Below are 57,671 nucleotides of genomic sequence, written 5' to 3'. Positions count from 1 at the left end.
AGGCCCCTTTAACAAGGCGCAGCCTGACATCTTTCAATGCTTCCAAATCTTTTTCCGAACGGTATAAATATGCTTGGATGACGGTCCCGACGCCGTCAAATTCTTTTTGCAAGGCGTGTAGAATATCGAGTGTCGGCTGCAGCCGATCATAATTCTCCATGTCTAGATTGACAAAAATATCATGTTGATCTGCTTCCTCAACAATTTTCCGGATATTTTCAAAGCAGAACTGTTCATCGATCTCGAGTCCGATCTGCGTTAATTTCACGGATAGATGCGCATCTGCGCCAGCGGCTGAGATGGTCTGAAGAGTTTCGATGATTTCGGATGTTGCTTGTTGTGCTTCTGCACGGTTCGTGACGAATTCGCCGAGCCGGTCGATCGTAGCGGCAATGCCATCGTCATTCAATTGCTGGACGGATGCCATCATATTTGGAATATCGGTCCCTGCGACGACTTTCGCAGCCCCAAGTTGAAAGCCCCATTTTTTTGCACCGCTGTTCAGTAGCCGATTATTGGATAATGCGATGAAAAAACTTCTTGTGATCCCCATTACAAGCCCTCCTGTTGAATAATAAATAGATGACAATCCGCCCGGGCGCATCGGTGAAGCTGTGCAGGAACTGCCTAGCTGAAATCGGCCAACGCCAAAATCTTATCGTAGGATTATTCTACGTGTGGTAGAGCATATCATATAAATGACTGAAAATAAAAACAACTGTTGAAAGCACTTGGACGCCTTATAAAAGCCCCTTCCTCTTTTTGGATAGCCGCAAACATATTATCAAAAAAAGTTTTTCTGATAAACGAAAATAGGGATTTTTTTAGTGGAAAGAAAGACACTTCAGCCGCAAGGAGAGCGAAAAACGTGTAAAATAGAGCGTATGTGAAAAATAGGAAATTGCCGAAAAGGCGGAAGGGGGCGTACAGATGAAGACCATCATGTCCAAAGGTTTCACCTTATCTGTGCTGTTTTATGCCATTCTTCATTTTATCCATTTCTTTGCGGCCAATCCGCTGTCTGAAGCGCTTTTGCCGATTGCTGGTTTTTTCAGTTTAGCGTTTGCTTTTGGTGTGTTGCCGCTGCGCAAACTGCAACTGCAAACTTTTCTTGCCGTTACGGCAATCGGCGTTCTAGTAGCGACGAGTGAAACGTTTGTGCAAGATTTGGCGCTGGCGTTTGTGCAGATGAAAAGCCTGATTGCGCTGTTATTGATCGTTCCGATGATCAGTTGGGTACTTAGGGAAGAGCCTTATATAGAAGAAATCATGAGTTTCGGCCACAAGTGGCTGAACAAAAGCCAGACCTTCTATGTCGGTTTGATGGGGATGACCCAAATCATTTCCCATTTCCTGCTGTTCGGGGTCGTGCCGATGATGTACCGGTTTATCGATTCATTTTTGAAAGACTATAAAGACGAAGCGTGGGAAAATTATAAAGGCACCGCCATTTTGCGTGGCTTTGCGCTGTCGACGATGTGGGTCATCAGCATCCCGAGCTTTATCTTTGCGGTCGTGGCACTCGATGCGACGCTTTGGAAATCGATGCTGCTCGGTCTTGGCACTGCGATTGCAGGAACTTTCTTATCCGTGGCGTTCGCCAGGGTCGAAGAAAAACGCTACGGCAAAGATTTTTCAGCAGTGCTCGCGAATGAAATCGATAAGGCGGTGGCGAATTCTCGCAACCCCGGTAGCTGGAATAAAGATGTCGCTGAGTTTTCCTTTTTGTTCATCTCGCTGTTCGGGACGATTTTTGTCATCCATGAATGGACCGGCCTCGACTTTCTCGTCGTCATTCCGCTCGTCATTCTGGTCTGGACGTTCCTATATTTCCTGTTGAAAAAGCGGACGGGCAGCTACGCAAGGGAAGCTTCATTTTATTACAAAGAAGGTGTAGCGAAACAAGCTCAGCAGTTTAGCATTTTGCTGGCAGCCGGTTTGCTCATTTATGCGCTCAACCAATCGGCAGCCGGCGGCTACGTGATTGGCGCGATGAATTATTTGACCGCGCATGTACCGGTTTTGAATCTGTTGTTTTTGATTCCGTTCATCGTCATCTTTCTGGGCTTTATCGGACTCGGGCCACTGCCGGTCATCGTTCTCGTTACGGGTGTCTTGGAATCCGCAGTGTTGCCGTTTCCGCCAGAGCTTGTCGTACTTGCCGTCACATCGGGCAGTGTCATCTCGATCATTTTGTCGCCGTTTGTTATGCCGGTCATTATTTTGAGCAGCGTCAACGGCCTCAGTGGCATCCGTAACGGCCTGCGTTTTAATTGGAAATTTGCGGTCGCTTTTTATGTAATGACCCAATTGTTCGTTCAAACTTTATTCTTTTTCTCCAGTTAAAAACGCCCAAAGAGCCGGTCAGGTTCTTGGGCGTTTTTCGACTCTTCATTGAAAGCTTGATTAATTTGTCATATAATTTAGAAAATACAGAAAAAAGGGGAGATTGTCGAATGCCAGAGAAAGCTGTCGATACCTTATTGGTCAATCGCTATGTCAATGGAGTGCTCGATCCGGAAAAGGAAATGCTAGGCCCTGTGAAAGACGGTGGGCATATTATCGCGCATACGGCGCCAGGGTGTTGGGGGCCGATGATCACCCCGTGCATACGGGGGGGCCATGAAGTCACACAGCCTGTCTATGTAGAAGGTGCAGAGCCGGGCGATGCGATTGTCATCCGCATCAAGTCGGTAGAAGTGACATCTCTTGCGACCGCGTCCGGCAATGACAAGCCGATCGAGGGGCGCTTTCTCGGCGATCCGTTTGTCGCGGTGAAATGTCCTGGATGCGGCACGATGTATCCCGATACGGTGATCAAAGGCGTCGGCAGCGGCGCCATCCGCTGTGCCAATTGCGGAGCAGATGTGAGCCCGTTCGAATTTACAAATGGCTATACGATGACGTTTAGCGACAAAGGCGATGTCGGAATCACCGTATCGAAACAAGCGGCCGAATCAATCGCACAAGATGGCAGAGCATATATGAAAACGCCGGAGCATTCGGTGCAAAATCCGATCGTCACTTTTGCGCCGCATGATTTGGTCGGGACGATTGCCCGCATGCGCCCATTCCTCGGCCAGCTAGGCACGACGCCTTCCCGTCCGACTCCGGATTCGCATAATGCGGGTGACTTCGGGTCGTTTTTAGTCGGCGCTCCGCATGAATATACTAGTACGCAAGAAGAACTCGAAACGCACCGGACGGACGGGCATATGGACATCAGCCGCGTGCGCGCGGGAGCCGTGCTCCTGTGTCCGGTGAAAGTGGAGGGTGGCGGTGTATATTTAGGGGATATGCATGCGATGCAAGGTGACGGGGAAATTGCCGGTCATACCTCTGATGTTTCTGGAATCAGCCACCTTCAAGTACATGTGCTGAAAGGCTTGGGCAATGCCGGTCCGATCTTGTTCCCGAATGTGGAAGATTTACCGTATACCGCAAAACCGTTTACACAAGCAGAAAAAGCGTCTGCGAAAAAGCTTGCCGAACGCTTCGGGATGGAAAGTTTGGAAGAATCGCTTCCGGTTTCTTTCGTCGGCTCGGGCCCGACCTTGAACGATGCCACAGAAAATGGCTTACAGCGCGCAGCCGACTTGTTCGGTGTCACGGTGCCTGAAATCATGAACCGTGCGACGGTCACCGGATCGATCGAAATCGGCCGCCATCCAGGGGTCATCACAGTGACGTTTTTGGCGCCGGAAAGCTATTTGAAAAAAGCGGGCTTGTACGAATTGGCAAAAGCACAATATGAGTAAACGGATAAATGGGAAAACCCCGCCATTCATCGGCTGAATGGCGGGGTTTTCAAAAAAATGCAGTTAATGCTGCGGCGCGTGGATGTCCCACGATAATTTCAGTGAATCTGCCAAATAATCAGCTGCTTCTATGGCTTCATAATCATCAACTTGAAATTGGGAGTGGTTGGCGGAATAGATGGTTTGGCGCTCTCGGAACAGCTGTTCCATCTCTTCAAGCGTCTTGTCTTTAAGGAGCGGCCGACTATCTGTGAGGATTTGGACGCGCTCTTTCCAGGACTCCCAGGAAATATTGAAATGGAGGACGGTGCAATTCGAAAGGCAAATCGTGCGGTTTTCCTCTTGGAGAAAAGCGCCTCCACCGACGGAAATGACCAATAGCGGCTGGCTGGTGAACGTGTGAATCAATTCCTGCTCTTTTTCCCGGAACGTCTTTTCGCCGTGAATACTGAAAATTTCCGGAATCGGCAAGCCGAACGCTTTTTCGATTTCTTCATCGATGTCGACGAAGTCGCGGTATAACCGGCGCGCCAATAATTTGCCGATTGTCGTTTTACCGGAACCCATAAAGCCAGTGCACACAATGCTCTTTTCGCGGATGGATAAAGGAAATCTCAACACGACCACTCTCTTTCTACTATAAATTAAGTAAGTTTCCACTTCACCACTGTAACGCACTGCATCGGTGAATTGAAGGGGGTAAATAAATTAAAGAAGTTAATTTACGCGAAACGTGCGAAGCATAAAAAAGGAGGAATTGGATGAGCAGTGCATACATATTAAGCGGCTCTTACGCGACTGCAGAACAAGCAGGCATCACACTGTGGGAATTGGAGCTGTCGTCAGGAAAATTAACGGAAAAAGCTGCAATCTCAGGTGTCGAACGCCCTTCATTTCTGGCAGTACATCCAACCGGCAGGAGTTTTGTTGCCGTCAGCGAAACTGGAAATGGCGAAGTGATCGCATACTGGATCAACCCGCAATCAGGCGTCATACAAGAACTGAACAGAAAATCGTCAAATGGCGATCATCCGGCTCATGTGGCGATCGATGAGGACGGGCAATGGGCGCTGACGGTCACTTATTCCGGAGCGACTGTGTCGGTTTATCCGCTCCTTGCTGATGGGTCACTTGGTGAGATGGCGGACGTTAAACGTCATGAAGGCAGCGGAGCGGACGCGGCGCGCCAAGATGCAGCCCATCCGCATTCCATTTTCCAATTGCCGGGAACCAATCGCTTTTTCGTCTCTGACCTCGGCATGGACGCGCTCATCCGCTATCGCCTCGATATGCACACAGGGGTGCTTGAACGAGAAGAGCTGGTGAAGACGGCACCAGGCGCCGGCCCGAGGCATATGGCGTTCCACCCAACTGCTCCTTTTGGTTACGGAGTAAATGAGCTGAACTCCACGGTTTCGGTGTATGCGCTGAAAGATAAACAGCTGCAAGAAGTCCAAACGCTGTCGACTTTGCCGAAAGATTATAACGGCGACAATACCGCCGCCGAAATCGCGGTTTCAAGCGATGGCCGGTTTGTGTACGCCTCAAACCGCGGGCACGATAGCTTGGCGGTTTTCCGGATTGAAGACGGCTCATTGAAAGCGGTAGGACATGCAGATGCCGGTGGAGCAGGGCCGCGCCATTTCACGCTGATCAACAATAGCTCGTGGCTCGTGGTGGCGCACGAAAAATCCGGGACCATCTCGACCAAAAAAATCGATGAAAGGGGAATGCCCGGCGAAACGGCACATACCGTGCAAACGACCGAGCCGGTTTGCGTGCGTCCGCTGAAATACTAAAGGCAGAGCCGAAGCCCTGCCTTGTCACCAATCGATTTGCGTTTTTTCCATCAGCCCAAGTTCTTTCAAAAGGCGGACGGCGGGGCTATCCTGGTTGCTCTCAAATGCTTGTTCCGTACATTCCGAATGGGGCGGGTAATTCAATTCCTGCGCTCGGCCAAGTGTCGATTCTTCCAAAAAATTGGTCGGGTCGGAATCATCAAAGCACGACGGTGCGATGAAGGTTCGGTGCGTATGTTCGAGCACGATCCGGCTTTCCGGAGACGGTTCATTTTCCTGAGGCATAAAAAACCACACAACAGCAGCGCCAAGCAGCAGAACGGCGATGGCAACAAAAAGTGTTTTGCGTTTCATCCTTCTGCCTCCTCTAGGAGAATGCCCGCATCGCGGACAATGTCATCGACCGGCGGGTTCAGACCATCATAATCTTTCATGATGACGCCTTCGTGGTCGATCAAGTAAAACGAAGTGCCGTGGATGACTTGTGATTCATTTTCGGGCTTTTGTGCGATAGTCTTGAAATTCTCCAGCGCAAAATCAGCGATTTGATCTTGCGAATAGCCCGTTAGCAGGTGCCAGCTGGATAAATCGACGCCGTAACTTTCCGCATACGATTTCAATGTTTCCGGGGTATCGACGTTCGGGTCTACAGTGAACGAAATGATTTCGACATCCAGGCCTTGTGCCTTCAGCTCTTCTTGGACGCCTTTCATATTCGCCATCATCGGCAGACAGACGGTCGTGCAATTCGTAAAGACGAAATCAGCTAGCCAGACCTTTCCTTCGAGGTCGCTCGATCCGAAATCTTCATTATTATGGTCAGTAAATGAAAACTCTTCTGTTTCCCAGTTTAATGGATCATCGACGCCTTGCCCGCAAGCGGACAAAAACACGACACCAATCAGCAAGAAGCTCAGTAAATAAGTTTGGGCTCGCAAAAAATTCGCGTCCTTTCTTTAGTAAAGCTAGTCTTACTTTAGCCTATTCCAAACGGCGGGCTGGAACAAGCGGTTTGTTTGAAGAAAGTATGAAGACATTGCGACAGTTAGCCCATTTTGTGGAATTTTTTAGGAGTACCCGGAACCTTAACAAGGATTTTGCATTCCAAATGTAGAATAGAAACAAGACTTAGGTTTTGGAGAAGAGGAGGCGCAACATGGAATTTTTGTTGAGCACGTGGACAGATGAACGATTGCAAGCTTTTCATGAAGGCCGAATGGTGGATGGTTATTTGTATTTCGGCGCACACGCCACAGGAGTGGAAACCACCTTTTCAGTCTGGGCTCCTGATATTGCAGGCATTGACGTTGTCTGTGTGCATCCGAAAACCGAAGAAACTTCCACCTATCCGCTGAAGCAGCATCCGAATGACACGAGCATATGGGGTGTGAGCATCCCCGAAGATTTAACAGGTTGGCTCTATGAATATGCCCTCCGGACTCCACGGGGCGAAGTGCTCTGGAAATCAGACCCTTACGCACAGAAAAGCGAGACGCGTCCATTCACCAAATCGATTGTCTCCGGATTCGGGGAATACCAATGGCCGCTGGAGGTCCTAAAGCGCAAGCAAACTTTGAACGAGCGGCATCTAGAACGCCCGATGGCCATTTACGAAGTCCATATCGGCACATGGAAGCGCAATAAAGACGGTGGATTTTTGACGTATCGCGAGCTGGCGGATAAATTGATTCCGTATGTCCTTTATATGGGCTTCACGCATATTGAGATTTTGCCGATTACGGAGCACCCCCTCGATGAATCGTGGGGCTATCAGACGACTGGTTTTTTTTCGCCGACAGGCCGCTACGGTACTGCTGATGACTTGAGGTATTTCGTCACCGCCTGCACAGAACATGGCATTGGGTTGATCTTGGACTGGGTTCCGGGCCATTTTTGTGTAGACATGCACGGCTTGGCGAGTTTCAATGGCCAAATGCTTTACGAGGAGGCGCGGGAAGAACGCCGCATGAATCCGGACTGGGGAACCTTGAATTTCGATATCAATAAAGGCGAAGTGGTGAGCTTTATACTGTCAAGCGGGCATTATTGGCTGGAAGAATTCAAGTTTGACGGATACCGGATGGACGCGCTCGTCAATTTATTATTCATCCCCAATATAAAAGAACGGCCTCATAATGAAGAAGGGGCTGAATTTCTAAGAACACTGACGAGCAGCTTGAAGCAGCACTATCCGGAGAAATTGTTGATCGCTGAAGATGCTTGGCATTTTCCGAAAGTGACGCATCCGGTCGAAGATGGTGGTGTCGGTTTTGATTACAAATGGAATTTCGGCTGGATGAACGATACGCTCGAATACATGAAAACACCGCCTGAAGAGCGCTCAAAAGCCCACGGCAAAATGAACTTTTCGATGATGTACCAATACGAAGAACGCTATCAAGTGGCTTTTTCACATGATACAGTGGCGGACGGCAGAAAATCCTTATTGAATAAACTGCCGGGAACATTCGAAGAGCGTTTCCGTCAATTGCGCTTGCTGCTTGGATTTTGGATGGCACATCCTGGCAAGAAATTATTGTTCATGGGCCAGGAATACGGCCATTTCGATGAGTGGGAATTCCAACCGGAGCTTGACTGGCAATCGCTTGAAAAGCCTGAGCATAAAGTGATAGCCGTTTTCACGAGAGAGCTGTTAGCATTTTACCGCAATGAACGCGCATTTTTTGAATTGGATGATGAACGCGACGGATTTATGTGGCTTGATGCCGACAATCATGAGCAAAGCGTCGCATCCTTTATCCGCAGGGGGTTTTTGCCGGAAGATGAATGCATTGTGCTGTGTAATTTCTCTAGCCGGCATTATGAACGCTTCCAAGTGGGTGCGCCCCGTAAAGGCCTCTATGAAGAAATATTTTCCACCAATTTAACGCAGTTTGACGGCACTGCACCGCATTTGCAGCAAGCGGCAGAATCGCTTGATGTACCATGCGACAATCAGCATTTCTCATTAGAGCTTGATTTACCGCCGTTCACGATGAGCATCTGGAAAAAAAGAAAAGATGGGAGTGACGCGTTGTGAATGAAAAAATAGTCGCTATGCTTCTCGCCGGTGGCCAAGGAAGCCGCCTCAAATCATTGACCTATGATATCGCAAAGCCCGCCATTCCATACGGCGGAAAATACCGGATCATCGATTTTCCACTGTCGAATTGCACCAATTCGGGCATCAGCACGGTCGGTGTGCTGACGCAGTATCAGCCGCACGCGCTTCACCGCTATATCGGGCTCGGAACGCCTTGGGATTTGGATCGCCACCAGGGCGGGGTGACGATGTTGCCGCCTTATGCTGAAATCGATGGTATCAAATGGTACGCCGGAACAGCCAGTGCCATTTACCAAAATATCAGTTTTCTGCAAAGCTGCGAACCGGATTACGTGCTGATTTTATCGGGTGACCATATTTACAAAATGGATTACGAAAAGCTTGTGGAATACCATAAAGAAAAACAGGCTGACGTCACGATCTCCGTGCTAGAAGTGCCGTGGGAGGATGCGAGCCGTTTCGGCCTCATCGATACGGATGAACAAATGAATGTTACCGAATTCATCGAAAAGCCCGAAAACCCGAAAAGCAATCTCGCATCGATGGGCGTCTACGTATTCGACTGGGAAATACTGGAGCAGTACTTGGAAGAAGACAATGCTATCGAAGAATCGTCCCATGATTTCGGCAAAGACATTTTACCGAAAATGCTGGCAGACCATAAAAAGATGGTGGCGTATCCATTCAAAGGTTATTGGAAAGATGTAGGGACAGTGGATAGTTTATGGGAAGCGAATATGGATTTGCTCGACCCGACAGCTGGCCTTGTGCTTCACGATTCCGCTTGGCGCATCTATTCTTCAAACCCGCAACTCCCGCCGCAAGTCATCACCGAAACCGGAAAAGTGCAGGGGTCGATGGTCAATGAGGGCTGTGTCATTAGTGGAACGGTCAAACACTCGGTTATTTTCCAAAACGTTATGATCGAGAGAGGTGCGGTCGTCGAAGACAGCGTCGTTATGAGCGGGACACATGTCGGGCAAGACGCCCATTTAAAGCGCGTCATCGTCCCACCGGGCGTTGATGTGCCGGAAGGATACCGGCTCATTAACCCGGCAGAAGGCATTACGCTTTTAACGCAAGATCTCATTGATTCATGGAAGGGGAGTGGACAGCAATGAATTTGATGGCCGCAGTAGACGCTTCTGTAAAAGTCGCCGGGCTCCAAGATTTGACGCTTCATCGATCGGTCTCATCGATTCCATTTGCGGGGCGGTACCGGCTGATCGATTTCCCGCTATCGAATATCGTTAACTCGGATATTAATTCAGTCGGTGTTTTTGCTTCCGCTCCATTTGCCTCGTTGATCGACCATATCGGAGTGGGAAAAAGCTGGGATTTGGATCGCCGCAAAGAGGGATTGTTCTTTTTACCGACTACCCATAAAAACGGTGGCATCGCAACGGTAGGCTCGTTTCATGATTTTGAAGAGCATATCCAGTTTTTTGAAAAAAGCCGCCAAACCCATGTTGTCGTGACGAGCAGCTTTGTCGTTGGACAGCTGGATTATAAGGAAATGCTCGCCCATCACTTGGCCTCTGGGGAAGATATTACCGAAGCGGTCGGGGCAACGGGATCATTGAAATCGTATATTCTATCGCGTGAGCTGATATTGGAATTGATTCGCTCGCACAGGGAAAGGCGCATTCTCAGTGTCGAAGACTTAGTGAATTTGAAAAAAGCGCCATATACGTATGGTGTGTACGAATACAAAGGCTATTTCGCTATTATCGATTCCGTGCAACAATACTTTAAAGAGTCGATCGGCTTATTAGATGAGAACAACCGGCGCCTGTTGTTTTTGCCGCAAGCCCCGATTTATACAAAAGTAAAAGATGAACCGCCTACCCTTTACATTGAAGGATCGCATGTATCGATGGCGATGATCGCCAACGGCAGCACAATCATAGGAAATGTCAAAAACAGCATCATCAGCAGGGCGGTGACGGTCGGAAAAAATGCAAGTCTGGAAAAATGCATCATCATGCAGAAATGTACCATTGAAGAAGATTGTGAGCTCGCCTATGTCATTGCCGATAAAGATGTTCACATCGAAAAAGGCGTGAAGTTAACCGGCACGGCCGTACAGCCGATCGTCCTCAGAAAAGGTGAACGGGTAACGAAGGAGGATTCTCAATGAAAATTGTGATGGCCGCTGCGGAATGTGCCCCTTTTGCAAAAGCAGGAGGCTTGGCTGATGTCATCGGGGCATTGCCGCGGGAGTTGACCCGTCTCGGCCACGAGGTGCGGGTCATCCTTCCGAAATATAGTTTGATTCAAGAGTGCTACCAGCAGCACTTCACATTAAAAGAACAGAATTCTTTTTCTTTTAAAGGTGAACAGCATTACGCCGTGTATGAATACGAAGCGCACGGGGTTCGGTTCTTGTTTTTGGAAAATGATGCGTACTTTGAGCGTGACAGCATTTACGGGCCGGACGATGCCGAGCGCTATGCTTTTTTTAGCCGCGCGGTGCTTGATTTCTTGTCGCGCCCGGAAAATCGGCCGGACGTGCTTCACGTCCACGATTGGCATACGGCTGTTTTGCCGTTTTTATTAAAAGAAGATCCGCAGTATCACGAACTGGGAATCCATGTGAAAACGGTGCTGACCATCCATAACCTCCAGTTTCAAGGCAGTTTTCCAAAAGAAGTGTTTTTGGAACAGTACGGTATGGATGAAAGCTTTTATGAAGAGGGACACGTCGAATGGCGCGGCCAGTTTAATTCCTTGAAGACGGGTATTCTGTATGCCGACAAATTGACGACGGTCAGCCCGAGTTACCGCGATGAAATTTTGACGGAAAACTACGGCGAAAAGCTGGAAGGCTTGCTGGTTGAGCGACAATCCGATTTGCTCGGCATCTTGAATGGTATCGATGCCGATACGTATAACCCCGAAACCGACGAACTTATCGCACAAACATACAGCGCTGGCAACCTGGCGGGGAAACGAACGAATAAGAGTGTCATCCAAAAGCGTTGCGGGCTTCCGGAACAGCCGGATGTTCCGCTGCTGGTGATGGTTTCGCGCCTCTCCGGGCAAAAGGGGATCGATGTGTTGGAGCAAGTGTTGCCGGAGTTTTTGGAAGGCGACATGCAGTTTGTGCTGCTCGGTTCAGGGGAAGTGAAGTATGAAGAGTTTTTCCAACGTTTGGAAGTGGATTATGCCGGGAAAGTGTCCGTCCATCTCGGGTTTGATGAAGCATTTGCCCATCAATTGTATGCAGGAGCGGATATTTTCCTTATGCCGTCCCACTTCGAACCGTGCGGATTGAGCCAGTTGATTTCGATGCGCTATGGCACGATCCCGGTCGCGAACCGGACTGGCGGATTGAGTGATACGGTAGACGAATATGATGAAACGGCGCACAGCGGGACAGGCTTTTTGAGTGACTTCAAAAGAGGCGTTCAGTTTGAGGAGGCGCTTTCCCGCGGCCTGTCCTTCTACTACCTGCAGGAGCACTGGAGCGCGCTTGTCCAAAACGGCATGGCAAAAGATTTCTCCTGGTTCCGATCGGCACGTGAGTACGAGAAATTATATACAAGCTTATGAAGGGTGTGTTGGAAATGTTTTCCTCCAAGGAACAATTCAAGGAAGAATTCAACAATCAACTGGCGATGGAAGATGGGGATAAAACAGAGAGCACAGCCTATAAAATAGTTGGTAATATTCTTCGCGAGCAAGTGATGCATGATTGGGAAATTCAGCAAGCCGCCCATCAGCAAAGTGGCGATAAGCAATTGTATTATTTATCGATTGAGTTTTTGCTCGGCCGTTTACTCGGCCAAAATCTGCTCAACCTCGGCTTTTATGAAATGGTAGAAGAAGCGCTTGGAGAACTCGGCTTTAAACTGTCTGAACTTGAAGAGCTGGAACAGGAACCGGGTCTTGGAAACGGCGGCCTTGGCAGGCTAGCGGCATGTTTCCTGGATTCCTTGGCGTCGATCGGTTTGCCGGGACATGGCTGTGGCATCCGTTACCATGGCGGCCTTTTCACGCAGCACTTTATCAAAGGTTTCCAAGTAGAATTGCCGACTGACTGGATCAAAGAAGGGCAAGGGATTGAAGTGAGGCGTGAAGACCTCGCGCTCGATATCCCATTTTATGGGGAAGTGAGTATGAACGTTGAACCGGAAGGTGTGCGGACAGTCCATGAAAATGCCGTATGGGTTAAAGCGGTGCCATACGATATGCCGATTGTCGGCGCACAGGGGGGCACCATCAATACGCTGCGCCTTTGGCAAGCGGAAACATCAGAACGGGCGCTGCCGTATGGCCTTGGCTATTTAGTGCATGAACTTGAAACTGCCAAAATTTCCGATCGTCTTTACCCTGACGATGCGCTCGATTCCGGGAAATTACTGCGTTTGAAACAGCAGTATTTCCTATGCAGCGCTTCGATTCGGACGATTCTTGCGACGCGCAATTTTGATATTGAGGAGTTGCCGGAGAAAGTGGCGATTCAAATCAACGACACCCACCCTGCACTATCGGTGCCGGAACTGATGCGGGCGCTGATGGATGATTATGGGCTCGACTGGGACAAGGCATGGGATTTGACGACACGGACCATTTCCTACACGAACCATACCATCTTGGAAGAAGCGATGGAAAAATGGGAGAGCCATCTTTTAAGCCAATTGCTGCCGCGCGTTTACCTGATTATCGAGGAAATTGACCGGCGCTTCAAGGCAGAGTGGGCACCGAAAAATCTCGATGAGCATACCGCACACAAACTGTCGATTATTGATGGTGGCGTCGTGAAGATGGCCGTGCTAGCGGTAGTGGGCAGCTATAAAGTAAACGGCGTAGCAAAATTGCATACGGAGATTCTGAAAAAGCGCGAAATGAAAGAACTGAATGAGTATTTCCCTGGAAAATTCCATAACAAAACAAATGGCATTACGCATCGGCGTTGGCTGCTCGGGGCAAATCCGGAATTGTCGTCGCTCATTACCGAGAATATCGGTAATGAATGGATCCGCGAACCCGAACAATTGAAAGACCTCGCTTACTTGTCGGACAGCCGGCCGTTTCTAGAAGCGTTCCAGGCAATCAAGCGTTTGAAAAAAGACCAGTTGATCCACCACCTCGAACGAGAGCACAATGTCATCGTTGACCCCGATTCGATTTTTGATATCCATATCAAGCGAATTCACGGCTATAAGCGCCAATTGATGAACATCCTGCACGTCCAGCAATTATACAAACGCATAAAAAGCGATGCGAACTACCGGCCTTACCCTCGGACCTTCCTGTTCGGCGGAAAAGCGGCACCGAGCTATCATTTTGCGAAACAAGTGATTAAATTGATCAATACGGTCGCTGCGCGCGTCAATAATGACCCGGTCGCAAGACGCCATTTGCATATTGTTTTCGTCGAAAACTATAACGTCGGCCATGCAGAATTCATGATCCCTTCGGCGGACATCAGCGAACAGATTTCCACAGCTTCAAAAGAAGCGTCCGGGACGGGCAATATGAAATTCATGATGAACGGTGCACTGACGCTCGGCACCTATGACGGGGCAAATGTAGAGATTTTCGATGCGGTCGGCGAGGAAAACGCCTTCGTTTTCGGCATGAGTTCTGACGAAATCATGCGCTTTGAACACGATGGGACATATAATCCGATGGATATTATTGAACACGACCCGTGCATCCGGGAAGCGCTAGAAGAACTCGCGCGCGGGGAGTGGTCGGATGGTCCGTATAATTCCGACTTTATCCTCCGGCAATTGACCGGGGAGAGAGATCCGTATTTCGTTTTGAAAGATTTGGCGGATTATGCGCGGACGCACGACCGCGTGATGGATGCCTATAGCCGTCCGGTGGAATGGGCCGGCATGTGTGTGAAAAATATCGCCGCTTCCGGTGTGTTTTCAAGCGACCGGACAATCCGGCAGTATTCCGAAGAGGTTTGGGGATTATCGAAAGTTCCGACCAACTAAAATCGGCAGGAGGAAAAGAGATGGCTCAAGAAAACTTTGATAACACCGATTTGCCCGAATATAAAGCGAGCGGCGCATTGGAAGGGAAAGTAGCAATCGTCACAGGAGCGAGCAGCGGCATAGGCCAAGCCGTCGCCGTCGCTTATGCAAAAGAAGGCGCCCGTGTCGTCATCGGCTATTTAGGTGATGATGAAGGAGCTGGGAAAACGCTGCGCCTGATCCGTGAATACGGGGGAGAAGGGCGCGCTCTTAGCGGAGATCTCGGCAAATCGGAAAACTGCGATGAGCTCGTGCGATTTACGCTTGATGAGTTCGGCGCATTGGATATCGTTGTCAATAATGCGGGCTATCAATATCCACAAACCTCGCCGCTTGATATTAGTGACGAGCAATTGCTCAAAACTTTTGAAATTAAGGCATTTGCGATGTTTTATTTAGTGCGTGCGGCTTTGCCGCATTTGAAAAAAGGTTCACGCATCATCAATACGGCATCGATCAATGCCTACCGCGGACATTCAGATCTGATCGACTACTCGGGGGCGAATGGGGCGATGGTCGCCATGACCCGTTCGCTAGCCCGCCGTCTCGTGCGGGAAGAGATCGCTGTAAACGGCATCGCACCCGGCCCGATCTGGACACCGCTCATTCCGAAAACCTTCGGGGGTCTGAACCCGAACGTTGGGGACGATTTCGGCGAAGATGTGCCTGCTGGACGGCCAGGACAGCCGTATGAACTTGTGAAAGCCTACGTGTTCTTAGCGGATCCGCAAAATTCCTATATGACCGGACAGTTTTTGCATATGAATGGCGGCGACTATATGTCGACATAAAGCGCGGGGCAACCCGTGCTTTTTATGTGGAATTATCGCGTCTTTCACTCCCTATGGTAAAATTCCGGTAAGAGGTGGAAATCATGAAAAAGATAATGTGGCTTACTGCCTGGCTCGTGATGTTCCTGGCCGGCTGTATGCCGCTAGGTGAAAACGCAGAACGGCCAGCGACAGGGGCGGCGCAGCCCGAAATAGCACAGCCGGAAACAACGACGACAACAACGCAAGAGGAAGAAGTGGGAGGGCTCACCGTCCATTACATCGATGTCGGCCAAGGCTCTGCAGCATATTTGGAATGGGACGGCTATTCAATGCTCATTGATGCGGGCAATTGGAATACGGCTGATGCACTCGCGTATTTGGATGGGCTGGAAGTGGAGAACATCGATATTGCTGTCGGGACCCATCCGGATGCCGACCATATCGGACAGCTGGCACGCGTCATCGAAACCTATGAAGTGGGGGAAGTGTGGATGTCAGGCAACAGCAGTTCATCCAATACATTCATCCGCACTTTGGAAGCGATCGATGAAGCAGGAATTTCGTACGTGGAACCTCGCCGCGGGGACGTCTATGATGTCGAAGCGCTGGAAATCGAAGTGCTTCATCCCGAGCAGTTGAGCGGCGATTCGAATAGGGATTCTTTGTCGTTCCGCATCAGCTACGGAGAAACGGCGTTTATCTTTACAGGTGATGCCGATATTCAGGCAGAGCAGGAAATGATCGATAGCGGATTGGAGCTTGAAGCGGATGTTTTATTGATGGGGCATCATGGATCGAATACGTCTACAGGCCAAGCGTTTTTGCAGGCCGTCCAGTCTGACGTGGCGATTTACAGCGCCGGAGAAGGAAACGCTTATGGCCATCCGTATGCCGAAGTGCTGGCAGCCGCTGAAAATGCAGGAGCGGCAGTTTATGGCACCGATGTTAATGGCACCATCATCGTCGAAACCGACGGCCAAGAATACACTGTTGAAACAACAAGGGAAGGCGTCGCCAAAGAAGGCAGCAACCGCTGCATCGATATCAACAAAGCGTCTTCTGCAGAACTTGCCGAACTGACGGGCATCGGCGAGGCGTTGGCGGAAGTAATCATCAAAGAGCGGCCATTTGAAACGCTCGATGATTTGACGCGCGTCAGTGGCATCGGCCAAGGAAAATTGGACGGGTTAAAAGAACAAGGACTAGCTTGTGTGGGGGAGTGAGCAGATGAAAGGTGTATTGGATCGTTTTGAAGACGGCGGTGTGGCCGTTATCATCGCAGAAGAAGCCGGCCGCGAATTTCATGTGCCGCTCCGCTATTTGCCGGAAGGCAGTAAACGTGGCATGTGGTTCAGACTGACCGTAGAGCAAGGGCGTGTCGTGGATGTCGAAGCAGATGTGCATGAAAGCAAGGTGCACGCTGAAAAAGCCGAAGGGCTGATGGAGCGGCTGCGGAATGAAAAATCAGAAAGCCGGTTCAAGCGGCGCTGAAATAAAAGCGTGTGGAGATTTTTCTCCACACGCTTTTTAATAGTGTTCAGCTTTTGGGTTGCAAGGGGATCTCGGTAAGTTCCACGTGGTAATCGGCCACTTCATTGCCTTTGTAGAGGTTTGTCGTATCGGTGAAGTAATTGGAAATAGAGGCGTCAAACGCCAGGTTTCCATGTGGAATGCGGACATGGAAGTTCATTTCATACAGCAAGACGGCAATATCATGATACGCATCACTCGTTACTTTAAAATCACAGACGACATGTCTTCGGCCGTCTTGTAGTGTGTGGACATCGAGTTTGACCGTTTCGATTGCATGTCCGTTCAGTTGGATGGTTTCGCTCATACTCTATTCCTCCGTTTCTTTTAGTGAAAAGTTGGCGATGGCGCGCGAGGCAAGTCTGGCTTTGACCATATCGCCCATCGGCGGGTTGTAAAGTCCGGCGCGGACATTCAAATAATAGCGGTGCATCGGATTGGACTCGGACAATGCGCGGGAACCGACGATCTTCATGACATCGAGAGCTTCCTGCATAGCGAATTTATCTTCCGCCTGCTCGTAGCGTTCGGCCGTGCCATAGAGCAGCTGCCTGGCGGTCGTCAGTTCCAGTTCCATGACGCCGATGATCTGTTGGATTGCGGGAGTGCTGGTAATGGGAATCCTGACGTTGGTCAGCCGCAGCGTCTGGCTCGCTGTTCCTTTCATCGCCAGCATATCCCATGTTTCTTCAATGGTGACGCCGTCCGCTTTCGCTGGAATGATGACCTGATCCTCGTCGTCGGTTGCTGTAACGAAAAAATAATCGAGTGCCGGAGCCGCCGACACATAGGTTTTTTCGCCGTTTACCACCAGTTCGTTTCCGTTAAAAGCGGCGCGTGTTCTCGGCATAGCGGACTGCCGGCATTTTTTGGGTTGCCGCTGTATTGACGAGTGCCCCGTTTACCAGTTCGGGTAATAGCCAGTCGGCCGCTTCCTTTTTCCAGTGGCCGCTCTCTGTGTATTCCAACAGGATGCCGGCGTGCCATCCAATCGAAAGCGCCGTCTCGAGGGAGCTTTGCGCGATCGCTTCCTGGGCGAGGACATAGCTGTAGAGGCTGAAGCCTTGGCCACCGAATTTTTTCGGCAAGGTGATGAGTGGGTAATGGATGTCTTTCAGTGCATCGAAGTTGGCGAAGGGAAAAGCGCCATCAGCACCGAGCTAAGCTTCCCGGGCTGAAAAATCTGGACCCAGCCGATGGATTTGGCTGAGCAATTGTTTTTGCTCATAGGTTTTGGCGAATGAATTCATCTTCCGGCCCCTTTCCGAAAATCGATACAATAACGGTACCATTAAAAAAACACCGAAGCACGGTTAAGTGCTTTGGTGTCTGATTTTCTCTGCGCGTGTTGCTTGTCTTTTTGGTCTCTTAATATCGGCATAGATCAATGCTCCGACGAGGAAGAGGCCTAAATAGCCGACGATCGGGTAGAACAGGCTGACGAGTTTCGTGAAGCCGACGAAGCTTAATACATAAGCGACAACACCGACAACAATGACGAAAATGCGGAATTTCGGTGTCCCCATCGGCACGAAACGTGCGGAGAAGGAGAACAGCATGCTGACGCCGGTGTTGTAGATCATGCCGAACAAAATGACCGACATGAAAATACCGAGTGCAGGCGATAGGTCATTGGCGATTTGGAGCATCGGCATTTCTGCAGAGCCGACCACATCGACTTTCGAAAAAATCGCCAAGTGGCTCAAGATGATTAAAACCCCGAGGCCGAGACCGCCGAAAAAGCCGCCGCGTGCTGCGATTTTTTCATCTTTTTCTGTACCGCCCATGACGATGGCCATCGAAGCGCCGACCGCGATGTTGAACGATACATAGTTGATGGCCGAGAGCCACCAGTTTTGTACAGCTGAAGATTGTTCGTTGGCGACGGATTCAAGCGCTGTAAACGAGCCGTCCATCGTCACTAAACTATAAGCAGCAAGGCCGACAACTGCGAGAACCAAAAATGGTGTGATGCTGCCGATGATGTTGATGACTTTTTTGACGTTCAGCATGATTGTCAGGGTAATCAAGACAACCATGACCGTGCTGCCGAGAGCAGCAGACAACCCGAATTGTTGGGAGAAGATCGAACCGGCGCCGGCAATCATGACGACCCCTACACCGAACAAAGTTAAAATGATGATGTAATCGACAATCGTCCCGATCAAACGGCCGCTGATGCCAAAAATCGCTTCCTTATGGGAAGTGGTGCGCATGCGGCTGCCTAGGCGCGTCAAGCTCATGCCGAGATATGCAAAAAGCGCAGTGGCGATGACGGCTGCCACAGTTCCCATATAACCGAAACTAGTGAAATACTGCAGAATTTCCTGCCCGGAAGCGAAACCGGCACCGACAATGATCCCTATGAAGGCGCTTCCCATTTTGATACTTTTAAACATCTTGCTCCCCCTCGTTTAGCGTGCTAGTTTACAAGTTTGAAAATTAACCTTTTTCAAATATAGCAAAAATGAACCGTTTTCACAAACGGATTCCGAAAAAAGAGTATTTTACTAGGGTGGCTAAAAGTATGGTTATTCATAATAGTGTTTCTAGTATAACGATTCATCGTAAGCTCGGAGGAAAAATACCCATAAAAAAACTCTGCGGAATGTTATCCGCAGAGTTTTTTTATTCATTAAGAGTGGTCTTTGTTGGCAACGATGACCAATTTGCCTGTGTCGAGCACTTCTTCGTATTCGTCTGCTTCTTGTTTCGTCAATCCGGCAGCTTCAAGTTTAGCGCGCAATTCATCGCCGCGGGAAGAAGTCATGTTTTTCATGCTGTTCAAGAATCCTTGCTCTTTCATGCCGACAGCTTCTGTGTCGAGTGCTTTCGTGATGTCTTTCGTGCGTTTTGGGTCATGAGCGAAAATGTAGATATCGTCATGTGTAAATCCTTGCGTTTCAAGCTTTTCAATTTCTGCTTTTGCTTGCACTGCGTTTTCAACTGATAGTTTAATTACCAAAACGAATCCCTCCAATATTTTCTTTTCCCTTCATATATACCACGTACAGAAACTCTTAAACAAGCAGCTGTGGACTGAAATGATATACTGAGGAAAAACTAGAGGAGTGGATTAATGTGAACATTACGCCAATCGGCATTTGGGGCGGCTACCCGAACAAAAATGAAGCGACTTGCGCGTATTTGATCGAACAGGACGATTTCCGCTGCTTGCTCGACTGCGGCAGCGGGGTAGTCGCTGCAGTGCAGAATTACACCGAATTGAAAGACATCGATGCGGTCATCATCAGTCATTACCATCCCGATCACGTGGCCGATATCGGCGTTTTGCAGCATGCAGCTATGGTCGGGATGCAATTGAAGGAATGGGAGGTGCCGCTGCCGATCTATGCGCACGATAAAGACGCACAAGGATTTGCGGCGCTTTCCTATAAAGGGGTGACCGAAGGCAGGGCGATTCAGGTTGATGATACGCTCCAACTTGGCCCGTTCGAAGTGACATTTTGCGAGACGGATCATCCGGCTTATTGCCTGGCGATGAGATTTACAGATGGCAAGAGCACAGCGGTCTTTACGGCGGATACCGCGTGGAAAGAAGAACTGGTCGCCTTTTCCGAAGGTGCGGATCTACTCGTTTCGGAGTCTAATCTATACGAGAAATATCTCGGCATCATTCAAGGGCATATGAGTGGCAGCCAGGCAGGCCAACTTGCCACGCAAGCTTCAGCGAAACAGCTTGTATTGACCCATCTGCCCCAATACGGCGAATTGTCCGAGATTCTGGCACAAGCGCAGAAAAATTACAGCGGTGACGTAGCGTTTGCTGAAATCGGCAAAGTCTACAAATTGTAAGGAATGCAGATAGTTTGAATTTGAAGGAATTCCCTCTTATCCTTAAAGCATCCGATCGGATGAAAGGAAGTTGACACATGACACAACAAGCACAAGGGCTAACGGTTTCTGTGCTGGACCTCGTTCCGGTACGCCAAGGCCATACAGTACATCAGGCATTTGAAGATATGAAGCAGCTTGCACAGCATGCTGAACAGCTCGGCTATAAACGGTTCTGGCTGTCTGAGCATCACAACACGCCGACGCTCGCGAGTTCTGCGACGTCCATCCTCATCTCAAAAGTACTCGAAGCGACGGATACGATCGAAGTCGGCTCCGGCGGCATCATGCTGCCGAACCATACGCCGCTCGTGGTGGCCGAACAATTCGGAACGCTTGAGACGATGCATCCGGGACGGGTGAACCTCGGACTTGGCCGTGCGCCAGGGACCGATATGCAAACAGCCCGTGCGCTGCGCCGGACGACTCAGGAAACCGCGTTCCAGTTTCCGGAAGACATCGAAGAACTGCAGCGCTATTTAGGCCCGATTGAAGAACAGCACGCAGTCAAAGCGCATCCGGGTGTCGGAACGGAAGTGCCGCTGTTTATTCTCGGTTCGAGTACGTCAAGTGCGGTGCTCGCGGCGAAGCTAGGCTTGCCTTATGCTTTTGCCGCCCACTTCGCTCCGCAGCAGCTCGAATCGGCGCTTGCCATTTACCGGAGCCGTTTTGAACCTTCGGAAAAATGGGCGGAGCCGTATATTATCGCCTGCGTCAATGTCGTCGCGGCAGAGAGTGCGGAAGAAGCGGAACAGCTTGCGACGTCCGGCGAGCAGTTTTATTTGAATGTCGTCCGTGGTACGAAAAACCCTTTGATGCCGCCTGTGGATACGATGGATGGCCGCTGGAGCCATGCGGAAGAAGCGATGGTCAACTCGATGGCTCGCTATACGTTCAAAGGCGATATGGAACAATTGAGCGAGGAAATCAGCCGCTTTGCAGGCCGTTTGCAAATCGATGAATTGATGGCCGTATCGTATATATACGATCAGGACAAGCGCAAACGCTCGTATGAAATCCTCAAAGAAGCAGCGTCGAATGCCATCCGATTGCCATGAAATGTTCACCAGAAAGACCGTAACTGCTGATGAGTTTCATGTATAATACTATGGAAACTTGAAGTTTAAAGGTGGTAAAAATTTTATGGAATTTCTCTATTTTCCTGACGATAAATCCGAATACATTCCGGGAATCATCTCGATTATCATCATTTTTATCTTGTCGATCCTCATTGTTTGGCTGTTGATGAAAGCTTCCCGCAAGCAAGTGGACAGCTTGAATGACCAAGGCTACCCGATGGTCTATGACCGCGGTGAGACACGGAAAAAGTCCGACCAGCAAGCACCGACGCAAAAACCGAATACACCAGAAGAGCCGATTGAACCAAACGGCACGCCAACGAAAAAGCCCTGATGCTTCAGGGCTTTTTCTAGTGCTGGTTCATGTATAATGGGGAAATAATTTAAATGAAAAGGGATGCACTTATGACTAAAAGTTTAGCAGGCGGCGTACAGTGGGCGATTTTTTTGATTGCTTCCTCGATTGCTGCCCCCGTTGCCATCGCAAATATTTTCGGCATGGATACAGCCGATACAGCGCTGTTTTTGCAGCGTACGATTTTCGTCCTCGGAATCGCCTGCCTGATTCAGGCATTGATCGGCCATCGCTTGCCGATCAATGAAGGCCCGGCTGGTCTTTGGTGGGGGATTTTCATCGTTTACGCCGGACTTGTCGGCGTTTTGTATTCGACTGCTGCAGAATCTTTGCAAGTGTTGCAAAGCGGTTTGTTCTACAGCGGCATTTTATTTATCCTTTTCGCGGTGACGGGCCTTGTCGACAAACTCAAACGATTTTTCACGCCGACCGTCACTTTTGTCTATTTGCTGCTGCTCGTTTTGCAGATCAGTGAATCGATCATGAAAGGCTTGTTCGGCATCGTGTCTGAAGGGGACCTACTCGATGGGCCTGTGCTGTTGGCAGCGATCGCTGTCATCCTGATGACTTTTTATTTCATGGTACACCGCTCGCCGTTCGTCAGCCGTTATTCAGTGCTGCTGTCCATCGCTTTTGGCTGGCTGCTGTTTTGGCTCATCGGCAAAGCGCCAAGCATCCCGAAAACTGAAGGGGCATGGCTGGCGTTCCCGGAGATGCTCGTCTTCGGTCCGCTCATCTTTGATGGGGGGATGCTTGTTACGGCGCTATTTTTGACTGTGCTGCTGATCGCCAATATGATGGCTTCCGTGCGGGTCATGGAAAGCTTGTTGAAAAACGCATTTTCAATCCAGACAGAAGACCGGATGAAGCAGGCGTCGGTGGCTTCAGGATTTAACCATCTGCTTGCAGGATTGTTTTCTTCTGTTGGCCCTGTACCGATTTCCGGCGCTGCTGGATTTGTCAGCGCGACACGGACGACGGGTCTGCGGCCGTTTATCGTCGGGGGTATCATCGTCGCGTTCGTCAGCTTGTTTCCTCAGCTGATGGCGGTGCTCGCTGCATTGCCGGCGCCGGTCGCATACGCCGTCATTTTTGCGATTTTCTCCAAAATGGTGGAAATGGCCTTCAACGAACTGGAAACGGAAGAAAACCGCAGACGTTCGTATAAAGTTGCGGCATTCGGTTTGATGACGGGCGTCGGTTTGATGTTCATCCCATCCGACAGCATGGCTGAACTGCCATCAGCGGTCGCGGCGATTCTGTCCAATGGATTGATCTCAGGTACGGTAATCGCGATCTTTATCGAACAAATGCTAATCCACTTTACGCGTTCAACTTAAAACAGGCGGTAAAAGGAGTGTTCCTTTTACCGCCTGTTTTTGTTTATTCCTGATTTTCGATTTCTTCGGTCAAGCGCTCGAGTTCATCGATCAATTCGCCGATATAGGCGATCGTATCGCGGAGCGGCTGTTCGGTCGTAATGTCGACGCCGGCCATTTTGGACAATTCAACGGGCGTTTTCGTACCGCCTGCATTTAAGACTTGGATCCATTCATCGACTGCCGGCTGGCCTTCTGCCAAGATGCGTTTGGACACTTGAGTGGAAATGGTCAAGCCTGCACTGTACGTATACGGGTAAAGCCCCATATAGTAATGCGGCTGGCGCATCCACGTCAATTCCGCGCCTTCGGTAATTTCCACATCGTCTCCCCAGAACTCTTCGAGTACGCCGCGTTTCAGTGCATTGAGCGTGCCGGCATTGACGTTTTCCCCGGCGTCCACTTTCTTGTACACTTCGCGCTGATAGGCCGCTTCGAGCAAATGGGTGACGAAATTATGGTAATATGTTCTCGCGACGATCGAAGAAATGACCCAGCGTTTGAATTTCGGGTCTTCCGAGCTTTTCAGCAAATGGTTCGCCACGAGCATTTCGTTCATCGTCGATGGTGCTTCGATGAAATAAAGCGAAGGTCGGGCATTGAACAAATTCTGTTCGCGGTTCGCGTGATAGAAATGTCCGGCATGGCCAAGTTCATGCGCCAGGACGAACACTTCGTTCATGCGGCCGGTCCAGGAAATGAGGATATACGGATGGTCGCCATATGGACTCGCGCAAAAGGCGCCCGTCGACTTGCCTTTGTTCTGTGCAAAATCGATCCAGCGTTCTTTGTATGAACGTTCCACCATATCTAAATAATCCGGGCCCATAATGCCGAGTGCCTCGTTGATATATTGTTTGGATTCTTCCACGGTAACTTCCGGATCGTATGTCGGATCCAGGGAGATCTTCAGGTCGGCAAAAGTCATTTTGTCCAATCCGTGCGCTTTTTGCAACAAGCGTGCATATTTACGCATATGCGGAGCGAGTTCGGTTTTGATCAAATCGATTTGGCGGTCGTAAAGGCTGCGGTCGACTTCCTGGTTGAACAGCAGATAATCGAAAATGTCTCCGTAGCCGCGCAAATCCGCTGTCGTTTTCTCGGTTTGCAATTGCATGTCGTATGTTTTGGCCGTAGTGTGCTGGTAGTCGCGCAATTTTTCGGAAAAAGCCTTGAATGCGGCGCGGCGCAAATCGGTGTCGGTTTCCGCTTCCCAGTCGCCTTCAAACGATACGTAGCTGAGTGGATGGGATTTTCCCCCGACCTCAAAATCAGGGAAGTTCATATCGACCATTTTCGTCGTATTGTAAAGTCCGTAAGGAGCCTGGAAAACGGAAGAATAAGCAGCCAAGCTTTTTTCGGCAGCAGGGTGCAATTGATACGGTTTTTTCTTCAGCAGCTTCTTTAAGTATCCTTCAAATTCAGAGGACTCGTCCATCGCTTGTTTCAGCGTTTCTTCCGGCAATGCCAGAAGTTCACTTGTCACAAAAGCGAGGCGGCTGCTGATTTTTGCGGCGAACGCGCTGTATTTCCCAGCACGCATTTGTGCTTTTGGGTCGGTTTGGTCGGTGCTGTACGATAAGCTGGCATAAGTGCTTGGAGCGACTAGCTTTTCAGCAAGGGCCAGATAAGCGCTAAGCGCTTCGAGTGCGGACGGGGCATCGGTGATGTTCCTTTGAAATTGCTCTGCAAATGCAGCGGTTTTCTGATCCAGCTCTTCCAACGCCGCATTGAAAGCTTGCGGGCTTTCCATCAAGCTGTCGAGATTCCATGTTTCTTCTATTGATACTTCTGAACGCAACGGTAAGCTTTTAACCAATGAACTTTCTCTCCTTTATATTACGGATGTCGAACTAATTCTAAGTATAGAGCTCAAACAGCTAAAAGTAAAAAAGTTTAAAAATTAATAAGAATATTTTAAAAATTAGGTTTATTATAAATCCAGCAGGGTATTGAATAGTACAAGGCGGAATGACCGTCAGAAGATACGAACGGTTTTAACCGGAATCGCCTTCTGGCGAGAAAATGCACAGCCTTGGCGGAAAATTTGCTTTACTGGCGATACAGCTCTTGTCGGGAACCAGATGAAAATGGTTCAACCCAAAACAAGTTTTAACAGTAACGGTTAGGTTTTTTGTGGAAGTGCAACTGAACGCCTGGCTGCAAAGTTTATTGATCACTGTGAAGTATATGTGAGAAATCCAAAGACAGCCAGCGCCACTAAACTGCATAGGCGGGAGTTTGATTCGCCAACATGTACGTTTGTAGAAGAATTGAATAGAATTTTCCGCGTGCGAAAATCCTCCAAGGAACAACCGGAGGATGGAAAAGGGAAAGCATGATCCGAGTTTTTGGGATCGTGCTTTTTCTATTGTTTTTCAGTCGAAACCGTAAAATTTAATGAAGCAAGCAGGCTTCCGGCGAACGATGTGGAATGTAGAAGAGACGACTGACGAAGGAGTGAGATCAATTGACCGAAACGATTGAGCACGCAATCCAAGACGAGTACGCAAAAGATTTTGCATGGTGCTACGGGTGTGGAAGGTTAAACGCGGACGGGCTTCACCTCCGGACCGGCTGGAACGGCGATGACACAGTCACCTTGTACGAACCGAGAAAAGAACATACCGCAATTCCCGGATTTGTCTATGGCGGCTTGTTGGCATCACTTGTCGACTGCCATGGTACTGGGTCGGCATCACTGTTCCTGCACCGAAAAAACGGCCACGAACTTGGCAGTGGAGAAGAACCGCCGCGCTTTGTGACGGGTTCGTTGCATGTCGACTTTCTGAAGCCGACGCCGCACGGAAAAACCTTGAAGGCGATCGGCAAAGTTGAAGAAATCCATCCGAAAAAATACAAAGTGATAGTTGAAGTGTTTGCTGAGGACATCAAAGTCGCAAACGGCGAAGTGATTGCTGTTCTTATGCCATCCACTTTCACTTCCTGAAGAAAGCACCGGAGTGGTCCGGTACTTTTTTTATGGCCGTCATTTTCTTTAAAGTCTATAAGGCTTGTAGGGATTAATGGCTTGAGGTATGCTCTATGTATTCAATGGTTAGTATGTGGGGGAGGAATTTTGATGACAGAAAAAGTTTACGTAATTCATGAAAACGAAGAATGGACTGTGCATTTATTCCGGCGCTTAGAAGAGCTCAGGGTGCCTTATGAAGATTGGTTTACGGATACAGGATCGATCGATTTGACGAGTGAGCCGCCGAAAGGAGTTTTCTATAATCGAATGAGTGCTTCTTCGCATACTAGAGGTCATCGCTTTGCACCGGAAATGGCGGAAGCGAAAATTGCTTGGCTCGAACGAAACGGCCGGCGCGTCGTCAATGGCAGCCAGGCATTGCGTCTTGAAGTGAGCAAAGTGAACCAATACATGGCGCTCGATGCAGTTGGTATCCGGACGCCGAAAACGATCGCCGTCAACGGAAAAGAGCAGCTCCTCGCAGCGGCGACAGCGTTCGAGGGAGAGTCGTTCATCACCAAGCATAACCGAGCAGGAAAAGGACTCGGCGTCCGGCTGTTCCATTCGATCGAAGCGCTCCGGGAATATGTCGAAGGGGAAGAGTTCGATGCTTCTGTCGACGGCATCACTTTGCTTCAGCAATACATTCAAGCTGATGAAGCGTTCATCACCCGCTGTGAATTCGTCGGCGGCAAGTTTTTGTACGCGGTGCGCGTCGATACGTCGGAAGGCTTTGAGCTATGCCCGGCGGATGCATGCCGCCTAGAAGACGTCTTTTGCCCAGCGGACGGCGCATCGGAAACGCGGCCGAAATTCCAAATTGTCGAAGGGTTCGATGATCCGATCATTGCCAAATACGAACGCTTTCTTGAAGAAAACGGCATTGAAGTGGCCGGAATCGAATTTATCCAAAACGCTCAAGGCGAGTTGTTCACTTATGACGTCAACACCAATACCAATTATAATGCAGATGCGGAAGCAGCGAGCGGAACGTACGGCATGCTTGAACTGGCGAAGTATTTGGACAAACTGCGCCAGCAGGATCGCGCATTTGTATAATGCATAATCAATGCAAAAAGGACGGAACGGCCAAATTGGCCGTTCCGTCCTTTTTGTTTCTAGCGCATTCAAGAGGGCATCTGCCCTGCTACGTTTACCCATAGCCATTCAAGGGAACGGTTGAAAAAAGGAAACGTTTACCGAAGGGAGTGAAATGTGATGGAAAAAGAGACGCAAGAAACACCAGAATTGGAAGAGCGAACACCTTCCGAACCGGAAGATGTCGTGGATGAAGAAAGCAAAGAATTAAAAACGGCATCGAAGTTCGATGGCATTTATAGCCGTGTCGCTTCGAATCGCATGGAGAATTTGCGGACGACCCATATCGAGAACAAAGCGAAAGAATTGGCGCGCAAAGGACGGCGCTAAGTTATCACTCTGTGTCCGTGCGGGGCAGCTTTTCCATTTCTTTGGCCACTTCAAACGCCAAATCATCGTTGCCGAATGATTGGAGCACTTCAAGCAGGATGTCTCCGCTGATGTCATGTTCGAACGCTTCGGTTTCTTCGAGAGCCGTTTTCAACAGCTCGTTCGGCTGCTGCGCGGGATAAGCGGCCATGTAAATCGCCAACGGGTCGAGCTTGTGGTTGACGCACCACTGGACGAATAGCCGAACCATGGTTTCTTCGTCTTGCTGATACTTTTTGATGATGAAATCTTCGCGGCTTTCGTATTCCATAGCGTTCACTCCTTTAACGCAATGTTAGGATATTTTCACAATAGCAGATAAATCGTTTACTTGCATGGACTTCCGTTATCTTTTGCTCTAAAATAGTCCATAGCACTGATAGTATCGGAGGGGAAAGAATGAAATTACTTCAAGTTCGAAAAGGTCAATTCGTCTATTATGAAAACGAATTGCATAAAGTTTATTCCGTAAAACCGCTCGCCAAGAAATCGGTTCTGATGTTCCGCATCAAAGACATGGAGCAAGTAGCGAGCCGCGCAGAGGAAGTGACACTCTACAAACCGAAGCATATGGATTCGTTCCTGTTCTTCGGAGAGCGCTACACATTGCGTGAGGATGTTCATGCAGAAGAGGGCGGTTATATCCTGATCGCTAAGCCGGATCCGGATTACATGGATCATTATTCCCTTAATGAGTTCGAGAAAATCGAATCAGTCGAAGGCAAGAATGTCATCACGACGAGACAGAACACGGTCAAATCGAGAGAATTCTTTGTTATGGTGCCCGGTGATGAAAAAGGCAGCAATGACATCGCATATTTCGACAAATCCAAAGTATCGGGAGACCAAAAGCAGCGGGACGCACAGCTCGCAGAAGACCTGCGGGATAAGAGCGCGATTCGCCCTTCAATCGGCGATGTCTATCTGAACCTCGATAACGCTGGAACAGCAATGGTCGTCGCAATCATCGGCGAAGAAGTGACGCTTGGCACAGGCGATCGCCTCACTTTCCACGATCTGCATAAAGCGGATAACTGGAGCTATCTTTATAATGTAGCAGACGGAGATTTCCGATAAGAAAAAACGACAGCCAACTAGGCTGCCGTTTTTTTTTTTGGTTCCAACTATGCGCCGCATGAGCGCGTTACGTTATTTTGCTAAGACGTCTTGGTATTCTTCGGTCCGTTCGATTACTGTTTTCGCATACGGACATTGGGGATCCAGTGATTTTCCGTCATTGCGTGCATGTTCGACCAATTTGCCGACCAGTTGCTTGCCCATGCCCTGTCCGCTAAGTTTCGGTGCGACTTCGGTATGGTCAATGGTCAACACATCCCCATTTTCTTGATAGCTGACAAAGCCGAGTTCTTCTGGACCGTCGAGCAAGGTGATGCGGTTGTCTTGGTGTTGAAAATCCATTCCAACTTCCTCCTTTTTGTTAATAACTCTATTAAAGGGTATTCCCGTTCTTTTCGATTGTATGCATAGAGGGTATGAAACAATAAGGAGGGGATGGCATGGAAGCAAACAAAAAGGCACAACGGGCAATCGATCAAATAGAACAAGTTTTCGGTGAACATAAAGGATACCGCCGGGCACATGCAAGAGGGGCCGGCTACAAAGGAACCTTTCAAGGCAGCGGACAAGCGGCCAGGCTGACGGATGCCGCTCATTTCCAACAAGGAACGGTGCCTGTGTTCGTGCGCTTTTCGCATTTTTCACCGGACCCGACCTGGACGGATGCGATGTCGCCGGTCAAAGGCATGGCGGTCCAGTTTACGCTCGGTCCGGAACAAGTAACGAATATCGTATCGGTTACGTCTCCCGTGTTTTTCACACGTTCACCGGAGCGATTTTTGGAAATGCTCGAAGTGTCCAGGTCGTTTCAGAAAGGCCGCCCAAAATTAGGCGAGTTGGCGGAGCTGCTGACGGACTTTCCGGAAGTCCGGGCCATGTTTGCGAGCGTGCGGAAAATGACTGTCCCGGAAAGCTTTGCGACCGGGGTGTACCACTCTATCCATGCATTTTATTTTGAGAAAGGCAGCGCGAGGCGTGCAGTCAAATACGTCTTTGAACCGGATGCCGGAGACGGAAAATTGTCTTTGAAGGACATGAAAGATGTTCCGTTCGGTTATTACGAACATGAATTAGCTGAACGCATCGCAGATGGACCGGTGCATTTCAATCTTTATGCCATTCTCGGGGAACCGGATGACCCGACGGACGATCCGACGCGCGAATGGCCAAAAGAGCGTGAGCGCGTCTATCTCGGGCGATTGCAAATCGAAGCGGAAGACGACAAGGCGCAGCAAGCGCTTTACGATCCGACCGTTATGACAGCGGGAATTGCCTGTTCGGACGATCCGATCTTGCAGTTCCGGCGGTCCGCGTATCGTTATTCGCACGAAAAGCGCACAACAGAAAACAAAAAAGACAGCCCGCTGGCTTGAGCGGACTGTCTTTTTTTAATAGAGCTTGCCTTGTTTATGCAGCACAGTAGATAAGCGTTGAACGGCATGGATAAAGCAATTTTCACGCAGCGGATATGGATCCCCGAAATATTGCGGGAGAATTGTATCCATCGTTTCCTGCATTTTTTCCAACAGTAAGCGGAACACTTCCGTCTCTTCATGATACTGGGTCTCGCGCCCTTGCAACCATTCGAGATAAGAGACGATGACACCGCCGGCATTCGCTAAAATATCCGGAATGATGATGACGCCTTTATCGCTTAAGTAGGCGTCCGCGTCGCGCGTCGTTGGTGCGTTGGCACCTTCTACGATGATTTTGGCTTGAATGTCTTGCATATTGCCTTTGTGGATCTGGTCTTCAAGTGCTGCCAAGATGAGCACATCAACAGGCAAAGTCAATAATTCATCGCGTCCGCTAATTTCAGCCGTTACGCCAGCCTGCATGAGCTGTTCTTGATCTGTTGGCAAATCGCCCCGGTTGGTCGCGGTAAAGGCGACGAGGCTTGGAATATCCAATCCTTTTTCATTGTAGAGCGTGACATTGCGGTCGCTGACGGCAATGACTTGATTGTTCAATGACTGGCATCGAACCGCTTCAAGCGCAGCCACAGAGCCGACGTTCCCGAACCCTTGAACCGCCATCTTAAGCGGACGTTCGGCATGCGCTAGTGCAGTTTGGGCGAAAGGATTCCCGGTCTGTTCGAGCTCTTGTTTATGTGCCAAGGCGTAATCATGAATTAGATAGCGGAATGTGAAGTAAACCCCTTTTCCGGTCGCTTCACGGCGGCCGAGCGATCCACCGTTTACGACGCTTTTCCCGGTGAAGCTTCCTAAGTAGGCTTGGCCGTGGTGAATTTTTTTGTATTCCGCCATCATCCAATCCATTTCGCGCTCACCCGACCCCATGTCCGGTGCCGGAATATCTTTGTCGGGGCCGAGGACGTCCGCAAAATAACGTACATATTTGCGGGAGACGACATTCAGTTCCTTTTCACTGTAATTGCGCGGGTTAATGACGATTCCGCCTTTGCCTCCGCCAAATGGCACTTGGTGCAAGGCATTTTTCAAAGTCATCAAAAAGGCCAGATTCACAACTTCTTCTTCGTTGACTCCCTCGTAAAAGCGGATTCCGCCTTTATAAGGCCCTAAGCTGTCATTATGTTGGACGCGGTAGGCAGGCATCCGTTCGATTGTGCCGTCTTCCCGCGGAATTCGCAAGAACGATTTGTGGATATTGTTCGGCGTGGAGATAATAGCGCTTAACGAGTTAAACGCTTGCTTACGCACCCCATCAGTCAAATCGGGTAAGAATTTCTTGTTTTCATATAATGCATCCAGCGAATCCTGGATGATTTGCTTTGTTTCTTCTTCCAATTCAAGCACCTCCAAAAAGTCATTACTTAACCTATACCCTTTCAGCACTTCAATATGCACATAGAAAAAGCCCGCCGTTAAGTTACGGCGGGCCGAGAATTATCCTGCTTTATTGGCCCGTCAATCTCCCGCTTCTCTAAGTGGGAGATTGACGGGCCGTAAAAGTTTGATTGAAGTTCTCTTTATTTTTTGCGCTGCATCAATTGATGCTCTTTATTCAGCGCTTTGAAAAGTGCGATGACCATCAAAATCATGACGAATGAAAACGGCAAAGCCGCAATGATGACGGTGTTTTGTACAGCTGCCAACCCGCCGAGAGAAAGCAAAATCGCAGCGACCAGCGACTGGGCAATTCCCCATAAAATTTTAATCTGGTTACTCGGAAGCAGGGATCCTTTTGTCGACAGCATGCCGAGAACAAATGTCGCGGAGTCTGCAGAAGTGATGAAGAACGTGCTGACGAGTAAGATTGCAATAATCGACATGATCATGCCGAGGGGCAAATTGCTATATGTTGCAAATAAAATTTGTTCAGTCGGGAATGCTGTTAAATCGATGCCGCTTTTTTGGATATCGATAGCCGTTGTCCCGAATGCGCCGAACCAAAGTGAGATAAAAATAGTCGGGGCCAAGACGACGCCGATCAAGAACTCGCGGATTGTCCGGCCTTTGGAAACACGCGCGATGAACATGCTGACGAATGGTGCCCAAGAAATCCACCATGCCCAGTAGAAAATCGTCCAGCCGTCTAGCCAGCTGCGGTTTTCCGCATCAAGTGGAGCGGACTGGAAACTCAAGCCGATCAAGTTTTGGATATAAGCTCCGAATGTTTCAGTGAAGAGATTCAAAATCAAAATCGTCGGGCCGAGAACGAGCACCATAACAAGTAAAGTAATGGCCAGCACCATGTTTGTATTCGACAAATATTTGATGCCTTTGTTTAATCCCGACCAAGCCGAGATGATGAATAATAGCGTAACGACGCCGATGATGACCATTTGCACCCAATTTTCTTGCGGCACGCCGAACAGATAGGCGAGCCCGCCATTAATCTGTGCAGCCCCGAAGCCGAGTGAGGTGGCGACACCGAAAACCGTCGCGAAAACTGCTAAAACGTCAACCAATGTGCCAAGCGGACCGTCCATGCGGTCGCCGAATAACGGCTTCAGTGTAGTCGAAATCAGAGCCGGTTGCCCTTTGCGGAATTGGAAGAACGCAAGCGATAGCGCGACCATGCCGTACATGGCCCAGATGTGGATGCCCCAGTGGTAATAGGTTCGCTGCAAAGCTTCTTTAAATGCTTCATCGGTTCCGACTTCTGCTGTTGCGGGCTGAATGGCGAAATGCGACAGCGGCTCAGAAGCTCCGTAGAAGACGAGCCCGATGCCCATGCCGGCTGAGAAGAGCATGGAAATCCATGTAAAGGTGGAGAATTCCGGGCGGTCCGAGTCACGCCCAAGCCGGATTTTTCCGTAGGGGCTAACAATGATGACGATGACGAGGATCAGAAGAAGTGCCATGATCATTAAATAATACCAGCCGAATGCGGTGTTGATATATGTGCGGATCGAACTGGTAGTTTGTTCAAAGACTTGTGGGGCGAAGACGCCGAAGCCGACAGTCAGAATGACAAGTGCGAATGCGATATAAAAGACTTTAGCTGCTTTGTTCATGGTTCCTCCTATAGATGTTTTTTTAACATAGCTATTAAGGCTATAGGATGATGGAGGAATAGTCAAATGCCAAGCTAAAGCAAGTGTGGAGTTTTATACTCATATACTGATTGTTAGAATCTGGATGTTGCTTTAGGGGGAGTAAATAAAGGTAATATCAATAACAAGATGACGGGTGTTTGGGGTTTGGTGGGATTGAATAGTGGAGATTGCGCTCCAACGGCCGCTTTCCGGGGGGGGGGGGGCGTCGAGCCAATGTGCCGCAAAGTTCGCGCCACATTTGTCTCGTCAGTCCCGCGCAGTCCCCTAGGAGTCGGCCGTTTTCGCTTCATCTTTAGATTTATAGTGGAAAGCAATTTTGTCATCCTCTCAAATCAAAAAGTGAGGCAATAGATGTTCCAACTATTTCCAGTATTCATGACACCAGCTAAGAGGCCAACCCAAAGCGAGCTTGCGAAACCATTTCAGACGACAAGATAAGCGGATTCACACCACGCAAAAAAGTTCCAACAATCTATAACAGTTTGCTCATATAAATAAGTAAAGTCACTAATCCTGAAAAATGAACTGAAGCCGACACTATTTGACCAACTCTCTATAGTACTCATAGCTCTTTCAAAGCTTGCTATCCATATAAATGAACTAATTAAAAGCTGCCCCGAACGATTTGTTCAGGGCAGCTTCGGTTTACCAGTCGGTCCAATCGTTTTGCTGTTCTTCTTCCGCGATGATGCGGAGGTCGTCACCGGAGATGATGAGGATCTCGTATTCCTTTTTTTCGGCGTAGCGCTCCGCTTCCTGTTTGATGAATTTCGGCGAGCCTTCGGTTTCTTCGTCATAGACGAGCAGGATGCCGTCGGAATTGCGCAGGAAGAATTTGTTCTTCTCGATAAACTGCCACGGTGCTTCGTACGGTTTGCTCGTCAAGCTGCGGTGAAAGTCGGCTTGGGATAGCAGGAACTCATATTTCTCCTGTTTTGTTTCGTTCCAGTTCTTCTCCTGATCCTCGAAGGGCGTAAGTATGGCGAAATGCAATTGCGGAAACTCTTCCTGCAAATCAATCACCACTTCCGCGGCCCATGTTTCGACGCCGAGCTGTCCGCTCAGGATGACCCATTCGAGCCCTTCGTCGACGAGCACGCGAATGCGATTTTCAAGCGCTTTTTTGATAAAGCGCACGCCGTCATGCTTGTCATCGGAAATGCCAAGTTCGTGTGGTTTATAACCGGTGACGACTAAGCGTTTGAGCATATCGTCTCCTCCTTTATATTGAATCAGTGTTCCCAGTTTACCGCATTTCGCCCAAGTATGGAGACTAGACAGTTTACTTTGGTGTTATGTTAGGATTTACAAAAAAGGAGTGAGGCTATGGTCAAGCTGGAAAATATCGAGCAGGCGAGAACCGTGATTCAAGGTGTGATTCATGAGACGCCGATTCTTCGGTCGCGTTCGCTTCAGGAAGCGTGGGGGCGGAACGTTCATTTCAAAGCGGAGCATTTGCAGAAAACCGGCTCATTTAAAATTCGGGGAGCAACAAATGCCGTGACCAACGCTGTAGAACATGGGGCGAAGTTGGTGACGGCCGCCTCTTCTGGCAATCATGGACAAGCGGTCGCTTACATTGCGTCCAAGCTCGGCATAAAGTCGGTCATCGTTGTCCCGACGGATGCGAGTCCGGCGAAAGTGGCGGCAATCGAAGCTTACGGTGGACAAGTGGAATACTGCGGCACGACATCAGCGGAACGAATTCCAAGAGCGCAGTTATTGGCAGATGAACAAAGCGGCGTTTACATTCCCCCTTACGACCATGAAGATGTCATCGCCGGACAAGGAACGGTCGGTTTGGAAATTCTCGAGCAAGTGCCCGACGTGGAGATTATTGTCGTGCCGGTTGGCGGCGGAGGTTTAATCGCAGGAATCTTAACAGCGGTCAAGGCGAAGCGTCCGGACGTGTTGGTCATCGGTGCAGAGCCGTCGCTGGCAAATGATACCGAGCTGTCTTTGGAAAACGGAAAAATAACGGCAATCGGCCCGACGGAAACGATCGCGGATGGCTTGCGCACTTCACAGCCGGGCGATCTGACCTTTCCGATTGTCCGGCAGCTGCTGGACGGTCTGGTGACGGTAGAAGAACATGAAATCGCACAGGCAATGCGCGATTTAGCCGTGCGGTCTAAGCAGTTGGTGGAACCGTCTGGTGCTGTGGCGGCGGCAGCCGTCATGGCTGGAAAGGTAGGCGCGCCAGAACAAAAGATTGTTGCGGTGATTTCCGGAGGCAACATTGATCTTGCACGGTTGGCATCACTGCTGGCTGGAGGTAGCTAGCAATAACTTGTGGAACACAGCCGGGCTCTTTCAAAGGGGCTCGGTTTTTTGCGTGGCGCTGTATTGCATATTCCAAATGAAAGCGATAACATAAAGTTTAAGTATTCTGAACATACCGACTAGTTGGTATGGAGATGGAGGGGGAAAAATAATGCATGTAATGGAATTGTTCAACTTGAAAGGCAAGACGGCGATCATCACCGGGGGTGGCAGAGGACTCGGTGCACAAATCGCCGAAGGGTTTGCAGAAGCTGGCGCCAATGTGGTGCTGTGTTCACGGAAAGTGGAAGCGTGCCAGGAAGTCGCGGAACAGTTGGAAGCAAAAGGCGTTAAAACTTTGGCGCTCGCGTGTGACGTCACCAATCCGCAAGACGTCAAAAATGTCGTCGAGAAGACAGTCGAAGCGTTCGGAACGATCGATATTCTCGTCAACAATTCGGGTGCTTCGTGGGGAGCGACGGTATCGGAAATGCCGCTCGAAGCGTGGGAGAAAGTGATGGCGGTCAATGTCACCGGCACATTTCTTATGAGCCAAGCTGTCGGAGAAGTGATGATTCCGCAAAACAGCGGCAAGATCATCAATATCGCCTCAGTCGCAGGGCTTGGCGGCATAGATCCAAAGCTAATGGATGCTATCGGCTATAACACGAGCAAAGGGGCGGTCATTACCTTTACAAAAGATTTGGCTGCGAAATGGGGACATCACAATATCAATGTCAACGCCATCGCGCCAGGGTTCTTCCTGACCAAAATGTCGAAAGCCGTCATAGAGCATGGCCAGGAAGGCTTGCTTGCGAGAACGCCGCTGAAACGCTTCGGAACAGACGAAGACTTGAAAGGCGCTGCGCTATTTTTGGCAGCGAAAGCCTCGGACTATGTTACGGGCGACGTGGTGATGGTCGACGGCGGCATGCACGCGATGTAATAAGCATCGGCAAGGATTGAATCTAGCATACACATGGACTATTAAAGGAGTGCGAGAAAATGAAAGCAGAAGCGAATGTATATCGGGGCGCGGACTTTCTCGTGAAAGGCGCAGGGCCGATCTTCACACCTGAGCAGTTTAGCGATGAACATAAAATGATCGCCAAAACGGCAAAACAGTTTTTGGAAAAAGAAGTGCGTCCGCATAACGAGCGCCTGGAGAACCAAGATTTCGAATTCGTCACGGAGCTCTTCCACAAGGCAGGCGAGATAGGACTGCTCGCACACAGCATTCCGGAAGCATACGGCGGGCTTGGGCTCGACAAAATCAGCAAAGGACTGGTCGGGGAAGCGCTCGGGCCGGCCGGGGGATACGGAGTCGCCCATTCGAACCATACGTGCATCGCGACTTTGCCGATTACTTATTTTGGCACGCCGGCACAAAAGGAATATTACTTGCCGAAGCTCGCAAGCGGAGAGTTTATCGGGGCGTATTGCCTGACCGAACCGGGAGCGGGGTCGGATGCCTTGGCCGCCCAAACGACGGCTGTCTTGAATGAAAGCGGCACACATTACGTTTTGAACGGCATGAAAATGTATATTACCAATGCCGCTTTTTCAGATACATTCATTACATACGCCAAAGTCGGCGGTAAAGCATTCACGGCGTTTATCGTCGAAAAAAAACATTCCGGGCTGTCGCTCGGTCCGGAAGAGAAGAAAATGGGCATCAAAGGATCGTCGACGCGTCCTGTTATTTTCGAAGACTGCGAAGTGCCGGTGGAAAATGTACTTGGTGAGATTGGAAAAGGCCATATTGTTGCGCTGAATGTCTTGAATCTCGGACGCTTTAATTTAGGCTCTGCCTGCATGGGTGCTGCGAAATTCAGTTTGTCGCTGGCGCTCGGCTACACGCAGGAGCGCCGCCAGTTCAACCGCGCCATTTCAGAGTTTGCGGCTACGAAAGAAAAAGTGGCGTCGATGGCGCTGCGCATTTTCGCTTTGGAATCGCTGCAATACCGGACAGCCGGCTATTTAGAAGAAGCACTCGGCGGCTTATACGATTCACAGGACCACGCATTGATCGCGAAATGGATGATGGAATACGCGACAGAATGCGCAATCTGCAAAGTGTACGGATCGGAGACTTTGGATTTTGTAGCAGATGAGAGCTTGCAGTTGTTCGGCGGCTACGGCTATATCAAGGAATACAAAATCGAGCAAGTGTACCGCGACTCGCGCATCAACCGCATATTCGAAGGCACCAACGAAGTGAACCGTTTGCTCATTCCGGGCAATTTATTGAAAGCGGCAGCGAAAGGGACATTCGATCTTGAAGCTGCGTCCAAACAATCCTTTGCGGAAATGCAGACACCGGAAATTCCGTATATAGGGACGCTTGCCCGCGAGACGGAAGCGGTGCAAGCAATGCGGCGCGTCTTCCTAAGCTGCCTCGGGCTCGCCGCGAAAGCTCATGGTGCTGACATCGGAAATGAGCAGGAGACGCTATTGAAGCTGGCGGACATAGCGATTACGTTGTATGCAGCTGAATCGGCAGTCGCCCGGACTCACCAGGCGCAAGAAAGCGGGCAAGCGGCGGCGCATAAAGTGGAAATGACGCAAGTACTCATCGACGATTCGTTATTGGAAGTCGAAATGCTGGCGCGAAAAATAATTCAAGGAACCGAAGAAGCGGAACAACTTGCACACTTTACAGCAGCGGTGACAGCTGAACTCAGCCGCCTGCAGCGCGGCGGCACCATTGCGGCAAAACGGCGCTTAGCGGAAACGGTCTACAAGGCAGGACAGCACATTAGCTGAGGGGGAAAAGAAATGAAAGTAGTGAAATTTGAACAATACGGCGGTCCGGAAGTGCTTCATTATACAGATGCAGAGCGGCCAAGACCGAAGAGCGGAGAAGTGCTGGTCGAGGTGAAGACGGTTGGTGTCAATTACGCGGACACAGCAAGGCGCGAAGGGAAATATGTCGTGCCGACCCAATTGCCTTATATACCGGGATCAGAAGTGGCCGGTGTGGTTGTCGAAACAGGATCTGGTGTTACTCGTTTTGAAAAAGGCGACCGTGTCGTGGCGTTGATCGAATCCTCGGGCTACGCAGAATATGCGGCAATTCCCGAGCAGATTTTAACGCCGGTACCAGAAGGTGTCAGTTTTGAAGAAGCAGTCGCTTTGCCTTTGCAAGGGTTGAGCGCATATCACATCCTCAAAACGATGGGCCGCCTGGAACCAGGCGAAACGGTGTTAATCCACGCGGCTGCAGGCGGCGTTGGGACAATCGCGGTACAGCTCGCGAAAATTTTTGGGGCCGGAAAAATTATCGCGACGGCAAGTACGGAAGAAAAGCTGTTCCATGCTGAGAAGATGGGGGCGACCCATTTGGTGAATTATAGCGAAGACGGCTGGGTAGAGCGCATTAAAGAAATCACGGAAGGCAAAGGCGTCGATGTCGCACTGGAAATGGTCGGAGGTACGGTGTTTAACGACACATTGAAAACCTTGGCGCCGTTTGGCCGCTTGGTCATTTTCGGGGCGGCAAGCGGGGAGCAAGCCACATTCGCACCGGGGCAATTGATGAAGCGCAACCAGTCGGTCATCGGCTTTTTCCTGCCGCAAATTATGCGCAAGCCGGAATTGTTCCAAAGGAGTTTTCAGGAGTTGCTCGAATACATGAATAGCGGCCAGTTGAAATTGACAATCGGTGGCACGTATCCACTCGAACAAGCGGCTGATGTGCACGAATTGCTGCAAGGTAGGAAAACGATCGGCAAGCTGGTGCTCAAACCATGACCGATGCGCTGCAAGCACAAGCCCAATCGGTTCTGGAAGAATTAGGATTGAAACTTGTTAGGCATCCACTGCCGTTTCGCTTGAATCACGTCAATTGCTTTCTTGCGGAAGGTGATGACGGTTGGACGATCATCGATGCGGGCCTTAACAATGACGTTTCGAGAGAGTTGTGGGAGCGCGAAATCGGCGATAAGAACGTTACGCAGATTTTGCTGACGCATTATCATCCGGATCATTTCGGCTATGCCGGCAGCCTGCAAAAGAAAACCGGAGCACATGTCTCTATGAGCGAAACCGATACAAAAGCGGGTGTAAAATCGTGGGATGATGAGTTTATTAAGGATTTGCCCGGCTATTATGAAGCAGCCGGAATTCCAGAAGCAGCTGCGCAGGAAATGGTCGACAATACGCAAGCTTTTCAGCCGCTCATTTTTCCGCTGCCGGAAGTGAATCATTATTTCGAGGAAGGAGAAATGGTCCGGATCGGGCGCTTTGACTATGAAGTGTTAGTTGTTCCGGGCCATTCAGATGGCATGGTGTGCTTTTACCAACGGGAGAAAAATGTGCTGTTGTCGGCCGATCACATTTTGCCGCGCATCACACCGAATATCTCGTATTGGTTCCACGGAGATCCGAATCCGCTTCTTACATATATGAATTCCTTGAGAAAAGTCCGCAAACTGGATGTGCATTGGGTCATTCCATCCCACGGCTTTCCGTTTCAAGGGGCGAACCGCCGAATCGACGAATTGCTTGCCCACCACGAAGAGCGTTTGGAGGCGACTTGGCAGATGCTGGAGCAGCCGCTGACGATTTTTGAAGTGCGCAAGCGCCTATTCGACCGGCCGCTGACAGTCCATGAAATGCGTTTTGCCGTTGGAGAAACTCTGGCGCATCTTGAATATTTGCGTGCGGACGGAAGATGCGAACGGACAAAAGATGTTGAGCGCTGGGTTTATAAACAAATTGAAAAGGATGTGGCACAATGAGAATGTTAATGGTGGGAGCTGGCGGAATCGGAGGTTATTTCGGTGCACGATTGCTGGAAAAAGGGGAAGACATTACATTTTTAGTTAGAGAAGGGCGCAAAAAAAATATTGAACAACAAGGCTTGCGCGTCAATAGCCAACACGGAAATCTGCATCTCCAGCCGGCTCTTTTGACGAAATCGATGCAAGCTGAACCGTTCGACGCCGTCCTCTTATCGACGAAAGCATATCATCTCGAACAAGCTATTGAAGATATCCGGCCGTTTGTCGGCGAACAGACGATGATCTTGCCGTTATTGAATGGCATTGCGCATGTCGATAAACTCGTGTCGGCATTCGGTGAAGATGCGGTTATCGGAGGCTTATGCTTTATCGAAACGACAATCGGCGAGGACGGTTCGATTGTCCAGACGAGCCCGATCCATCAACTAGTTTACGGGGAACGCAGCGGTGAGCGGACAGCGCGCATCGACAAACTGAAATCACATTTTGACGATACGAAAGCAGAGTTTGTCTTGAGTGAAAATATCGATCAGGACATGTGGCATAAATATATGTTCATCACTGCGATGTCGGGCATCACATCGCTCATGGAATCACCGATCGGCCCGATTCGCGAACTGCCGTCTGGCCAAGCTGCCATCAAATCACTGCTCGAGGAACTGGAAGCGGTAATGACGGCAATTGATGCGCCGATTAAACACGGCATCGCAAGCATCCAGCTCGATAAAGTGAATAGCATGGACGCAAGCATGAAATCATCGATGCAGCGCGATATGGAGAAGGACCAAGGAATTGAAGCGGATCATTTGCAAGGCCATCTGATAGAGAAAGCGCACGAGACAAATGTCTTTGTACCGGTGTTGGAGACAGTTTACACGAAATTGAAACTATATGAGGCAAATAGAAATATGGAGAAATAAAAAACAGAACATTTACAATATTAAATTCCTACTCTATGCTTAAACAAGCAATGCAGAAATTTCGAAAAATAGATAAGGGAGTTGGGAAATGTGAATGCAATTGTTTTAGCTGCTATGGGACTATTTATATTCGTTCTCGGATACCGGTTTTATTCCAAGTTTGTATCAGAAAAAATCTTTAAGCTCGACCCGAATTACGTCACACCAGCACACCGTTTTAAGGACGGCGTCGACTTTGTGCCGACCAATAAATTCGTCCTTTGGGGACATCACTTTACATCGGTTGCAGGGGCTGCACCGATTCTCGGGCCAGCTATTGCCGTTTATTGGGGCTGGCTGCCGGCTGTATTGTGGGTCGTTTTCGGTACCGTCTTTGCAGCAGGTGTCCATGACTTCGGAACGCTTGCTCTGTCGGTCCGCAACAAAGGCCAATCTGTCGGAACGCTTGCGCATCGACTCATCGGCCAGCGCGGAAAGATTTTGTTCTTATTTATCATCTTGATCTTGGTTCTGATGGTCAATGCGGTATTCGCATGGGTTATCGCAAACTTGTTCATTTCGTATCCGGCAAGTGTCATCCCGGTCTTTATCCAGATTCCACTCGCCCTTTGGATCGGCTATGCTGCATACAAGCGCAACATGAAAATGCTCATCCCTTCTTTGATAGCGCTTGCAATCATGTACGGAACGGCAATTGTCTCCAGCCAAGTGGAATTCCTGCAAATTGACCTGGTCCGCTATATGGGCGGAGCAGAAGGAGCCGGTTTGTTCGGGCTTGGCGCAATTTCCAGTGCGTTCTTTATCTGGATTGTCGTGTTGATGGTCTACGTTTACATTGCCTCCACTTTACCGGTTTGGAAACTTCTCCAGCCGCGTGATTTTATTAACTCTCACCAATTGATTGTTGGTCTGGCAATTTTGTATCTTGGGCTTTTGTTCACAAACCCGGAGATTACAGCACCGGCAACTAACCCGGGTGCAGACGTTTCTTGGTTCCCGTTGCTCTTTATTACCATTGCCTGTGGCGCGATTTCCGGTTTCCATGGACTCGTTTCTTCAGGAACATCTTCAAAACAGCTTGATAAAGAAACCGATGCGCGTTTTGTCGGTTACCTTGGGGCTGTTGGTGAAGGGGTGCTTGCACTCATATCGATCATCGCAGTTATTACACTATTCCCGAACCGCGAAGCATTTAGCGCATCTTACAGCAGCTTTGCAGAAGCAAGCAGTGGAGGTCTCGGCAACTTTATCGAAGGGGCAACAATGCTTGCGTCCGGATTAATGATTCCGGGATCTGTCGCATCGACAATCGTATCGATCATCGTCGTTTCGTTCGCAGCCACAACTTTGGATACGTCCGTACGACTAATGCGTTACATCATTTCAGAGTTAGGTGTCGAATACAACGTGCCACAGCTTGAGAAAAAACACGTTGCAACAAGCATCGCGGTTCTTTCCAGCATGGCGCTCGTCATTTTGCCGGAAGGGCCGAACGGATTCGGTTCAGGCGGTTACTTATTATGGCCGCTATTCGGTACAGCGAACCAGCTGCTTGCCGGAATAAGTTTACTATTGGTTTCAATCTGGCTCCGGAAGCTTGGTCGAAATTACATGATCACCATTATTCCGATGGTGTTCTTGATGTTCATGACGCTGTGGGCAATGTTCCAGCAAGTGTTCCTGCAGTGGGCTTGGTACAATGATCAGCCGAACACTTTGCTCTTTGTTTTCGGTGCCATCATCTTCGTCTTCACGATTTGGATCATATTGACTGCAACACAGGCGCTCATGAGCAAATCAAATCCTGGATTTTCAGACGAAGATTTGAAATAATAGCAACAAAGGCGTACGCCATTATTGCGCGTTCATCCAAAGGACTGTTCATTATCATAGGAAGAAATGCCAAGGGATCATATTCATTTGATCCCTTGTACTTTTTTCAGGAAGAGGTGCTGTTATGCCGATAAGTGACAAGCTGAAAAAACTAATCAACTGGTATGAGGCTGTGCTTGAACACCCGCACCGAACGGAAATCGCCCGGGAACTTCGTAGTGAAGACGATTTGTTCTTGTTGATGCTGTATTCGGAAATGCTCGGCATCCCGAATCCGGTCTATTACTACACGCTCGAGCTTTACCCGTACATGATCGAAGAATTCCATGACTGGCATTTGCGCATGGGCATGGAAAAATCACCGCTGTCTGGAATTCGTTGCTGTTAAATTTTGAAGAAACGAGGGAACCTAATGGACGTGTTATCCAAAAGCATCATTTTCGTGGGAGGTAAAGGCGGTGTCGGTAAATCCACATCCGCAGCAGCCATCGCATGGCAAGCTGCGAAATCAGGATTTAGGACGTTGTTGATCTCAACAGACCCGGCACATAATGTCGGGGACATCTTCAACGAGAACATCGGCGGCCGAACGAAAGAAATCGCTGACAATTTATACGCGCTTGAAATCGATCCCGAAATTGAAACGGAAAACTACATCAAGGGAGTCAAAGAAAATATTCGCGGCACAGTCCACACGAGCATGATGGAAGAAGTGAACCGCCAGCTCGATACCGCAAAAGCATCACCTGGAGCCGACGAAGCGGCGCTTTTCGACAAACTGATCCACATCATCCTCGAAGAACGCCAGCATTTCGATAAGCTCGTGTTCGACACGGCGCCGACAGGGCACACCATTCGCCTGCTGTCTTTGCCGGAACTGATGGGCGTCTGGATCGAAGGCTTACTCGAAAAGCGCCGCAAGACGAACGAAAACTACACGGCGCTGTTGAATGACGGGGAACCTCGGGAAGACCCGATCTACGATGTGCTGCGCGAACGCCAGGAGCGCTTCTCGAAAGCGCGCGATATTTTATTGGACGAGAAACAAACCGGTTTTATTTTTGTATTGAACCCGGAGCGCCTGCCGATTCTGGAGACGAAAAAAGCATTGGAGCTTCTCGATAAATACCATCTGCACGTCAAAACTTTGATCATCAATAAAGTGCTTCCCGAAGAAGTGGAAGGCGCGTTTTTCCAGGAACGCAAAAAGCACGAAACAAAGTATATGGACATGATCAAAGAAACATTTCCGAAGCAGCAGTTGTTGTATATTCCGCTGTTTTCGCAAGACATCATCAGCAAACAACAATTAGAACAGTTCAGCCAACATTTTCAGGAAGGGTGACGCAGTTTGAAAGCATTTGTTATGGAAGCAGGACAATACAAATCGAAAGATATGCCAGAACCCGAAGCGCAAAAAGGCGAAGTGGTTGTAAAGATCCGCGATGCCGGCATCAACCGCCGGGACCTCGGCCTCTTGAAGCGCTATGGCGATAATCCGGAAGCATTGATCATCGGCTCGGATGCAGCCGGTGTCGTCGAGTCGCTCGGTGAAGAAGTCACGGGCTTTGCAGTCGGCGATGAAGTGATCATCAATCCGGGGCTCCGCTGGGAAACGAACAGTGACGCACCGCCAGCAGGATTCGATATTCTCGGACTGCCGGACCATGGAACTTTTGCTGAAAAAATCGCCATTTCTGCAGAGCAACTGGAGAAAAAGCCGGCACATCTGACGTGGGAAGAAGCGGGCGGCCTCGCACTGCCGGCATTGACCGGCTACCGTGCGTTGTTCACGAAAGGGCAATTGAAACAAGGCGATACCTTGTTCATTCCGGGTGCCGGAAGCGGGGTTGCAACATTCCTTATCCAATTTGCGAAAAATGTCGGTGCGACGGTCATCGTCACGTCAAGAAACGAAGGAAAACGCAAGCGTGCACTGGAAATCGGTGCCGATATCGCGATTCCGACCGATAGCGATTGGGTGAAAGAATTGGAAGGCCAGAAGATTGACTTGGTCATCGACAGTGTCGGCGGCGCAACGTTCAACCGCTCGCTGGATGTGTTGAAAAAAGGTGGACGCATCGTCATTTTCGGTGCGACGACATCCGATAACGTCGATTTCAATTTGCGCAGCTTTTTCTATGGACAATATCAGCTGTTCGGTTCGACGATGGGCAGCCGCGAGGAATTGCGCGATATGATCAAACATATCGAACAGTATGAAACGCATCCTGTCGTGGATCGGGTGTTCGAGTTGGGGCAGGCACAGTCCGCTTTCGATTATTTGGCGGACGGCAAACAATTCGGCAAAGTCGTTCTGCGTGTTTCGGAATAAAAGTTGAAACTTTTTTGATGGCCAACCGTATATAAGGATAAGAAAGCAATTTGACTGGAGGTTATTATTATGGAGAATACAGGAATGAAAGTACTCGTCCACGCCAGTGCGTTTTTCGCTCCGTTCATTGTCCCGGTTATTGTCTTTATCCTTGCGGCTGACCAGGAAGTGAAGAAGCTGTCGATTCAAGCATTACTGTTCCAATTGGTCATGGGCGCGCTGATTTTCGTTTCCAGCTTGCTGACCGTCGTGCTGATCGGGTTCCCGCTGTTGCTGTTGTTCGGCGCTATCGGTATTATCGTACCGATCATCGCGATCATCAAAGCTTTGAACAACGAGCCATACGATTACCCGGTAGTGGGTGCATGGTACCGATAATGGAATACGCGTAAATCACAAAGGCCGCCGAGAAATTTCTCGGCGGCCTTTGTGAGATGAATTATGTAAAGGAATGGAGAAGGTATAGTAAATTTTTGTGTAGGTGGAGATTGCGCTCCAATCGGACGCTTTCCGGAGGGCTCGCATTGAGCCGCTTCGTCGCTGGCGCTCCTGCAGGGTCTCAATTGTCTCGCTAATCCTCCCGGAGTCGCCGATTTCCACTTCATCTCTAAGTCTACAGTGGTAATAAAATTTGGCATTTTTTCAAATCAGCATCTTAATAGATATGTGAATCAGTAAAAAGTTCAAAAGTATTATTCTTTTTTTCAGGTTCTGGTAAACTAAAATATTATTTTCTCAGAATTTGCTTCACCAACTAAGCGACATAACCAAAGTGGACGAATTATATAGTAGAAAACATGTTTCACTCGCCTCTGTCAAAGAAATATCAAAGCCTCTCGCGCTGACCCAGAGCGAGGCGGCGAATATTCGGGTGATGAGAAAATGAACATCTTCACATTTGTTCATTCAAGCTCAAACTAGCACCCATATACATCAAAACAAAAAGTGCAACGGCCGGAGCCGCTGCACTTTTTTTATTCGAAAATATAAGTTAGCGCTTTGATCGCCTGGTCGCATGTTTCGACGGTGGCGTTCGCTTTTTGGGACAGTTCTTTTAACGGGTGGTGCAGTTTTTCCGGGCGGATCACGATGAGCGGCTTGCCAGATGATAAGGCAGTGCTTGCGTCCATCGCCGTGTTCCATTGCTTATACTGTTCGCCGAATAAGGCGATGGTCAGGTCCGCTTTTTCCATCAGCACGCTCGTGCGTAAATTATTGAAGCTTGATGCGGCGGCGTCTTTAAAGATAGCGTTCGGCTGTTCGCCGAGGATTTCCTCGCCGATATTATCGGAGCGGTCATGGTCTTCCATCGGGCCGACAAAATCGATCGGCAAGTTGAGTGCCAAGGATTTCTTTTTGATTTCTTCGCGCCAAGTGCTGTGAATTTCTCCTGCAAGATAAACGGTTAATCTCATTCTTCTCACCCTCCATTTTCCATTTCTTCTTAGTTTAGCATAAAGAGAAAATTCAAACAGGGAGAGTGCCTTCAGACGATTTGGCGTTGTTTCGTTTGGAGTGGCATGAGTGAAAGCACGTGGCTGATTTTGAAGTGGCGCTTTTCACGGCGCAAAAAGCAATAGGCCTGGAACGAGTCGCCGCTGACTTTCAGGATTTTGACACGGCGTTTGCTGATGGTGCCATCGTTTGCCATATACATCATTTCGATCATTTGTTGGTATTTGAACGCTTTTAATAGCTGTACTTTCATCATAACCCTCCTTGTATAAGAACGTTTGTTCTCATTATATGCCAAACAGGGTAATGAAACAAGTGAAATGAATCGTGTATAATGGAACGAACGTATATTCTTTTGTACATGAAGAAAGGGGTTCTTTCGATGAAATTCATCCATACCGCCGACTGGCATCTAGGGAAACTGGTGCAGGGCGTCCATATGACGGAAGACCAGCGATTTGTGCTGGATCAATTGATAAAAACAATCGAATTGGAGCGTCCGGATGTGCTCGTTATTGCGGGTGATTTATATGACCGTGCCGTACCGCCGACAGAAGCGGTGCGTTTGCTTGATGATACGCTCGCGAAAATCGTTTTGGATATGAACGTGCCGGTCATTGCCGTGGCAGGCAACCACGATAGCCCCGGGCGGCTTGATTTCGGGAGCCGGGCGCTGAAGAGTAACGGCCTCCATATCACGGGTCCGATCCGTGCTGCGTCTGAACCAGTTGTTTTGGAAGATGTAGCAGGGGAAGTACATTTCCATTTGGTGCCGTATACCGATCCATCGATGGTGCGCCATGTATTCGAGGATCCGGAAATCAGAACGCATGACGATGCGATGAGAGCGATCACCGGCCGAATTTCAGCTAACATGGATCCATCGGCACGCCACATCTTCGTCGGCCATGCATTTGTAACGCCGCGCGGAGAACAAGAAGACAATACGAGCGATTCCGAACGGCCGCTTGCAATCGGCGGTGCGGAACATGTCAGCGCACAGCATTTCAAGCCGTTTCATTACACGGCGCTCGGCCATTTGCATAAAGCCCATTACGTGTTGAATGAGACGATCCGTTATTCGGGATCGCCCTTGAAATATTCGATTTCAGAAGAGCATCACCAGAAAGGTTTCAACGTAGTCAATTTGGCGGCGGATGGATCAGTTACCGTGGAAAAGCGGCTGTTCCAGGCGAAGCGCGACATGCGTTCGGTCGAAGGGACGATTGCAGAAGTCATGCAGCACTCGAAAAGTGAGGATTATGTTTTTGTCACGTTGCTCGATGAGGCGCCGGTGTTGTATCCGATGGAAAAAGTGCGTTCGGTTTATCCGAATGCGATGCACGTGCAGCGCAAGACTTTTGTGAAAGAAGCGGGGGAGTCGACGCTTGGCTTACGCCGTAAAATGGACCCGATGCAATTGTTCCATGCATTCTACGAAGAAGTGAAAGGCGACAAGCCAACCGAGGAAACAGCGGAGCTATTCGGGGATGTACTGCAGGAATTCCTGCAGGCGGATTCTGAACGGGAAGAGGTGAAGCCATGAAACCGATCAAGCTGACACTGACCGCATTCGGGCCGTACCGGGACAGTGAAGAAATTAATTTTGAAGACCTTGAAGGCAATCGGCTATTTGTCATTTCCGGCAGCACCGGATCCGGCAAGACGAGCATTTTCGACGGCATTTGTTTTGCGCTCTACGGCTCTGCGAGCGGGTCGGACCGCAGTGAAGCGAGAAGTTTGCGCAGTGATTTCGCCAAAGATGCTGTCCATACCGCAGCTGAATTGATTTTTGAAGTGCACGGCACGACATACCGCATTTTACGCCAGATGAGCCACGTGAAACAAGGCAATAAAAGCGCAACGGGGGAACGCTATGAGTTTTTCGAAGTGACGGACGAGGGCGAAAAGCCATGCGTCGAGCGGCAAATCGTCTCGGAACTCAATCGCCGCATCGAGGAGATTCTCGGATTGACGTTTTCCCAGTTCAACCAGATCGTTATGCTGCCGCAAGGGGAATTCCGGAAATTGCTCACTTCGGAAACCGACAACAAGGAAGCGATTTTACGGAAAATTTTCCGCACGGAACCATACCGTCTAGTGGCCGAGCGGCTGAAGCAGAAAAAAGACGAAGCCCAGGAATCATTTAAAGCGGTTCAGCTCCGTTATAAAGAACAAGTGCAGGCAATATCGGCTTCCCTGCCACAGCGTCCATCGCTACTCGCGGATGTGCTCGCGCAAAGCGACTTTCAGCGCAGCCAGTTGCTTGAAGGGCTTGAAGCGGAAGTCCGCTACTACGATACTGAAAGTGTTCGCCTGCACAATAGCTATCAACAGTTATATGATTTCCATAATAAAAAGCTAGCTGAGTACCACGAAGCGAAAGGCTGGAATGAACGCTTTACCGAGTTGGAATCGAAACAGCGGCGTTTGCAGGAACTCGAGTACAAGAGCCCGTCGGTCAAAGAATGGGAAACGCAAGTCGCGGCGGCCGATCAGGCGAGCATGATCACCGGGCTAGAAGAGCAGTTTCTGGAACTTGCGGCCAATGAACAGGTAAAACGCCAAGAGCTGGCAACGGCCGAAACAGCTGAACAGCATGCGCAGCACGTAAGGAAACAGGCGCAACAAGCGGCAACCGCAGAAGAAAGCCGCCACGAACAGCGGCAAGAGGCGCAAGAGGCGCTCATCCGCCTGCGCGATTTAGAAGCAGGCGTGCGGGCACTCGAGCAGCAGCGTCAAACGGTCAAGCAGTTGGAGCAAGCGGCAGTTGCTGCGAAAAATGTGCAGCAACAAATAGATAAACAAGCGGCGGCGGCCAGTGAGCAGGCAGCGCAAGCGAAAACGGCGATCCAGCAGTTGGAAGAAAAGCTGGAGCATTTTGACGGCAAGCGGGATCGGCAAACTCACTTAACGGGAAAACTGCGCGTTTTAACGGATTATCTTCGCTTGGACCAACAGCATGGACAGTTGGCTGAGCAGTTGGCTGCAGATCAAAGCGCGTTCGAAAAAGCGCACAAGAATTACCAGGCGATTGAACATGACTGGTTCGCCAATCAGGCGTCTTTACTCGCCTCGAAGCTTCATGACGGAGAAGCGTGTCCAGTATGCGGCAGTCTCGACCATCCAGCAAAACAGCTGGGCAGCGAAGAGGAAGCAGTGACGCAGGAGACAGTAGAGCTATCCAAGCAGGCTTTGTCGGAAAGCGAGAAAAAGTTCCGCAAAGTGGAAGCATCAGTTGCGGCGGTTCAACAGCAAGTGGCAGCAAAACAACAGGAATTGGATGAAATGTCAGTGACTGTAGATCAAGCAGAAGCACAATTGAAAATGGCACAGTCAGAACAGCGGGTGTTGTCTGAAGAGCTGCAGCAATTGCAGGCGGATAAAGAAGGTTTGCGCCAACTGAAGCTGCATTTCAGTGAGCTCGAACAGCAGCTATCGGCGCTCGAGAAACAGCAAGCGGACAAACGCCAAAGCGAGGCGGACAAGCGCTCTGCCTTTGACACGGCAAAAGCGGTGCTAGAAAGCAAACTGGCAGCCATTCCGCAATCGCTGCGTGAGATATCGGCTCTTCAAATGGAAACGGTACAAGCAAAAAAAGCAAAGGATACATTGGAAGCAGCATGGCAACAAGCACAAACCGATTTGCAAAAGGCCGAACAGCAACTATCGGCCGCCAGTGTGTCGCTCCAGCATGCAAAAAAAAATGCCGAAGAGCTAGAATCGAAGCGCGAAAAGGCACAAAGCCGGTTCTACGAAGCGCTGGAAAAATCCGCTTTCGCCTCACCGGACGCTTACCAGCAAGCTAAGCTGGATGCGCCGCGCTACGAGCAGTTGAAACAGCAAATTGAGCAATACAAGCAGGACCGGCATACGACACAGCGCCAAGTGGCGGAACTGGAAAATTTGCTTGAAGGACGGGAGCAAGTCGATATGTCGGACGCTGAACAGTCGCTGGCTGTACTCAAGTCCGATTATGAACAGGCACTTGCTGAATTGAATGCGTGCAAAGAATACAGAAGAAGAGCCCAAATGTTTTTTGATGCAATTTCTGAGGCATCCGCAAAAGAAGCGGCGGCAGAGGCTGAGTTTGTCCGATTTGTTGATCTGTATGACACGATTCGCGGACAGAATGACTTGAAGTTGTCTTTTGAGCGCTATTTGCAGATCGAGTATTTGGAGCAGATTTTAGAAGCGGCCAATGAGCGGCTGAAACATTTGTCGAATGGGCAGTTTTATTTGACGAGAAGCGACCGGCAGGAAGCGCGCGGGAAGCAAAGCGGGCTCGGGCTGGACGTTTACGATGCCTATACGGGACAAGCGCGCGACGTCAAAACGATGTCGGGCGGAGAGAAATTCAATGCCTCCTTGTGCCTGGCGCTTGGCATGGCCGATGTTATCCAAAGTTTTGAAGGCAATGTTTCGATCGAAACGATGTTCATCGATGAAGGGTTCGGATCGCTGGACGAGGAGTCGCTCGGTAAAGCGATTGAAACTTTGATTGATTTGCAGCGCTCTGGCCGGATGATCGGTGTCATTTCGCACGTCCAGGAATTGAAAGCGGCCATCCCGGCGATTCTGGAAGTGGAAAAGACAAAAGAAGGCATCAGCCGGACGCGATTCCAATTGAAGTGACGGAAAAAGTTTACAATTCCGCCAAAACGTGAATGATACAAGCAAAGCTTATTTTCAGGCTGAAAATTTTGACAAGGCAAACGGAACGCTAAAGGGGTTTTGACGATGAAGAATTTCAGTTTCAAAGCCAGAATGATCTATTTCAGCATGATTGTGCTGTTCAGCATTGGGTTTTTCCTGCTGCAATGGACGGCAGCCACAGATGAAGGGGCTGGAATCGGGTCGATGATCTTGCTGATATTATGGGGCGTTATGGCATTGTTCGGTATAGCGGGATTGATTTTCAGCATGTGGACCAGAAAACGAAATCATTGAAGAAAGCACCGTTGTAGTCAGGTCATGGACTTTTCTGCAACGGTTTTTTTGACTGATAGTTTGTCAATTTAAGTGCAACACTTCGTCTTCAAAGGCTTCAGTGGCTGTTTTCCACTCCAGACATTTTCGTGGACGGTTGTTGATTAGGCGAAGCGCTTCCGTCAACTTAGCTTCACTTACCCCAGCGAAATCGGTTTTCTTCGGAAAGAATTCACGCAGAAGTCCATTGCCGTTTTCGTTGCTTCCTCGCTGCCATGACGAGTATGGATCCGCAAAATACACGTCGATCGCGAGCGTTTTTTCCAATACCGGGTAACAGCTGAATTCCTTGCCCCGGTCGGTGGTGGCGGTCTGGATCGCACCTGTTGGAAGCTCATGATGCAGCGTCCGAACAGCTTTCTCCATGGAAGCTGCAGTCCGGTCCACCATTTTGATCGCCCGGTACCAGCGGGTTTTGCGCTCGATAAACGTTGCGACGCGTGCCTTGCTTTTTCCCCGGCTGGAGATGACCGTATCGAGCTCCCAATGGTCGAACGTCTCTCGGTTGCGGACTTCTTTCGGACGCTTCGAGATCGGCGTGCCAATGGAAAATCGTCCGCGTGTTTCCCGGGGTTTCCGTCGCTTGCCCTTTTGCCGGAGCACGGTGAGTGGAACCTCAAGCAGCCCCCCATAAATCCAGCGGTAAATGGTTTTAAAGCAGAGCGTTCCTTGGAATAGCCGGTTCTCAATCTGTTCCGGCGACCACGTTTCGCTCAGTTTCTGTTGGATGATTTCGCGGGTTTCTGGAGTGTGTTTGGACTTGGCTCCACAGTTTGTTTGCGTCGTTTGTAGGCAGCTTGAGCCGTCTCTGCCTGATAACCTCCGTCTGAATCTGCACGTTTCAGTTCATGCGCAATGGCGCGAATCGAATATTGCAGGCGGGCGAGCAGCTCTATTTGGCCCCGTTCTTTTGTGGTAAGCTGGACATAGCTCATGACAGAACCTCCGTGTAGTGTTGGTGTGGTAACTTACATTTTACACGAGCCTGTCATGGGCCCTTTTTTATTTTCAGCGAGTGATGCACTTAATATTACAATCCGTCGACTGAAAAAACAGAATAGCAATGGGAGTTTGCAAACTCAAGAATAGGCAATCTTGTGATAGAGTGGAAAGATCATTAGATAATCAGGAGTGAACCGAAATGTCCAAACAACTCAGCCCAAAACAATTCGTCGATTTGATCGAACCAAATGCGGATCTCATTATACCAATCGCAAACGGTGAGCCAATACGGCTGCTCGATCTATTAGAAGAACATGCTGCACAACTGAACAATGTCAAAATTCATCAAATGCTGGCGCTTCGCGACCGCGCATACATCCGAGGGGAACTCGAACAACTGCGCCACATATCGTATTTTCTGAGTGGTGCTACGCGCAGTGTGTATCAGCAAGCAAAAATGGATCTCATTCCGAATAATTTCCACGAAATGCCGCGCCTGTTGCAGAAGACGACAAATTTGTCGATGGTCATGACGGTCGCATCCCCGATGGATGAGCACGGTTACTTTACATTCGGTACGCAAGCCGATTACGTGGCGGAATTTGTCGGCAAAGTGCCGTTCGTTCTCGAAGTCAATGAACATATGCCGAGGACATTCGGGCGCAATCAGATCCACATCAGCCAGATTGCAGGGTATGTGGAACATCACGCGCCGCTTGCAGAAGAGCAAGTCGGGGCCATCAGCGAAAAGGATATGAAAATCGCCTCATCGATCATCGGTGATATTGCAGACGGCGATACGCTGCAGATCGGCATCGGCTCTGTGCCGAATGCCGTCATCAGCATGCTGAAAGACCACCGCCATCTCGGTATCCATACGGAAATGCTGCCGGACGGCGTGGCGGATTTGGTTAATTCCGGCGCTATCGACGGCACACGGAAATATACGAATCCTGGGAAGATTGTCGCGACGTTCGCATTCGGTTCGAAAAACTTATACGATTTCATCGATGGCAACCCGGCTGTCGAAATGCTGCCGGTAAGCCAAGTCAACGATCCGCGGGAAATCGCCAAAGAGAAAAACATCGTTTCCATCAACGCGACGACGGAAGTCGACCTTTACGGACAATGCGCTTCTGAAACGGTCGGCGGCAAGTATTATTCCTCGAGCGGTGGACAAGTCGATTTTGCCCGCGGCGTGCGTTTTGCTGAAAATGGCAAAGGCTACATCTGCATGCCATCGACTGCGAAAAACGACAGTTTGTCCCGCATCAAACTGAACTTATCACCTCTTTCGGTCGTCACGACCGGCAAAAATGATGTCGACAATATCGTCACCGAATACGGTATCGCGCGCTTGCATGGCGTATCGATTGCGGAGCGCGCTAAGCGCCTGATCAGCATTGCGCATCCGAAGTTCCGTGATGAATTGATGTTTGACGCTAAAAAGAACGGTTTCTTGCTATAGGCAATAACTGAATATGAAACAACAACCCCCCAGCTGCAAAAGCTGGGGGGTTGTTTAATGGACAGTAAGTGCGACGCTGCCGATGCCTTCGTAATGGGCTTCGTATCGCCCTGTTTCCAATTTTTTCGGCAAGATGAACGTGCCGGAAGAGACCGCCATCCCTTTTTCGAGCGACAAGCCGTGGCTTTCCAGTTCCTCTGCCAGCCATTTGATGGCATTGACCGGGTGGCGCAGTACTTCAGAAGATCTTCCTGAAGCGATCGCTTGACCATCCAAGAACAGCTCGCCGCGTATATCGTCCAATTGATCAAAGGATACATTGCCGACGGCTTCACCGATGATGATGCGCCCGGCGACCGCGCTGTCGGCAACGACTTGGCCGAGTGTGATATTAGGGAACCAGTCGGTGAAGCGGCAATCCGGCACTTCAATGCCGGGTGCGATTTTCGTTTTACTCAAAATGGTTGCTAGCGAATCCGCCGTTTGAATATCTTCTTGAATCAGGAAAATCAGTTCGATTTCAATGAGTGGGGACAGCATGGAAGCAAGCTCGATTGTCCCGTCCGATAACGCAGGAGCGGTTAATGCCCCGTACAGCGGTTTTTCGGAGTTGAATAATTTTTGTGTTTCGGGACTCGTCAAGCTGATTTTGTAGCCTCTCAGCGGTTCGCCGTCCTGTGTTTTTCTTAAAGTGAGCGCATGCTGGATCGAGTAGGCAGCAGACAGGTCGAGCGTGGGGGGGATCTGGTCTTTTTCGAGTGCGCGATTGTTTTTATAAGCGGCATATAGACGCTCTGCCAGCTGTTTGGTTTGGAGTGGTGCCATTATTCAGTCTCCTTCCTTTCCTTTATCATACCATCCGTACACAAGGCCCTGCACGGAGAGGATGCAAATTTGCATTTCGGCGGGAGTATCTTATAAGATAAAGAAGACTAGTAAGAAAAGGGGCGGCTAATGTTATGGGAGAGATTAGTGGACAGCTACATGATTTCATCTTAAAAAATGAAGAGCAAATGATTGAAGAATGGCTTGCAATGCGAAGCAGCCAACGTAATTCGATCTATTCCACGCAAGCGTCAGCTGAAACGGTGGAAAAGTTGAAAAAAGAGACAGGCGGCTTTATTGAAGCGGTCACGGCGATCTTTGTCCATAATGAGGAAGAATCGCTTGCCTATGTGGAAAATTGGGCATCAACAGTCGCCAAAGAGCGCGCTCAGCAATCGGTTCCGCTTTACGAAGTGATGGAGCAGCTCGGGCAGGTACGTAGAATTTATTGGAATTACGTCCGGAAGTTTTTTGACGAAGTCGAGGAGGCTACCAGCCAGGACGCACTTCGATGGAGCGAGATGCTTAATGATATTTTCGACTTCATCATCGAAAGTTTTGCCCGCTATCACCACGAAGCGCATCAGCGGCTTTTGGCGAGCCATCAGGAAGTGATCGACGAACTGAGCAGCCCGGTCATCCCGATACGCAAAGGCGTCGGCATTTTGCCGCTAGTCGGCGGAATCGACACATACCGCGCCAAGGTGATCTTGGAGACTGCGCTCGTGGAAAGTTCCAAACAACAATTATCGACACTCTATATCGATTTGTCGGCGGTGCCGATTGTCGATACGATGGTTGCCCAGCAATTGTTCCAGCTGATGGATTCGTTGCGCATCATCGGGGTGGAATCCGTGCTCTCCGGCATCCGCCCGGAAATCGCGCAAACCGCCGTCACACTCGGCATCGACTTCAAGAACATAAAAGTCTACGCTAATCTGATGCAGGCGCTCGACGCTCTCGAACATTAAGAAAAGAGCGGCTCTCTAAACTATAGAGAGTCGCTCTTTCGCGTTAAAGTACATATATATAGACAGCGAGGAAATGGCAAGTGCTGCCGAGCAGGATAAAGAGGTGGAAGATTTCATGGAATCCGAGATAGCGGGAAGACAGGAAGTCCGGCTTCAGCCAATAAATGATGCCTCCGACCGTATACAGGATACCACCCGAAATGAGCAGCCACAAACCGGCAGCCGAAAGACTTCCGGCAAGCGGCCCAGCTGCGAAAACGATGAGCCAGCCCATTAAAATATAGATTGCCGTTGATAGCCAGCGCGGGGCATGGAACCAAATCATTTTAAAGAAAATGCCGCTGGTACCAAGCGCCGAAACAATCCCGAACACCGTCCAGCCGAGTGTGCCTTCTAAGGCGATCAAGCAAAACGGTGCGTAGGAGCCGGCAATCAATAAGAAAATCATCGAATGGTCCAATTTGCGGAAAAAAGCGATGACCCCAGGACGTGCTTTCACTGTGTGATAAACTGTGGAGGCTGTATAAAGCAGCATCAAGCTGATGCCGAAGATCAGCACCGCTGTAATATGCAAAGCGGGGGCTTGCGAATAAGCGGCTTTGATGACCATCGCGAGCAACGCGACGAATGATAGAAGCGCACCTGCCAAATGGGATAATGCATTGAATGGTTCTCGGATATAAGCGGTCATGAATCTGTACCTCCTGATACATAGTTATTGAAACTACTTATAATAATATATGTATTAATAATGCCGGTCAAGTTTGTCGGCTTTTCACTCATCATGTAAGATGAGGAGAGAGAAACTGAGGTGAAGTGAATGGAAAACATCGACAAACTCATTGGCCAATTGGCGCTCGATAGCCAAATCCATACGAGCGATATCCCGAAAATCGATTTGTATGTGGACCAAGTCATTCAATTGTTTGAAACGAGCTTTCATGACACAAAGCGCTTTTCAGATGATAAGATCCTGACCAAAACGATGATCAATAATTATGCCAAAGGGAAATTGTTCTATCCGGTGCAGCATAAAAAATACACGCCCGATCATATTATGCTGATCAACTTGATTTATCAGATGAAAAGTACGCTGTCCATCAACGATGTAAAAAAAGTGCTGGAGAAAGTGAATGAAAAAGCCCAGATGCAAGAACTCGATCTATCCGCATTTTACGAAACGTATTTGGCGCTACAACAAGACAATCAAGTGGCGTTCCGGGAAGAAGTGGAGCGGCAGGCAAAAGCGGTCGAAAATACACAAGGCGAAGCAGATGAAGAGCTTTCGAAGGTGCTGTTCATCGCTTCGCTTGTCCACAAAAGCAATTTATACCGAAGAG

Annotated in this window: 56 protein-coding genes and 1 pseudogene (2 of these 57 running past the window's edge); 37 read left to right on the top strand and 20 right to left on the bottom strand. The window is 49.5% G+C overall.

The features are described from left to right. Positions 1-553, bottom strand: partial view of a proline dehydrogenase family protein gene (locus J7E21_RS01380; RefSeq protein WP_215104044.1) — the 5' portion only. 359 nt of this gene lie to the left of the window's left edge; 553 of the gene's 912 nt are visible here — the first part of the coding sequence; the start codon lies at positions 551-553; its stop codon lies off the left edge, out of view. 377 nt (positions 554-930) lie between these two features. Here J7E21_RS01380 and J7E21_RS01375 point away from each other — a divergent pair, with 377 nt between their 5' ends. Further along, on the top strand, positions 931-2,346 hold the full coding sequence (locus J7E21_RS01375) for a hypothetical protein (protein WP_215104042.1): 1,416 nt from the start codon (positions 931-933) through the stop codon (positions 2,344-2,346). A 110-nt stretch (positions 2,347-2,456) separates the two neighbouring features. After that, positions 2,457-3,758, top strand: coding sequence for an acetamidase/formamidase family protein (locus tag J7E21_RS01370; protein WP_215104040.1), 1,302 nt, complete (start codon positions 2,457-2,459; stop codon positions 3,756-3,758). 63 nt (positions 3,759-3,821) lie between these two features. Here J7E21_RS01370 and J7E21_RS01365 read toward each other — a convergent pair whose 3' ends face one another. After that, the gene (locus tag J7E21_RS01365; RefSeq protein ID WP_215104038.1) at positions 3,822-4,379 is read right to left on the bottom strand and encodes a shikimate kinase; all 558 of its coding nucleotides are present in this window, start codon (positions 4,377-4,379) and stop codon (positions 3,822-3,824) included. 140 nt (positions 4,380-4,519) lie between these two features. Here J7E21_RS01365 and J7E21_RS01360 point away from each other — a divergent pair, with 140 nt between their 5' ends. Continuing rightward, on the top strand, positions 4,520-5,557 hold the full coding sequence (locus J7E21_RS01360) for a lactonase family protein (RefSeq protein WP_215104036.1): 1,038 nt from the start codon (positions 4,520-4,522) through the stop codon (positions 5,555-5,557). A 24-nt stretch (positions 5,558-5,581) separates the two neighbouring features. On the opposite strand, the gene J7E21_RS01355 is transcribed toward J7E21_RS01360, so the two are convergent. Next, positions 5,582-5,911: a hypothetical protein gene (locus J7E21_RS01355; protein ID WP_215104034.1), complete on the bottom strand. Its 330-nt coding sequence runs from the start codon at positions 5,909-5,911 to the stop codon at positions 5,582-5,584. Continuing rightward, positions 5,908-6,495 (bottom strand): SCO family protein, encoded by a 588-nt coding sequence (locus J7E21_RS01350; RefSeq protein ID WP_251047744.1) that lies wholly within the window; start codon positions 6,493-6,495, stop codon positions 5,908-5,910. Before J7E21_RS01350 ends, J7E21_RS01355 begins: the two co-directional genes overlap by 4 nt. Positions 6,496-6,713: 218 nt before the next feature. Here J7E21_RS01350 and glgB point away from each other — a divergent pair, with 218 nt between their 5' ends. The 8 genes from glgB (at position 6,714) to J7E21_RS01310 (ending at position 16,878) form a co-directional block, all read left to right on the top strand. Continuing rightward, a complete protein-coding gene (glgB, locus tag J7E21_RS01345; RefSeq protein WP_215104032.1) occupies positions 6,714-8,597 on the top strand; it encodes a 1,4-alpha-glucan branching protein GlgB in 1,884 nt (627 codons plus the stop codon). Further along, positions 8,594-9,742 carry a glucose-1-phosphate adenylyltransferase gene (locus tag J7E21_RS01340; RefSeq protein ID WP_215104030.1) on the top strand — a complete coding sequence of 383 codons (1,149 nt, stop codon included), beginning with the start codon at positions 8,594-8,596 and terminating at the stop codon, positions 9,740-9,742. Before glgB ends, J7E21_RS01340 begins: the two co-directional genes overlap by 4 nt. Continuing rightward, on the top strand, positions 9,739-10,761 hold the full coding sequence (locus J7E21_RS01335) for a GlgC family sugar phosphate nucleotidyltransferase (RefSeq protein WP_215104028.1): 1,023 nt from the start codon (positions 9,739-9,741) through the stop codon (positions 10,759-10,761). Before J7E21_RS01340 ends, J7E21_RS01335 begins: the two co-directional genes overlap by 4 nt. Beyond that, positions 10,758-12,176, top strand: a complete 1,419-nt coding sequence (gene glgA / locus J7E21_RS01330) for a glycogen synthase GlgA (RefSeq protein WP_215104026.1) — start codon at positions 10,758-10,760, stop codon at positions 12,174-12,176. Before J7E21_RS01335 ends, glgA begins: the two co-directional genes overlap by 4 nt. 14 nt (positions 12,177-12,190) lie before the next feature. Next, a complete protein-coding gene (locus J7E21_RS01325) occupies positions 12,191-14,575 on the top strand; it encodes a glycogen/starch/alpha-glucan phosphorylase (RefSeq protein WP_215104024.1) in 2,385 nt (794 codons plus the stop codon). Positions 14,576-14,595: 20 nt separating this feature from the next. Continuing rightward, a complete protein-coding gene (locus J7E21_RS01320) occupies positions 14,596-15,405 on the top strand; it encodes an SDR family oxidoreductase (protein WP_215104022.1) in 810 nt (269 codons plus the stop codon). Between the two features lie 83 nt (positions 15,406-15,488). Further along, positions 15,489-16,610 (top strand): MBL fold metallo-hydrolase, encoded by a 1,122-nt coding sequence (locus tag J7E21_RS01315; RefSeq protein ID WP_215104020.1) that lies wholly within the window; start codon positions 15,489-15,491, stop codon positions 16,608-16,610. 4 nt (positions 16,611-16,614) lie between these two features. After that, positions 16,615-16,878, top strand: coding sequence for a DUF3006 domain-containing protein (locus tag J7E21_RS01310; RefSeq protein ID WP_215104018.1), 264 nt, complete (start codon positions 16,615-16,617; stop codon positions 16,876-16,878). Positions 16,879-16,924: 46 nt separating this feature from the next. Here the strand turns inward: J7E21_RS01310 and J7E21_RS01305 are convergent, their stop codons facing one another. The 5 genes from J7E21_RS01305 to J7E21_RS01290 form a co-directional block, all read right to left on the bottom strand. Beyond that, positions 16,925-17,224 carry a DUF3219 family protein gene (locus J7E21_RS01305; protein ID WP_215104016.1) on the bottom strand — a complete coding sequence of 100 codons (300 nt, stop codon included), beginning with the start codon at positions 17,222-17,224 and terminating at the stop codon, positions 16,925-16,927. Between the two features lie 3 nt (positions 17,225-17,227). Further along, entirely contained in the window at positions 17,228-17,767 is a 540-nt protein-coding gene (locus J7E21_RS16165) for an acyl-CoA dehydrogenase family protein (protein ID WP_251047743.1), read from the bottom strand. Continuing rightward, positions 17,742-18,011, bottom strand: a complete 270-nt coding sequence (locus J7E21_RS16160) for an acyl-CoA dehydrogenase family protein (RefSeq protein WP_353047706.1) — start codon at positions 18,009-18,011, stop codon at positions 17,742-17,744. The genes J7E21_RS16165 and J7E21_RS16160 overlap by 26 nt, the downstream gene beginning before the upstream one ends. Before the next feature lie 219 nt (positions 18,012-18,230). Then, positions 18,231-19,316, bottom strand: coding sequence for a YkvI family membrane protein (locus tag J7E21_RS01295; RefSeq protein ID WP_215104014.1), 1,086 nt, complete (start codon positions 19,314-19,316; stop codon positions 18,231-18,233). 236 nt (positions 19,317-19,552) lie between these two features. Next, on the bottom strand, positions 19,553-19,882 hold the full coding sequence (locus J7E21_RS01290; RefSeq protein ID WP_215104012.1) for a YflT domain-containing protein: 330 nt from the start codon (positions 19,880-19,882) through the stop codon (positions 19,553-19,555). A gap of 116 nt (positions 19,883-19,998) precedes the next feature. Between J7E21_RS01290 and J7E21_RS01285 the strand changes: the two genes are divergently transcribed. From J7E21_RS01285 to J7E21_RS01270, 4 genes are all read left to right on the top strand, one after another. Then, on the top strand, positions 19,999-20,733 hold the full coding sequence (locus J7E21_RS01285) for an MBL fold metallo-hydrolase (protein WP_215104010.1): 735 nt from the start codon (positions 19,999-20,001) through the stop codon (positions 20,731-20,733). A gap of 77 nt (positions 20,734-20,810) precedes the next feature. Further along, complete coding sequence (locus J7E21_RS01280; protein ID WP_215104009.1) at positions 20,811-21,830, top strand: LLM class flavin-dependent oxidoreductase; 1,020 nt, start codon at positions 20,811-20,813, stop codon at positions 21,828-21,830. Between the two features lie 85 nt (positions 21,831-21,915). Next, on the top strand, positions 21,916-22,185 hold the full coding sequence (locus J7E21_RS01275) for a hypothetical protein (RefSeq protein WP_215104204.1): 270 nt from the start codon (positions 21,916-21,918) through the stop codon (positions 22,183-22,185). Between the two features lie 71 nt (positions 22,186-22,256). After that, the gene (locus tag J7E21_RS01270; protein WP_215104007.1) at positions 22,257-23,546 is read left to right on the top strand and encodes a purine/pyrimidine permease; all 1,290 of its coding nucleotides are present in this window, start codon (positions 22,257-22,259) and stop codon (positions 23,544-23,546) included. A gap of 43 nt (positions 23,547-23,589) precedes the next feature. Here the strand turns inward: J7E21_RS01270 and pepF are convergent, their stop codons facing one another. Further along, positions 23,590-25,404 (bottom strand): oligoendopeptidase F, encoded by a 1,815-nt coding sequence (pepF, locus tag J7E21_RS01265; protein WP_215104005.1) that lies wholly within the window; start codon positions 25,402-25,404, stop codon positions 23,590-23,592. 651 nt (positions 25,405-26,055) lie between these two features. Here pepF and J7E21_RS01260 point away from each other — a divergent pair. The 3 genes from J7E21_RS01260 to J7E21_RS01250 all read left to right on the top strand — a co-directional run bounded on the left by J7E21_RS01260 (position 26,056) and on the right by J7E21_RS01250 (position 27,987). Beyond that, a complete protein-coding gene (locus tag J7E21_RS01260) occupies positions 26,056-26,535 on the top strand; it encodes a PaaI family thioesterase (protein WP_215104003.1) in 480 nt (159 codons plus the stop codon). A gap of 132 nt (positions 26,536-26,667) precedes the next feature. After that, positions 26,668-27,618, top strand: a complete 951-nt coding sequence (locus J7E21_RS01255; protein ID WP_215104000.1) for an ATP-grasp domain-containing protein — start codon at positions 26,668-26,670, stop codon at positions 27,616-27,618. A 159-nt stretch (positions 27,619-27,777) separates the two neighbouring features. Further along, complete coding sequence (locus J7E21_RS01250) at positions 27,778-27,987, top strand: hypothetical protein (protein ID WP_215103998.1); 210 nt, start codon at positions 27,778-27,780, stop codon at positions 27,985-27,987. 4 nt (positions 27,988-27,991) lie between these two features. Here J7E21_RS01250 and J7E21_RS01245 read toward each other — a convergent pair whose 3' ends face one another. Then, positions 27,992-28,297: an SAM domain-containing protein gene (locus J7E21_RS01245; RefSeq protein ID WP_215103996.1), complete on the bottom strand. Its 306-nt coding sequence runs from the start codon at positions 28,295-28,297 to the stop codon at positions 27,992-27,994. A gap of 128 nt (positions 28,298-28,425) precedes the next feature. Between J7E21_RS01245 and J7E21_RS01240 the strand changes: the two genes are divergently transcribed. Further along, positions 28,426-29,103, top strand: a complete 678-nt coding sequence (locus J7E21_RS01240; RefSeq protein ID WP_215103994.1) for a hypothetical protein — start codon at positions 28,426-28,428, stop codon at positions 29,101-29,103. A 72-nt stretch (positions 29,104-29,175) separates the two neighbouring features. Here the strand turns inward: J7E21_RS01240 and J7E21_RS01235 are convergent, their stop codons facing one another. Continuing rightward, entirely contained in the window at positions 29,176-29,445 is a 270-nt protein-coding gene (locus tag J7E21_RS01235) for a GNAT family N-acetyltransferase (protein ID WP_215103992.1), read from the bottom strand. 98 nt (positions 29,446-29,543) lie between these two features. Between J7E21_RS01235 and J7E21_RS01230 the strand changes: the two genes are divergently transcribed. After that, positions 29,544-30,476: a catalase family peroxidase gene (locus J7E21_RS01230; protein ID WP_215103990.1), complete on the top strand. Its 933-nt coding sequence runs from the start codon at positions 29,544-29,546 to the stop codon at positions 30,474-30,476. A 15-nt stretch (positions 30,477-30,491) separates the two neighbouring features. On the opposite strand, the gene J7E21_RS01225 is transcribed toward J7E21_RS01230, so the two are convergent. From J7E21_RS01225 to J7E21_RS01215, 3 genes are all read right to left on the bottom strand, one after another. Next, complete coding sequence (locus tag J7E21_RS01225; RefSeq protein ID WP_215103988.1) at positions 30,492-31,871, bottom strand: Glu/Leu/Phe/Val family dehydrogenase; 1,380 nt, start codon at positions 31,869-31,871, stop codon at positions 30,492-30,494. 182 nt (positions 31,872-32,053) lie between these two features. Then, positions 32,054-33,544: a glycine betaine uptake BCCT transporter gene (locus J7E21_RS01220; protein ID WP_215103986.1), complete on the bottom strand. Its 1,491-nt coding sequence runs from the start codon at positions 33,542-33,544 to the stop codon at positions 32,054-32,056. Positions 33,545-34,231: 687 nt separating this feature from the next. Next, positions 34,232-34,795 carry an SLOG family protein gene (locus J7E21_RS01215; protein WP_215103984.1) on the bottom strand — a complete coding sequence of 188 codons (564 nt, stop codon included), beginning with the start codon at positions 34,793-34,795 and terminating at the stop codon, positions 34,232-34,234. Between the two features lie 117 nt (positions 34,796-34,912). Between J7E21_RS01215 and J7E21_RS01210 the strand changes: the two genes are divergently transcribed. The 11 genes from J7E21_RS01210 to J7E21_RS01160 all read left to right on the top strand — a co-directional run bounded on the left by J7E21_RS01210 (position 34,913) and on the right by J7E21_RS01160 (position 46,059). Further along, positions 34,913-35,869 carry a threonine ammonia-lyase gene (locus J7E21_RS01210; protein WP_215103982.1) on the top strand — a complete coding sequence of 319 codons (957 nt, stop codon included), beginning with the start codon at positions 34,913-34,915 and terminating at the stop codon, positions 35,867-35,869. 151 nt (positions 35,870-36,020) lie between these two features. Further along, on the top strand, positions 36,021-36,794 hold the full coding sequence (locus J7E21_RS01205) for an SDR family oxidoreductase (protein WP_215103980.1): 774 nt from the start codon (positions 36,021-36,023) through the stop codon (positions 36,792-36,794). A 59-nt stretch (positions 36,795-36,853) separates the two neighbouring features. Further along, on the top strand, positions 36,854-38,614 hold the full coding sequence (locus J7E21_RS01200) for an acyl-CoA dehydrogenase family protein (protein WP_215103978.1): 1,761 nt from the start codon (positions 36,854-36,856) through the stop codon (positions 38,612-38,614). Between the two features lie 12 nt (positions 38,615-38,626). Then, a complete protein-coding gene (locus tag J7E21_RS01195) occupies positions 38,627-39,601 on the top strand; it encodes a quinone oxidoreductase family protein (RefSeq protein WP_215103976.1) in 975 nt (324 codons plus the stop codon). Beyond that, a complete protein-coding gene (locus tag J7E21_RS01190; RefSeq protein WP_215103974.1) occupies positions 39,598-40,590 on the top strand; it encodes an MBL fold metallo-hydrolase in 993 nt (330 codons plus the stop codon). Before J7E21_RS01195 ends, J7E21_RS01190 begins: the two co-directional genes overlap by 4 nt. Next, on the top strand, positions 40,587-41,513 hold the full coding sequence (locus J7E21_RS01185; protein ID WP_215103972.1) for a ketopantoate reductase family protein: 927 nt from the start codon (positions 40,587-40,589) through the stop codon (positions 41,511-41,513). The genes J7E21_RS01190 and J7E21_RS01185 overlap by 4 nt, the downstream gene beginning before the upstream one ends. Positions 41,514-41,603: 90 nt before the next feature. Next, a complete protein-coding gene (locus J7E21_RS01180) occupies positions 41,604-43,346 on the top strand; it encodes a carbon starvation CstA family protein (RefSeq protein WP_215103970.1) in 1,743 nt (580 codons plus the stop codon). Between the two features lie 124 nt (positions 43,347-43,470). Beyond that, complete coding sequence (locus J7E21_RS01175) at positions 43,471-43,734, top strand: cory-CC-star protein (protein ID WP_215103968.1); 264 nt, start codon at positions 43,471-43,473, stop codon at positions 43,732-43,734. A 24-nt stretch (positions 43,735-43,758) separates the two neighbouring features. Next, positions 43,759-44,691, top strand: coding sequence for an ArsA family ATPase (locus tag J7E21_RS01170; RefSeq protein ID WP_215103966.1), 933 nt, complete (start codon positions 43,759-43,761; stop codon positions 44,689-44,691). A gap of 6 nt (positions 44,692-44,697) precedes the next feature. Beyond that, on the top strand, positions 44,698-45,681 hold the full coding sequence (locus tag J7E21_RS01165) for a zinc-binding dehydrogenase (protein WP_215103964.1): 984 nt from the start codon (positions 44,698-44,700) through the stop codon (positions 45,679-45,681). 69 nt (positions 45,682-45,750) lie between these two features. Further along, positions 45,751-46,059, top strand: coding sequence for a magnetosome magnetite crystal formation protein family (locus J7E21_RS01160; protein WP_215103962.1), 309 nt, complete (start codon positions 45,751-45,753; stop codon positions 46,057-46,059). A gap of 596 nt (positions 46,060-46,655) precedes the next feature. Here the strand turns inward: J7E21_RS01160 and J7E21_RS01155 are convergent. Both J7E21_RS01155 and J7E21_RS01150 read right to left on the bottom strand, forming a co-directional pair. After that, the gene (locus J7E21_RS01155) at positions 46,656-47,096 is read right to left on the bottom strand and encodes a YtoQ family protein (protein ID WP_215103960.1); all 441 of its coding nucleotides are present in this window, start codon (positions 47,094-47,096) and stop codon (positions 46,656-46,658) included. 71 nt (positions 47,097-47,167) lie between these two features. Beyond that, positions 47,168-47,389, bottom strand: coding sequence for a transcriptional regulator (locus J7E21_RS01150; protein ID WP_215103958.1), 222 nt, complete (start codon positions 47,387-47,389; stop codon positions 47,168-47,170). Positions 47,390-47,518: 129 nt separating this feature from the next. Between J7E21_RS01150 and J7E21_RS01145 the strand changes: the two genes are divergently transcribed. The 3 genes from J7E21_RS01145 to J7E21_RS01135 all read left to right on the top strand — a co-directional run bounded on the left by J7E21_RS01145 (position 47,519) and on the right by J7E21_RS01135 (position 52,086). Further along, positions 47,519-48,682 carry an exonuclease SbcCD subunit D gene (locus J7E21_RS01145; protein WP_215103956.1) on the top strand — a complete coding sequence of 388 codons (1,164 nt, stop codon included), beginning with the start codon at positions 47,519-47,521 and terminating at the stop codon, positions 48,680-48,682. Next, complete coding sequence (locus J7E21_RS01140; RefSeq protein WP_215103955.1) at positions 48,679-51,771, top strand: AAA family ATPase; 3,093 nt, start codon at positions 48,679-48,681, stop codon at positions 51,769-51,771. Before J7E21_RS01145 ends, J7E21_RS01140 begins: the two co-directional genes overlap by 4 nt. Positions 51,772-51,876: 105 nt before the next feature. Next, the gene (locus tag J7E21_RS01135; protein WP_215103954.1) at positions 51,877-52,086 is read left to right on the top strand and encodes a hypothetical protein; all 210 of its coding nucleotides are present in this window, start codon (positions 51,877-51,879) and stop codon (positions 52,084-52,086) included. Positions 52,087-52,149: 63 nt separating this feature from the next. Here J7E21_RS01135 and J7E21_RS01130 read toward each other — a convergent pair. After that, a pseudogene (locus J7E21_RS01130) lies at positions 52,150-53,060 on the bottom strand (IS30 family transposase). A gap of 206 nt (positions 53,061-53,266) precedes the next feature. On the opposite strand from J7E21_RS01130, the gene J7E21_RS01125 reads away from it, so the two are divergent. Further along, entirely contained in the window at positions 53,267-54,535 is a 1,269-nt protein-coding gene (locus J7E21_RS01125; protein WP_215103953.1) for an acetyl-CoA hydrolase/transferase family protein, read from the top strand. A 54-nt stretch (positions 54,536-54,589) separates the two neighbouring features. Here the strand turns inward: J7E21_RS01125 and J7E21_RS01120 are convergent, their stop codons facing one another. Further along, positions 54,590-55,360 carry a 2-keto-4-pentenoate hydratase gene (locus J7E21_RS01120; RefSeq protein ID WP_215103952.1) on the bottom strand — a complete coding sequence of 257 codons (771 nt, stop codon included), beginning with the start codon at positions 55,358-55,360 and terminating at the stop codon, positions 54,590-54,592. Positions 55,361-55,494: 134 nt separating this feature from the next. Between J7E21_RS01120 and J7E21_RS01115 the strand changes: the two genes are divergently transcribed. Beyond that, positions 55,495-56,331: an STAS domain-containing protein gene (locus J7E21_RS01115; RefSeq protein ID WP_215103951.1), complete on the top strand. Its 837-nt coding sequence runs from the start codon at positions 55,495-55,497 to the stop codon at positions 56,329-56,331. 43 nt (positions 56,332-56,374) lie between these two features. On the opposite strand, the gene trhA is transcribed toward J7E21_RS01115, so the two are convergent. Further along, positions 56,375-57,022, bottom strand: coding sequence for a PAQR family membrane homeostasis protein TrhA (trhA, locus tag J7E21_RS01110; RefSeq protein ID WP_215103950.1), 648 nt, complete (start codon positions 57,020-57,022; stop codon positions 56,375-56,377). 129 nt (positions 57,023-57,151) lie between these two features. Between trhA and J7E21_RS01105 the strand changes: the two genes are divergently transcribed. Further along, positions 57,152-57,671: the 5' portion of a DUF1836 domain-containing protein gene (locus tag J7E21_RS01105; protein ID WP_215103948.1), read on the top strand. 62 nt of this gene lie beyond the right edge of the window; only the first 520 of its 582 coding nucleotides appear in the window; its start codon is at positions 57,152-57,154; its stop codon lies beyond the right edge, outside the window.

It is taken from the genome of Planococcus sp. ISL-109, from assembly GCF_018613655.1.
Taxonomy (GTDB): Bacteria; Bacillota; Bacilli; order Bacillales_A; family Planococcaceae; genus Planococcus.
The sequence above is the reverse complement of the archived record's forward strand: the minus strand, read 5'-3'. Positions and strand labels throughout refer to the sequence as shown.

What these genes read in the sequence shown, in the direction of transcription:
- J7E21_RS01375 (WP_215104042.1), top strand. Translation starts at nt 931, where the DNA reads ATGAAGACCATCATGTCCAAAGGTTTCACCTTATCTGTGCTGTTTTAT.
- J7E21_RS01370 (WP_215104040.1), top strand. Translation starts at nt 2,457, where the DNA reads ATGCCAGAGAAAGCTGTCGATACCTTATTGGTCAATCGCTATGTCAAT.
- J7E21_RS01360 (WP_215104036.1), top strand. Translation starts at nt 4,520, where the DNA reads ATGAGCAGTGCATACATATTAAGCGGCTCTTACGCGACTGCAGAACAA.
- J7E21_RS01355 (WP_215104034.1), bottom strand. Translation starts at nt 5,911, where the DNA reads ATGAAACGCAAAACACTTTTTGTTGCCATCGCCGTTCTGCTGCTTGGC.
- glgB (WP_215104032.1), top strand. Translation starts at nt 6,714, where the DNA reads ATGGAATTTTTGTTGAGCACGTGGACAGATGAACGATTGCAAGCTTTT.
- J7E21_RS01335 (WP_215104028.1), top strand. Translation starts at nt 9,739, where the DNA reads ATGAATTTGATGGCCGCAGTAGACGCTTCTGTAAAAGTCGCCGGGCTC.
- glgA (WP_215104026.1), top strand. Translation starts at nt 10,758, where the DNA reads ATGAAAATTGTGATGGCCGCTGCGGAATGTGCCCCTTTTGCAAAAGCA.
- J7E21_RS01325 (WP_215104024.1), top strand. Translation starts at nt 12,191, where the DNA reads ATGTTTTCCTCCAAGGAACAATTCAAGGAAGAATTCAACAATCAACTG.
- J7E21_RS01320 (WP_215104022.1), top strand. Translation starts at nt 14,596, where the DNA reads ATGGCTCAAGAAAACTTTGATAACACCGATTTGCCCGAATATAAAGCG.
- J7E21_RS01315 (WP_215104020.1), top strand. Translation starts at nt 15,489, where the DNA reads ATGAAAAAGATAATGTGGCTTACTGCCTGGCTCGTGATGTTCCTGGCC.
- J7E21_RS01310 (WP_215104018.1), top strand. Translation starts at nt 16,615, where the DNA reads ATGAAAGGTGTATTGGATCGTTTTGAAGACGGCGGTGTGGCCGTTATC.
- J7E21_RS01305 (WP_215104016.1), bottom strand. Translation starts at nt 17,224, where the DNA reads ATGAGCGAAACCATCCAACTGAACGGACATGCAATCGAAACGGTCAAA.
- J7E21_RS16165 (WP_251047743.1), bottom strand. Translation starts at nt 17,767, where the DNA reads ATGCCGAGAACACGCGCCGCTTTTAACGGAAACGAACTGGTGGTAAAC.
- J7E21_RS01295 (WP_215104014.1), bottom strand. Translation starts at nt 19,316, where the DNA reads ATGTTTAAAAGTATCAAAATGGGAAGCGCCTTCATAGGGATCATTGTC.
- J7E21_RS01280 (WP_215104009.1), top strand. Translation starts at nt 20,811, where the DNA reads ATGACACAACAAGCACAAGGGCTAACGGTTTCTGTGCTGGACCTCGTT.
- J7E21_RS01275 (WP_215104204.1), top strand. Translation starts at nt 21,916, where the DNA reads ATGGAATTTCTCTATTTTCCTGACGATAAATCCGAATACATTCCGGGA.
- J7E21_RS01270 (WP_215104007.1), top strand. Translation starts at nt 22,257, where the DNA reads ATGACTAAAAGTTTAGCAGGCGGCGTACAGTGGGCGATTTTTTTGATT.
- J7E21_RS01255 (WP_215104000.1), top strand. Translation starts at nt 26,668, where the DNA reads ATGACAGAAAAAGTTTACGTAATTCATGAAAACGAAGAATGGACTGTG.
- J7E21_RS01250 (WP_215103998.1), top strand. Translation starts at nt 27,778, where the DNA reads ATGGAAAAAGAGACGCAAGAAACACCAGAATTGGAAGAGCGAACACCT.
- J7E21_RS01245 (WP_215103996.1), bottom strand. Translation starts at nt 28,297, where the DNA reads ATGGAATACGAAAGCCGCGAAGATTTCATCATCAAAAAGTATCAGCAA.
- J7E21_RS01240 (WP_215103994.1), top strand. Translation starts at nt 28,426, where the DNA reads ATGAAATTACTTCAAGTTCGAAAAGGTCAATTCGTCTATTATGAAAAC.
- J7E21_RS01235 (WP_215103992.1), bottom strand. Translation starts at nt 29,445, where the DNA reads ATGGATTTTCAACACCAAGACAACCGCATCACCTTGCTCGACGGTCCA.
- J7E21_RS01230 (WP_215103990.1), top strand. Translation starts at nt 29,544, where the DNA reads ATGGAAGCAAACAAAAAGGCACAACGGGCAATCGATCAAATAGAACAA.
- J7E21_RS01220 (WP_215103986.1), bottom strand. Translation starts at nt 33,544, where the DNA reads ATGAACAAAGCAGCTAAAGTCTTTTATATCGCATTCGCACTTGTCATT.
- J7E21_RS01215 (WP_215103984.1), bottom strand. Translation starts at nt 34,795, where the DNA reads ATGCTCAAACGCTTAGTCGTCACCGGTTATAAACCACACGAACTTGGC.
- J7E21_RS01210 (WP_215103982.1), top strand. Translation starts at nt 34,913, where the DNA reads ATGGTCAAGCTGGAAAATATCGAGCAGGCGAGAACCGTGATTCAAGGT.
- J7E21_RS01205 (WP_215103980.1), top strand. Translation starts at nt 36,021, where the DNA reads ATGCATGTAATGGAATTGTTCAACTTGAAAGGCAAGACGGCGATCATC.
- J7E21_RS01200 (WP_215103978.1), top strand. Translation starts at nt 36,854, where the DNA reads ATGAAAGCAGAAGCGAATGTATATCGGGGCGCGGACTTTCTCGTGAAA.
- J7E21_RS01195 (WP_215103976.1), top strand. Translation starts at nt 38,627, where the DNA reads ATGAAAGTAGTGAAATTTGAACAATACGGCGGTCCGGAAGTGCTTCAT.
- J7E21_RS01190 (WP_215103974.1), top strand. Translation starts at nt 39,598, where the DNA reads ATGACCGATGCGCTGCAAGCACAAGCCCAATCGGTTCTGGAAGAATTA.
- J7E21_RS01185 (WP_215103972.1), top strand. Translation starts at nt 40,587, where the DNA reads ATGAGAATGTTAATGGTGGGAGCTGGCGGAATCGGAGGTTATTTCGGT.
- J7E21_RS01175 (WP_215103968.1), top strand. Translation starts at nt 43,471, where the DNA reads ATGCCGATAAGTGACAAGCTGAAAAAACTAATCAACTGGTATGAGGCT.
- J7E21_RS01170 (WP_215103966.1), top strand. Translation starts at nt 43,759, where the DNA reads ATGGACGTGTTATCCAAAAGCATCATTTTCGTGGGAGGTAAAGGCGGT.
- J7E21_RS01160 (WP_215103962.1), top strand. Translation starts at nt 45,751, where the DNA reads ATGGAGAATACAGGAATGAAAGTACTCGTCCACGCCAGTGCGTTTTTC.
- J7E21_RS01155 (WP_215103960.1), bottom strand. Translation starts at nt 47,096, where the DNA reads ATGAGATTAACCGTTTATCTTGCAGGAGAAATTCACAGCACTTGGCGC.
- J7E21_RS01150 (WP_215103958.1), bottom strand. Translation starts at nt 47,389, where the DNA reads ATGAAAGTACAGCTATTAAAAGCGTTCAAATACCAACAAATGATCGAA.
- J7E21_RS01145 (WP_215103956.1), top strand. Translation starts at nt 47,519, where the DNA reads ATGAAATTCATCCATACCGCCGACTGGCATCTAGGGAAACTGGTGCAG.
- J7E21_RS01140 (WP_215103955.1), top strand. Translation starts at nt 48,679, where the DNA reads ATGAAACCGATCAAGCTGACACTGACCGCATTCGGGCCGTACCGGGAC.
- J7E21_RS01135 (WP_215103954.1), top strand. Translation starts at nt 51,877, where the DNA reads ATGAAGAATTTCAGTTTCAAAGCCAGAATGATCTATTTCAGCATGATT.
- J7E21_RS01125 (WP_215103953.1), top strand. Translation starts at nt 53,267, where the DNA reads ATGTCCAAACAACTCAGCCCAAAACAATTCGTCGATTTGATCGAACCA.
- J7E21_RS01120 (WP_215103952.1), bottom strand. Translation starts at nt 55,360, where the DNA reads ATGGCACCACTCCAAACCAAACAGCTGGCAGAGCGTCTATATGCCGCT.
- J7E21_RS01115 (WP_215103951.1), top strand. Translation starts at nt 55,495, where the DNA reads ATGGGAGAGATTAGTGGACAGCTACATGATTTCATCTTAAAAAATGAA.
- trhA (WP_215103950.1), bottom strand. Translation starts at nt 57,022, where the DNA reads ATGACCGCTTATATCCGAGAACCATTCAATGCATTATCCCATTTGGCA.